We start from the raw sequence: 57,671 nt of genomic DNA on the forward strand, positions 1-57,671 counted from the left end.
AAATCCCCACCAGAATACTGGTAGGGATTATCTTTCATCTGCAGGATCGGTCAAGTGCTCTTAAACGATCGGCATTGTCTTATTAAAGAGGCATTTTTTATGGGCGTCTATTGACTATTACACATAGACGTCTTGTTATTTCGCCCGTTTTAATTCACTATTTGAATTAAAATAGATAAGGGCAATCGTTTATATGAAAAATCTTCCAAGCCTCAAAAACCTTTATTACTTGGTTCATTTACACCAAGAACAGAATTTTAATCGCGCAGCCAAAATGTGTTTTGTCAGTCAATCTACACTATCTAGCGGCATTCAAAATCTTGAAGAGCAACTGGGTTATCAGTTAATTGAACGCGACCATAAATCGTTTATGTTTACCGCCATCGGTGAACAGGTGGTGGAACGTGCTCGAAGTATTTTAACTAATGTTGATGATTTAGTAGAATTGGTTAAAAATCAAGGTGAACCTATGACCGGTGAGGTCCGCTTAGGGTGTATTCCGACTATCGCACCTTTTTTACTCAGTCGAGTGGTCAAGTTATGTCAGCAAGACTACCCTAAACTCAGTTTGTTATTAAAAGAAGACACAACTGAACGCTTATTAGGAGCGTTAGCAAAAGGGGAGTTAGATCTATTGATACTCGCTTTACCTGTCGACACAAGTGGTTTTCACAGCATGAAAGTCGGTATCGATCCATTTAAAATAGTAATGCATAAAGAGGTATCGCAACAATTTTTGCAACCGATTGATTATCAAAAAATGCCCGATGAAAGTATTTTTTTACTGCAAGCAGAACATTGTATTACCGGACACGCGATAACGGCTTGTCAGCTTGGTAATAGCGCTAAAATCAATCCATTTACTGCCACGAGTTTGCACACTTTAGTGCAGATGGTAAACAGCAAACTGGGGACCACTTTTTTACCGCAAATGGCAATTGATACCGGGATTTTAACCGACACAGATCTTGTCGCAATGGATCCACCGGGTGAGGCACCCTATCGTGAGATTGGATTGGTTTGGCGACAAACGACTAGCCGGATTTCAACGTTTAGAACCTTAGGCCTAGCGATACAGCAAAAACTGCTCGCACAATCATTACCGAACAAACATTAACTAGGGTTGAGACATGGGATAAGTCGATAACAAAAGGTTTATTTACAGTCTCAATATCACACTGGTCAGTTGTTTTACTAACAAGGCGCACCCAGGGGTTAAAAGCCCCATCAACGGATATCTTTTACCCATAAGTCTATGCACAGAGCAGGGCTAAGAGCATTTGATAACCGTTTATTATGCCAAGTTGAGGTTAATTAACCTCAACGCGAGGGGATAGGTGGTGAATGTTATCGACATCAGCACAGTGGCAAGTCTTGTTTAGCAAACTTTCATTGTCTGCAAACAAGGTGCATTAACAAGCGTCTGTCGGTATAAGTGATTGCAGTAACCTAAACTCTCTTCACGCAACCTTGGGCCGTTTGATAACTGTTTATTATGCCGAGTTGAGGTTAATTAACCTCTATGTAAGGTGATAGGTGGGAAAATGTTAGCAACATCAGCACAGTGGTAGGTCTTGTTTAGCAAACTGTCATTGTCTGCAAACAAGGTGCATTAACAAGCGTCTGTCGGTTATAAGTGATGGCGGTAACGTAACCCTATTTACACAAGCTTAGGCCGTTTGATAACCGTTCAATGTCGCGAGTTGAGATTAACTCACCTTAACGAGGGGGATTGGACTGTATCGGGGCAACACCATAGACTTGAGTAGGAAGTTGCTTACCTTTAAGTATTATTGGGCCTAAGTCAGTGAGCTTATATTTGCTGTTTTGTTGCTCAAGCCGATGCACCACATCTCCTGATAACAACATCCTTTGACCTAATGGATTACATTGATCTTGTAGCCGCGCCAAGGTATTAAGGACATCACTAAAAAAGCTAATTTCTTGTTTATGTACGCCAACCACCGCGGCTACCACTTGACCACAATGTGCAGCAGATTTGAATTTAGGCACAAACCCATATTGCTGTTCAAAATACTGTCTTTGCCACTGTAACTGCTGACAAAACTCAAAATAGATATTCATGCACCTATCTTGTTTAATGCCTTGTTCTAACGGCCAGTGAATTAATACGGCATCGCCCATATAGCGGTAAATTTCAGCTTCATTATCTGTCACCGTGTCCGCGAGCAAACTGAAGCTATCTTGAATTAAACGACTAAAACGATAATCACCTAAGGTCTCTGCGTGGGCCGTGGATGACACCATATCAATAAATAAGAACAATTGTTGCTCGTAACGTGGTTTGTGGTATTTACCCAAGCCAATATTAAGTAATACTTTGGGGCCAACCAAGAGTGACATTTGTTCAATAAAAGCTAATCCGACCCGCACCACGACAAGATACACCACTAACGCCTGAAACGATGGGCTGTAAATAATGTGGACGGTGATCATTTGCCGTAACGTTAACATGTGGTTTTCAATCGCCCACATATTTAAAAACTGAGTGACATAGGCCAATGTGGTCGCGCCGAGTAGTAAAAATAACCCTTTAAACACGACGGAGAACAGATAAGGTAGGCGGCTGATGGCGCTAAAGTCTGCAATTAAATTCGACATCCAATGCAAACTGCCAAATATAAACCCCATAAATATTGCTAGTGTGGCTAAATCAGCGTTACCAATAGCCCATTCGGGCAACTGCGATGACTGTGAGTAGCGAAAAAAAACGAAAGAAGCCATTGCTACACACCAGGCAAAAATAGCGAACAATAATTTTTGAGTTTGACGGCGTGCTTTCACGGAGTATGTGGTTGCCTAAATGACCTAGTATATAAGGGTGGTAGTCTATAGAAGTTTTACTTACATGTGATAGTTTATTTGTGATTTAGATCAATAGAAGTGAAAAAATAAGTGCTCTAACGCAATCTTTTTCCAATATTGCTAACAATACCAAGGATTGTTATCGCAACAGATTATGAAAATGCATTGGTTAAAATCTGTTGAGTAAAATCAATTTTGAGATAAAACCCTCGGGGGTTTGATAATTGAATACTGCCGTCTTCGGCGATGCTTTCGGTGAGTATTTGACTATTAGCTGCTTTTGGACGTAATTGAAGTACTTCACCCTGACGCGCGGTAATTTTATCAACCTGACCTAGCGCAATGAGCTCCATTATCTCTTCCCAATCTTGTTGTAATTGTTTGGCTTGTTTAGTGTTGGGTTGCCACAGTATGGGGGTACCTATACGACGATCTCCCACCGGAATGCTTCGCTCCCCTTCAACCGGTATCCATAAAACCCGCTGCAGTTTATGATAAACCACACTGTTTTCCCAGGTCATACCCTGAATGTTTGTCAGTGGTGCGACTGTGACATAAGTGGTTTCAAGTGGTTTGCCTTTATGACCGATAGGGATCGTTTTGAGTTCAACCCCTAAATGGAGAAAGTCTTGCTCAGGTTTTGATCCCGCGAGCGCCCCTAATTCAGATTCAATAAGTTGGCCCACCCAACCTTTATCTCGGCGTAAATCCACCGGCACCAATATACGATTATCGGCTGCGATGTCAGCTAAACGAATACCTGCCATGTTGTGCGCTCTTTCCATTAATTCGCTAAGATTTAAGGGCGATGATTTAGCCATGAATGAGTCTTTGCCTCTGGGTAAATGGATTAGTCGACAATCAAAATCAACAGGTTATGCTATCAAGTAATATTCATCGATACCAAGTTTAGTTAATGTATAAAAAGGTCATAAATTTATACAAGGTTATTAATTTATAATAAGTTTAGTGAATTATCCACGAGCAGGTTATAAAGTAAACTATTATTGGTCACTTCAAACAGCTTGATTGAATTTAGTTCCAAGTTACTGTTTAATATTATATTTTTAATGTGTCGTTGTTTTTTTAATATACTTGTCCCGAGTTACACTCATTTTCCCCCTGTATTTCACACATACTTATCCACAGATTTAATGGATAACTGTCATAAAATGTGTCTTTAACTGATTAAAAACACCAAGTCAACGCAATAAAATGGCTTTTTAAGGGGTTTAATTTAAAATAAGCCTTGTTATTTGTGTATAACTTAAGTTGCTAAATGAGTGATTACCTATCTTAATTAGGCTTGTATGTTTTTTGTACGATAGTGGCGATCGGATATTTTGATAGTTTGTAAATATTTATAAATCATTGTTAATATAGTTTTATTTATAGTTATGTGCTGTTTTTCTTAAAAAAATCTCAATGGTTTTTTACCCTGTTATCAAGCCTCACTAAAGTTTCGAACAGAGATATCCACAGATTTTGTGGATAATCCACAGAGTGGCTTTAATCAATTGTTGATAATTCTGACTTATTAACATTGTTATTCAATTATCCACAGTAAATAGAGGTTTGCCGATAGGCATGCTTTGTGAAACAATCAGACGATATAAAAATTGCTATTTTCGGAGTCCATGTGATTGATAGCGACGGCTTTCGCGCAAATGTGGGCATCATTATCTGTAATAAATTTGGACAAGTTATGTGGGCCAGACGTTTTGGTCAGCATTCATGGCAGTTTCCACAAGGTGGGTTAGATGATGGCGAGTCACCAGAAGAAGCCATGTATCGAGAGCTTTACGAAGAAGTGGGACTCAGACCTGAACATGTTCAAATTCTAATGTCCACTCGTTCTTGGTTACGATATCGTTTACCTAAGCGTTTGGTTCGCCAAGAAAGCAAACCTGTTTGCATTGGCCAAAAACAGAAATGGTTTTTACTACAATTGAAAGGTCACGATAATACCATTAACTTGAATTCTTCTGGTCATCCTGAGTTTGATGATTGGCGTTGGGTCAGTTATTGGTATCCTGTTCGTCAGGTAGTGTCTTTTAAACGCGACGTATATAGAAAAGTAATGAAAGAGTTCGCATCGACGACATTAGCGCTACAAACGCGCGAGTTTAGTAAAAAACGAAGCAAACAACGGAGTTAACTGATTTCAAAGAGGATTGGAACAGTGTTAAATATGCTCAGGGATATCACTCAAGCTGTTGCCAGAGCAAGCAGCCTTGAAAGTGCATTAAATATATTAGTGTCACAAACTCGATTAGCAATGGAGACCCATTGCTGTTCTATTTATATCCTTGAAAAACAAAATCTTGTCTTATCGGCCACTGAAGGGTTACAACAATCTGCTGTGGGCAGAGTCAGCATGCCAATATCAGAAGGCTTAGTCGGCTTAGTTGCAGAACGTGAAGAAGCTATCAATCTCGCTGATGCACGTATTCATCCTCGTTTTAAATTATTTCCCGAAGCAGCAGAAGAAGAATATCGCGCATTTTTGGCTGTGCCGATTATTTTTCAAAAACAGCTTGTCGGCGTTATTGTCGTACAGCAACCTGAAGCCCGTCAGTTCAGTGAAAGCGAAGAAGCATTTTTAATGACCTTAGCCGCTCAACTCGCAGTGATTGTGCGCAGTTTGAAGCACAAAGCGTCAAATACCAGTGTACAACAACAAGTTGTTTTCAGTGGTATTAATGCATCTAGTGGTATTGCGATTGCTCATGGCCTGGTATTAGGTGGTGTTATTTCATTGGAACAAGCCGAGGTGGCTTGTGCCAATATTGATGTTGAGATTCAGCGCTTAAAGTCGGCTATGCAGCGTTGTAAAGACATCCTGTCGTCAATTTCGCAACGATTCGAACAAGAAAAATCGGCTGATGTTGCGTCTATTTTTACCGCATTTCAGTTACTGTTGGATGATTCTAGCCTTGGTGGCGAATATGCCCGTGAAGTCGCTTTAGGTTGGCAGGCTGAGTCTGCAGTAAGCCGGGTTTCATTACGCTATATCCAACAGTTTCTAGAGATGGAAGATCCTTATCTAAAAGAACGCGCAAGCGATATTCGCGAACTTGGGCAAAAGCTACTACGACAGCTTATAGAGCCAGGCAGGTTAGTATTAGAGCCTGAAAAACCGGTAATTTTAGTCGCCAAAGAGGTGGATGCCACTTTACTGGCTGAGTTTCCTCGTCAAAAGCTGGCGGGTATTGTTACTGAGCGTGGTGGCGTTAATGCCCATGCGGCCATTTTAGCGCGTGCGCTGGGTGTACCAGCCATTGTTGGTGTTGATGATGTTTTATCAGTAGATATTGATCAAAAGCTATTAGTTCTGAATGCCAATCGTGGTCAGTTATTGGTGTCGCCATCGCCTGCAGTGATTGAAGAGTACCAACTACTGATCGATGCAGATGTCGAAAAGCAAAAACAATTTTCTGCGGAGTTGAGTCTACCTTCTGTAACCACAGATGGTGAGCGGATACATTTATATCTCAATGCTGGACTATTGAGTGGTATTGATTCTGAAATCGCTGAATGTGCTGATGGTATTGGGCTGTATCGAACCGAAATCCCCTTTATGTTGCATCAACGCTTTCCAAGCGAAAGAGAGCAAATCAATGTATATCGTCAAGTATTAAGTGCAGCAGGTGATAGACCTGTTGTGATGCGTACTTTGGATGTAGGCGGCGATAAACCGTTGCCGTATTTTCCGATTAAAGAAGACAATCCGTTTTTAGGTTGGCGTGGTATTCGTTTATCTCTTGATCATCCTGAGTTATTTTTAGTGCAATTGCGTGCGATGTTGCAAGCCGCTGGCAATGGCAATCAATTGAAAATATTACTGCCAATGGTCAGTAATCTCGATGAAATAGATCAAACATTAAGTTATTTAGAGCAAGCGTTTACTGAACTAAACCAAGAATTAAATACCCGTTTGGTTAGGCCTCAAGTCGGCGTTATGCTTGAAGTACCCGCATTATTGTATCAGTTGCAAGATGTGGCGAAGCGGGTCGACTTCGTATCGGTTGGCAGTAACGATTTAACCCAATATTTACTGGCCGTCGATCGTAATAATCCTAGTGTGAGTTCACTATTTGATAGCTATCATCCTGGTATTCTTCGAGCCCTTAAACGAGCCGTCGATGAGTGTAAACAGTATGACTTGGATGTGAGTGTTTGTGGCGAACTTGCTGGTGAGCCTTATGGTGCATTACTTTTGGTGGCAATGGGTTATAACAAACTCAGTATGAACCAGGGCAGCTTAGCCAGAATAAATTTTTTACTTAGACGAGTATCAAAACAAGAATTAACTGAGTTGTTGGAGTCTATTTTACAACAGTCAACGGGTAACCAGGTTCGAGGGTTATTAGCACATTTCTTGCGAAAACATGATTTATCAGATTTAGTTAACATAGATTAGTCATACGATTGGAGCGGGTTGGGAAATGCTTAGATGATCTTTCGTATGGTTGATAATATAGTCAAACGTCATTTTTAAGGATGTCATCGTGGATAGTTTGCTGCAGGTATTTTTAATTTGCCTTGTTTTAGGTTCCGTAGTGGGTTTTTTAGCTGGGTTGTTAGGTATTGGTGGCGGGTTAATTATTGTGCCTGCACTCTTGTACATTTTGCCCTCAGTCGGGATCGATTCGACACAAATCACTCATGTTGCTATCGCTACATCACTGGCATCAATTATTTTAACCTCAATGTCTTCAGCTGCTGCGCATCACAAACGCGGTAATATACCTTGGGAATTGTTTAAGCCTATTTTCCCTGGCATTGTTATTGGATCGTTAGCATCGGCATTTGTTTCTGAACAAATTGCATCGGATGATTTACAACAGACTTTCGCTATTTTTGTCGTGTTAATGGCAGCACAAATGGCGTTTCCGTTTAAAGTCAAAACAGGTGGCAGTCTGCCTAGTTTTGCCGTGTTATTAACCATCTCAACGGCGATCGCGTTAATTGCTGGCTTAATGGGCATTGGTGGTGGGGTATTACTGGTGCCATTCTTGAGCTATTGCGGTTTACAAATGCGCCAAGCTGTGGGGTTTTCATCGGCTACCGGAATGCTTATCGCGGTATCCGGTACCATTGGCTATATCATTGCGGGCTTTGATGTCCCCAATTTACCTGAGGGTTCGGTAGGGTTTATTTATCTACCGGCATTAATCGGGATTATTATTAGCTCAATGCTGTGTGCGCCTATGGGCGTAAAAGCGGCAAGCACTTGGCCAACACCAGTATTGAAAAAGATCTTTGCTGGTTTGTTAGTCGTAGTGGGATTGAAACTGTTATTGAGTTAACCTCAGTCAGGTTATAGACACGCCTTTGTTCAAGTATTTGAGCAAAGGCGTTTTTTTATTAATTAATAACGCCGTTATTACACCGCGAAAGGATACTTAATGGCGTCGTGATGCTCGTAACCTTCAACGCTAAAATCAGCTAAGGTCACCCAGGTTTCAATGTCTTTTAGGGTTTTAATCTTTGGATTAATTATCAACTTAGGAGAGGCAAAGGGCTCACGTTTAAGCTGAATATCCCGCATTGAGACAAGTTGATCTTCGTAAATATGAGCGTTAACAATTTTATGGTATGCCTTACCGGGCTTATGACCCGTTATTTGGGCCATTAAAGCCAACAATACATAGACTTGTACCATGTTGAAATTCAATCCTAGCGGGACATCACAGCTTCTCTGGGTACTATTGAGATACAGGGTATCACCGAGTAATGAAAAGTGATGCTCGTACATGCATGGACGCAAGCAACCTAGGTCAAATGCGCCTGGGTGAAAGAAGGTTAAAATCTCAGCGCGATTGTCTATGCCATTAGTTAAATCATCGACGATTTGTTGCAGTAAATCGACGTGGCCACCATCATGTTTTGGAAATGCACGTCCTAAAGCGCCATAAATGAGCCCCATATCGTCGGGCCCTTTGCGGTTTGGGTTATCTAGCCAAGCTTGGTTTAGATTGGCATTGGCATCCCATGTTTTAGTGCCTAATGCTCTAAAATCGGCAGCATTTTGATAACCGCGTAAATAACCAAGGACCTCTGCGATGGCCGATTTCCAGAAGCTTTTACGTGTGGTGACTAACGGAAATTGATTGTTTGCAACATCATAAACGAGATCTGCATTTATCACGGTTAAGCATTTTTTGTTAGTGCGAGCATTATTGACCCATTCGCCTTCATCGACAATACGCTGGCACAGATCTAGATATTGTTTCATGTATTTAAATCCTTTTCTCTTTTCGAGATTATACCCAAATGATGGTTAATTAACACGACCTAATCTGTAGATAACGCGTTAATCAGAATTAAGCATCACCATGTCAGCATTACTTACAATAAGACGGGAAACCGTCTTATTGCAGCTTGTTACCTCGGTAATTCCGAGGTAACATCAAGAAAGAATCGATTATTATTGTTTGAGTTTTCTCTATAGACTGAGCGATTGTTTTTTAGGAGTGTTATATGGAACGTACAATTAAAAACTTCTTAAGCCAAGAGTCTGCTGGTGGCATTTTATTAATGATCGCAGTGGCATTGGCGATGATTTTCGCCAATTCACCTTTAGCTGACGTATATCAAGGTTTCTTAGGCACAGAAGTACAGCTTCGAGTAGGTGATCTTGACATCGATAAGCCACTTTTACTGTGGATTAACGATGGCTTGATGGCATTATTCTTTTTATTAATCGGCTTAGAAGTGAAGCGCGAACTACTTGAAGGGGCGTTGTCGAGTGTGGCAAAGGCATCCTTACCCGGCATTGCTGCTATCGGTGGCATGGTATTTCCGGCATTATTTTACTTGGCATTTAACTACTCTAACCCCGATACTCAGATCGGATGGGCTATTCCTGCTGCCACAGATATCGCCTTTGCTCTAGGTATTATGGCATTACTTGGCAGCCGAGTTCCGGTGGCGTTAAAAGTGTTTTTGTTGGCGCTGGCAATTATTGATGATCTCGGGGTGATTGTGATTATTGCGCTGTTTTACAGTACTGATTTATCCATGCTAAGTTTGATTATTGCCGCGGTGTCGATTGTGCTTATGATCGCACTGAACAGAAAAGGGGTCAGTTCGATCCTGCCTTACGGTTTACTTGGTTTTATTTTATGGGTTGCGGTATTGAAATCTGGAGTACATGCGACATTGGCCGGCGTAATTATTGCGTTTTGTATTCCACTTCGTGCTAAAGATGGTTCATCTCCTTCTGAGTCGCTAGAGCATAGCTTACACCCATGGAGCACCTTTATGATCCTGCCTGTGTTTGCTTTTGCTAATGCTGGTTTGTCATTAACGAATATGTCATTGAGTTCATTTGCGGAACCTATTACGCTAGGGATCATCATTGGTCTGTTGTTAGGTAAGCCTGCTGGGGTGCTTTTATTTAGTTATTTAGCGGTAAAACTGAAACTCGCTGAGTTACCTCCGGGAATTGGCTGGAGACACATTACGCCTGTTGCCGTTATGTGTGGGATCGGATTTACCATGTCGGTGTTTATTGCTTCCTTAGCATTTGAACATTCACCTGCTGCATTTGGTGACTATGCAAGGTTAGGGATTTTAACTGGGTCATTATTTGCGGCGGTGATTGGTTATTTTTGGTTGGCTAAGGTACTGCCTAAAAAGGAGAGTTATCATGAAAAAAGTGACTGTAATATCGGGTCTGTTTGTGACCATGATGTCGATGCCAACATTGGCTGATTCATTTAACGTGTGTCAGCAATCACCAGAATCATTAACCTGTCAAAGTTATCTTGAAGGTGTGGTTGATGGGGCATTAATGTATCGCAATGATGCGACCGCAAATCGAATTGATCCCAATGATTATGCCTCCAGAGCATTAAAGTTTCGGGCAGGGAAACGTTATCAAAAAGCGTATTTAAATTATTGTTCCAGCCATGTTCCGGTGAAGTCAGAAATCGTTTCGGCATTAGCGGAACAAGTCTCACTGAACAATGTTACTAACAGTGACGAACTGGAGTCAGTGATTAACAGCTTATTAGATTGTCGCCCTAGCCAACAGTAAGGTTTATGTATTGAACAATACGCCGCATAGACACTGCGTATTGTTCAATATTATTTTTAATCAATCATATTTGGTTGTAGTGATTTTGTTAGGTTATTTATTACTATGCAGCATTTAAATTATAACCATTTATATTATTTTTGGATGGTGCAAAAGAAAGGCTCTGTGACTAAAGCCGCTGAAGTATTATGCCTTGCTCCTCAGACGATTACGGGTCAGATACGCTCATTGGAACAAAGATTGAAAGGGGCGGTTTTTAAACGTGTAGGACGTAACTTGGAGGCCACTGAACTGGGCGAGTTAGTCTTTCGTTATGCCGATAAGATGTTTAGCCTTAGCTATGAAATGCTCGATATCCTTAATTATCAAAAAGATAATTCATTGTTGTTCGAGGTAGGGATTGCTGATGCATTGTCTAAGGCCTTAGTGAGTCGAGTGTTGTTAACCGTTATTCCTAACGATGGTTCGGTAAATTTAGCGTGTTATGAATCAACTCACGATAGCCTTATTGAGCGTTTACGTGAGCATAAACTGGATATGATTTTATCGGATTGTGCTGGCGCTTCATTGAAGTTTCCTGAGATTTTGTCGAAAAAACTAGGTGAGTGCGGTGTGAGCTTCTTCTCTGCTGAACCTATCTCATTACCGTTTCCTGATTGTCTTGAACAGCGAAAATTACTGATCCCGGGTAAACGAACGTCATTGGGACAACAATTACATGGTTGGTTCGCCGAAAAAAATCTTAATGTGAGTATTTTAGGCGAGTTTGACGATGCAGAAATGATGAAAGCTTTCGGTTATTTTAATCGAGGTATTTTTGTTGCGCCGTCTATTTATCGTCATGATATACTGTCACAAGGTATGGTATTACTTGGTGAAACAACCGATATAAAAGAAGAATACCATGTGATGTTCGCCGAGCGAATGATCCAACATCCGGCGGTAAAGTCATTGCTGGCAACGGATTTTAGTGATCTATTTGCTGGACGAGATCAGTCCATAAAAGATTTAGGCAACCGTATAACTAGCTTGTGATATTGACATCAGGAGATTTGTGTTGGAATTAATGAATATAGCGCGTGTACGCTGGGCATGTCGTCGCGGAATGTTAGAATTAGATGTGTTGCTTCAACCTTTTATTGAAGCCCAATATGAAGCAATGACAGACGAAAATAAAAATACTTTTATTCGTTTATTAGAATGTGAAGATCCTGAATTATTTGCTTGGTTTATGGGGCATGAACAATGCCAAGATCCACTGCTAGCTGATATGATAGTCAAAGTCCGTGGAAGAGCAGCACCTTAACCCGCCGATTGACTCCTTGCTCAACACGAGCACTCAAATGCAACAATTTGCGTTGAGTGCTTCGTTTTTACAGCGTGGGGCGTTAATCGTCTCATTAGCGGTTGTGTTAAGCAGTTTTTTAGCTTGGCCCAGTTATCCCTCCCTGATATACCAAATTATCCAAACGTTACTTTTTATTGCCACAATACTGATTTTCATTTTCGAATGGCGCAGAGTGTCTCGCTGGCGTTGCTTGTTGTCTCTGGGCAACAAACAGGCTGGCACCTTATTATATGGTGTTGAGGGTCAATCGGATAACGTCAAGCTTTGTAAAAAACCGTTTATTAGCCCATTACTGTGCATCATTTTTTTGCAGTACACTAAAACCGAAGAGCGTCGGCTATTGCTGGTGTGGAGTGATATGGTAGACGACACAGCATATCGTACTCTGTGTCGCCTGTTATTGAGCCAATAATTGAGCCATTCAGACTGGTTTAATCTTGATAGTGTTTAACGGCTTGGCTGCAATATTGTCGGTTTAGGATTATCGATTTGATCAGGATAATCTGCGTTATAATGTAGGCCTCGACTTTCTTTTCGCTCCATTGCACATCGAATAATCAACTCCGCGACTTGGACTAAATTACGCAGTTCTAATAGATTATTGCTGACTCGGAAGTTTGAATAATATTCTTCAATTTCTTGCTGAAGCATCAAACATCTTCTTAGTGCCCGCTCTAAACGTTTGTCTGTGCGCACTATGCCAACGTAATCCCACATAAAGAGCCGCAGCTCGTGCCAGTTATGGGCAATAACCACTTCTTCATCAGAGTTAGTCACCTGACTTTCATCCCACATCGGTATTGGACTAGGCATAGGAATCTTATGTAACAGACCTTCGATATCTTGTGATGCTGCACGGGCAAAGACTAAACACTCCAGTAATGAATTACTCGCCAGTCTATTGGCACCATGTAAGCCGGTGTAAGCCACCTCACCAATGGCATATAAGCCATTAATATCAGTTTGACCATGAAGATCCGTCATTACGCCGCCGCAGGTATAGTGTGCCGCTGGCACGGCAGGAATAGGATCTTTGGTAATATCGATTCCGAATGTTAGACAACGCTGATGGATGGTCGGGAAGTGCTTAATGATAAAGTCCGCCGGTTTGTGGCTTATGTCTAAATAGACACAGTCAGATCCTAAGCGTTTCATTTCATAATCAATGGCGCGGGCGACAATATCGCGAGGGGCGAGTTCACCTCGTTCGTCAAAGTCAGGCATAAAACGACTGCCATCAGGGCGACGTAAATACGCACCTTCACCGCGTAACGCTTCTGATAATAGGAAGTTTCGGGCGTTGGGGTGAAATAAACATGTCGGATGGAATTGATTAAATTCCATATTGGCGATGCGGCAACCCGCACGCCAGGCCATCGCAATACCATCACCGCTGGCAATATCGGGGTTAGAGGTGTATTGGTACACTTTTGAGCTGCCGCCAGTTGCTAACGCAACAAATTTTGCTCTGATGGTTTCAACATGTTCTTCATCACGATTCCATACATAAGCACCAAGCACCCTGTTACCTGGGCGAGCCAATTTGCGCGTGGTAATTAAGTCAATCGCATTGTAACGTTCTAGTACTTGTATGTTTGGGTGATCGATAGCTTGTTGTTGTAATGTAATTTGCACCGCTTTACCGGTGGCATCAGCAGCATGTAAAATGCGCCGGTGGCTATGTCCACCTTCACGGGTCAAGTGATAATGGGCTGTGCTATCGTCACCGGTAACGGTTTCTTCTTTATCAAATGCGACACCACAATTAATTAACCATTCCATTGCACTTTTTGCGTTTTCTGCGGTGTATGTCACTACAGATTTGTCGCATAATCCAGCTCCAGCGATTAAGGTGTCGTTTACATGTGATTCAATTGTGTCATCTTCATCAAAAACAGATGCAATTCCACCTTGGGCGTACAAGGTTGACCCTTCTGATAGTGGGCCTTTAGAAAGAAGAATTACTTTTGATTTTTCAGCAAGATGTAGTGCTAAAGTTAGTCCTGCAGCGCCGCTGCCGATGACCAAAATGTCAGATTGGTGTTCAACTGCTTGTTTCATCAGGTATCATGATATGGTTTAGTGGTTTGATCATAGTAAAACAAATTTCTTTAGCAGGGTACTTTTACAGCGTATTTTATTTGATTTTGCTTATATATTTTATTTATAAGTAAAATAAATTAACTTTTTTTAATTCAATATCGAACTTTCTTCATATCAGTAGGTCTATTTATATGAACAGGATTCGAGCGACTGAGTAATCAGTGTGACAGATTTAGGAGTAGTCAGCTCGGATGAGTGGACAATATAGTGATCAACAATTAGTTGAGCGAGTGCAGCAAGGCGATAAAAACGCATTTAACCTGCTAGTGCTGAAGTACCAAAATAAAGTGATGAGTTTAATTTCCAGATATGTGCGCAATCAAGCGGATGTTGCGGATGTGACACAAGAAGCCTTTATTAAAGCCTATAGAGCGTTAGCCAATTTTCGGGGTGAAAGTGCATTTTATACTTGGTTGTATCGCATTGCGGTAAACACTGCAAAAAACCATCTTACGTCGCAAGGGCGCAGAGCACCTGCAAACGATGTCGATATAGAAGATGCAGAATATTATGAAGGCAGTGATGCGTTAAAAGAGTTTGCATCACCAGAGCGATTACTAATGAAAGATCAAATGAGTAAAGTGATCTTTGATACGCTCGATACTCTGCCTGAAGAGTTAAAAATGGCCATATCGCTCAGAGAGCTAGAGGGAATGAGTTATGAAGATATTGCCAATATAATGGATTGTCCCGTCGGTACGGTAAGATCTCGAATCTTTCGTGCTCGAGAAGCAATCGACAAACAGCTCCAGCCTTTGCTGGAAAAGTAATAGCCTTAATCTTAGATAGGTGAATAATGCTTAAATCAAGTCAAGAGTGGGTATCTGCATCAGTTGATGGCGAAGTTGATGATAAAACATTGGCACAACTTTCTGCTGACGTTGATTCACATGATGAATGGCAACGCTATCACATGATAGGCGATGCAATGCGCGGTGAGACACCGGCAACCATTGACTTAGACCTTTTTGCTAGCATCGCAGCAGCAATTGAGCTTGAGCCAACAATTATAGCGCCTCAAGCCAAGCAGAGTGAATTAGCCGAGCAAGCTGGAACACAACAGCGAGCTGCATCGGGTTCAAACGTGGTACCATTTTTCAAACAGTTTGGCCAATATGCTATTGCTGCAACGGTTGCCATGGTTGCCATTGTTGGAGTACAAAACTATGATCAAAGTAATGATCCAGAGTCACCATTGCCAGTATTAATGACACGTCCTTTAGTGGGTAGTGTGTCTCCGGTAAGTTATCAAACTGGTGCAGTGAAAAATCAACAAAATTATTCTGATCAACAAGTGATAGAACAGCGTCGCCGTATTAACTCTTATATTCAAGATCACATGCTGCAACAACGTTTAAACCCAGGTGTTGCTGTTGATGATAATCGCGTGCAAGATGCTGCGGTAAATCCATAATCCATCGGCAGAAACCTTGTCTTACCATTTTAGGAGTTAGCTTGCGCCTTATCCTGCTAGCACTGTTAGTGTTAACCTTTCCAACACACGCTGAAGATGATTTATCTGCTAAAGCTTGGCTTAATAATATGAGCCAAGCAATGCGCGTTAAGCAATTTAAAACCTCTATTATTCAGCTACAAGCCGATCATATTCGTCCGCTTGTTTACATTCATGGCATTGTCGATAATAAAGAAATCGCATTACTTGAATACCTAAATGGCCCGCCTAAAAGTGCTGTTAGAGTGGGTAATACGGTTACGTTTATAGAACATGACCAATCGGCTTACAGCGTTCAAGCCCCTCGTATTCAGGGGATTTGGCCTGCTGCTTTAGCGGGAGACTTACACCAGCTCGAAAAAGGCTACCAATTTGTAAAAGGTGGCCGCGGACGTATTGCTGGACGCCCTGGGCAAATGATCCGTTTATTGGCTAATGATGATAATCGTTATGACGCTCAAGTGTGGATCGATATGGACACTTATCTGCCATTACGTTTTGATACCCTTAATAAAGACAAACAATTACTTGAACAAACCATGGTCATTGAGCTGATTGAATTAGCCGAGCCTGCGAAAATTTTAATTGAAGCCGCAAAGCAAGAGTGGCCAGCAGTAATGAACCAAGCGGAACGCACTGATGGCAAAAACTGGCAATTTACTTGGTTACCAGAAGGATTTGATGTCGTTGTTCGCGATCATCATCGGTTGATTGGTAGTCACGAGCCCGTTGAGTATGTTGCCTTAACAGACGGATTGGCTAATATTTCTGTTTATGTTGCGCGAGCGGGAGACAATCCAATGCCGAATGAATTACTTATTCGTAATGGGTTATCTATGGTCGTTGTTAAAGTCGGTACGCTTGAGGTGGTTGCTATTGGTAAAGTGCCTTCAGAGACCTTAGACAAAATTGCCAATAGTTTAGTGTTGAAATAAACCTTAGCTTATTGATTTGTAAGCCGTGACATGATGCTATTGTGTTGCGGCTTACGTGTTTTTATGATGAGCCATGAGCGATATAGCTTAGGCATAAACTGACTTAGCCAATGATGGTCATTGTGCTAAAATACCAACATATTTATTGGTCGAGTGTGTTAAATGAATAAGCATATATCTGAGTCATCTACTTCTGCAATGATGGAAGAAATTGCCCGCGTGGTTGATTATCAACAAGGCTGGGTCACCGTTGAAGTAGAATTAAAAAGTGCTTGTAATCATTGTGCCAGCAGTGAAAATTGCGGTACTTCAACCATCGCCAAGGCCTTTTCGGTTCATACTCAGCGTTTTTCATTACCCAGTGAGAAACCTTGCCGTAGCGGTGATTTGCTTAAAATTGGCTTGCCTGAAAGTGTGATCATCAAGGCGGCTGCATTAGTCTATTTGTTGCCATTATTAGGCATGTTTCTATCGGCCATTATTGGGCATATGCTGGCCGCGGGTTTAGGGCTAAGTACCAATGGTTTTGCAATGGCTTTTGGGGCTTCAGGGGCGTTGGTAGCATGGTTTGTCGGCAAACACTTTGCTACCCAACTTGAAGCACTCGCTACGCCTGTGATCATCACCTATTTAGGCCAAGAAGTAGGGATTATTAGCGCGACTCGTTAGTCATGGTTCATTAGTGATTGTTCATCAGATATTACGACGATATATTTTCGGTGCAGTTTGAATGATCATTAACGATAGGCATACTGCTCAATCGCACTAGCATTCTGCTCAATCGAACTAAGAGTATGCTGATCTAGCCATTAATCCCATCAAGAGATGCTTAAAAACTGCTTTTTATGACCAATAAATATACCCAAACAGATACTATTAATTAATCTGATTGGTATTACCCCCCTAATCAGGTACACTTTGTCACCTTAATTTTCATCATTTTAGTAGTAGTCATTGCAGCATAATGAAACACATTAGAAACTTCTCGATTATTGCCCATATCGACCATGGTAAATCAACTTTATCCGATCGCCTTATTCAGGTATGTGGCGGCTTAACTGACCGTGAAATGGCTGCACAGGTTTTAGATTCAATGGATCTAGAACGTGAGCGTGGCATTACGATTAAAGCCCAAAGTGTCACCCTAGATTACCATGCAAAAGATGGTAAAACTTATCTACTTAACTTCATTGATACACCTGGCCACGTAGACTTTTCTTATGAAGTTTCACGCTCTCTGGCTGCTTGTGAAGGTGCATTGTTAGTAGTTGATGCTGGTCAAGGCGTAGAAGCTCAGACATTAGCAAACTGCTATACCGCACTAGAGATGAATTTGGACGTTGTTCCAGTATTAAACAAAATTGACTTACCTCAGGCTGAACCTGACCGTGTCGCCGCTGAAATTGAAGATATTGTTGGTATTGCAGCCATCGATGCAGTGCGTTGCTCGGCAAAGACAGGGGTGGGTGTTGATTTAGTATTAGAAGAAATTATTGCCAAAATTCCACCTCCAGAGGGTGATGAGACTGCACCATTACAAGCGCTGATTGTCGACTCATGGTTTGATGCATATCAGGGTGTCGTGTCTTTAGTCCGTATTAAGAATGGCGTACTTAAGAAAGGTGACAAATTCAAAGTGATGTCCACAGGACAAAACTATAACGCCGATCGCATCGGGATTTTTACACCAAAAGAAAAAGACAAAACAGAGCTTCGTGCCGGTGAAGTGGGTTATGTGATTTCTGGTATTAAAGAAATTCATGGTGCGCCAGTGGGCGATACCTTGACCCATGCAAAAAATGGTGCAGATAAACCTTTACCTGGGTTTAAGCGCGTTAAGCCGCAGGTTTATGCCGGTGTATTCCCAATCTCTACCGATGAATATGAGAGCTTCCGCGATGCGTTGAATAAATTAAGTTTAAATGACGCATCACTGTTTTTTGAACCTGAAACATCCTCCGCGTTAGGTTTTGGTTTCCGTATCGGTTTCCTTGGTCTACTCCACATGGAGATTGTGCAGGAGCGCTTAGAGCGCGAATACGATCTCGATTTGATCACCACAGCTCCCACCGTAGTTTACGAAGTTATTATGAACAGTGGTGAAACTGTTTATGTTGATAATCCATCGGATTTACCTGCGCTGAACAACATCGAAGAAATTCGTGAACCGATTGTTGAAGCCAATATATTAGTGCCAAAAGAGTACTTAGGTAACGTGATTACCTTGTGTATTGAAAAGCGTGGTTCACAAACTAATATGGTATATCACGGTAATCAAGTGGCGGTTACTTATCACTTACCGATGGCTGAAGTGGTCATGGATTTCTTTGACCGTCTTAAGTCAACGAGTCGTGGTTATGCATCATTAGAGTATAACTTTATTCACTTTGAACCTGCGGACATGGTGCGATTAGATATTTTAATCAACAGCGATCGTGTTGATGCGTTAGCGATGATTATTCACCGCAGTAATATTCGTCATCGTGGTTTAGCTTTGGTTGATAAGATGAAAGAGCTGATCCCTCGACAAATGTTTGATATTGCGATTCAGGCTGCTGTTGGCAGTCAGATTATCGCTCGTTCAAGCATTAAAGCATTGCGTAAAGACGTTACCGCTAAGTGTTATGGCGGCGACGTATCGCGCAAGAAAAAACTGCTTAACAAGCAGAAAGAAGGTAAAAAGCGCATGAAGCAAGTCGGTAACGTTGAGGTGCCACAAGAGGCATTTTTAGCAGTTCTGAAGCTAAATAATTAATAATAATTAATTAAGTTAATGTGCAGAATAACGCCGCGTATTGCGGCGTTATCGTTATTTTCACGATATATTATGTAACACTCAACTGGGTGAATGTTTATACGTTTATCACCATACTTGATTGAGTTATTCTAAGCCTTGGCTCAAGCCATATGGATCCAACACACCCAGCAGGAGATAAATTAGTAATGGCAGCCTATTTTTCGCTTATTTTAGTGCTCGTAACCTTAGTCAGCGGTCTTATTTGGTTAATTGATGTGGTTTTTTTCGCGCCTAAACGCCGTGAAAATTTATTAGTTGCACATGCCAATTCGACGGAGTTGAGTGCCGATGCCATCGATAAAATCATTCGTGAACCTGTGCTAGTTGAAACTGCGCATTCTATTTTTCCGGTGATCGCGTTTGTGATGATTTTACGGTCATTTATTTATGAGCCATTTCAAATCCCATCGGGTTCTATGATGCCAACATTGTTGGTGGGGGATTTTATTCTGGTAGAGAAGTTTAGTTATGGGTTACGCGATCCAGTATGGCGCAGTAAACTCGTTGAAATTGGTGAGCCAGAACGCGGCGATGTTTTTGTCTTTAAATACCCAGAAAACCCAAAAATTGACTATATAAAGCGTGTAGTCGGATTGCCGGGTGACAAAATTATTTACCGTAATAAACAGTTAATGATCCAAGGTCCGTGTGACACAGGCATCGATTGCCCAGCACCAAGAGTCATTGCTCATACTGAAATTAATCGGGGTGAGTTTAGCCAGGATAATGTGCCGCTTATTCGGTTAAGTGAGCAATTAGGCGACGTTAAGCATGATATTTTGATGAACCCGTCACGTCCTGATTTTAGACAACACTTTTATCCTCAAGCTGGCCTTCCTGTGGGTGAGTTTTTGGTGCCTAAAGGCATGTATTTTGCGATGGGTGATAATCGCGATAACAGTACCGATAGTCGTTTTTGGGGCTTTGTACCGGAAGAAAATCTTGTCGGAAAAGCTGTCGCCATTTGGATTAGTTTTGAATTTGATAGTAAGCCGAGTGATTGGTTACCGACGTGGGTACCGACCGGCGTGCGTTTTGATAGAGTAGGTGGAATACATTGATGGAACCCATTAAAAATTTGCCGCGTTTGTGCCGTACTTTAGGTTATGAATTTAGTAATATTGAATTACTTATCCAAGCACTAACACATCGTAGCGCAGCAAATAAACATAATGAGCGTTTAGAGTTTTTAGGCGATTCGATTTTGTCGATAGCCATTTCAGATGCCTTGTATCATCAGTTTCCAAAGGCGACTGAAGGTGATTTAAGCCGCATGCGCGCCACCTTGGTTAAAGGTGACACGCTGACATTAATTGCCATAGAATTCAAACTGGGTGATTATTTGTATTTAGGCCCAGGTGAGCTCAAAAGTGGTGGCTTTAGACGCGAATCTATTTTAGCTGATGCAGTAGAAGCCATTATTGGTGCGGTCTACCTCGATGCTGATATTGAAGTTTGCCGTAAGCTATTACTATCATGGTATAAAGAGCGTTTAGCTGAGATAAAACCGGGTATTAATCAAAAAGATCCGAAGACAATTTTGCAAGAACACCTACAAGGTTTTAAAAAGCCATTACCTGATTACCAAGTTGTAGCGGTAGACGGTGAAGCTCATGACCAAACCTTTACGGTAGAATGTCGAATTAGTGAATTAGATAAAGTTGTCACTGGTGTGGCAAGTTCAAGAAGAAAAGCTGAGCAGCTTGCTGCAGCTCAGGTATTGGAGCTACTGAATAAATGATCAAGAAAACAGACTTGCCAGCAGGTGATAGCCAAGAACCTAGCTTAGATGAACTGCTGGCAAGGATGAACCAAGCAGCACCAATCGCCACGGCGAAATACGATGTGACCTATTGTGGCATGGTAGCCATTGTCGGTCGTCCTAATGTGGGAAAATCGACTCTTTTAAACAAGTTACTTGGCCAAAAAGTCAGTATCACGTCGAAAAAACCCCAAACGACTCGTCATCGTATTATGGGCATTCATACTAATGGCCCAAGTCAAATTGTATTTATTGATACCCCAGGCCTGCACATTGAAGAAAAACGCGCGATTAACCGCTTAATGAATCGTGCTGCTGCCAGTTCATTAGCCGATGTTGCTATGGTTATTTTTGTTGTGGATGGCATGACGTGGACTGCCGATGATGAGATGGTGTTACAAAAAATCCAACATCGTAATGATGATCGTAAAATCATCTTAGCCATTAATAAAGTTGATAATATTAAAGATAAAGAATCATTATTCCCTTATTTAACTGAATTGGCTAAAAAGTTTGATTTTGATGAGATTTTGCCAATATCAGCCACCAAAGGCACCAACGTGCAGCGCATTTTAGATATGGCACGAGAATCATTACCTGCAGCGCCATTTTACTTCCCTGAAGATTATGTGACTGATCGCTCGCAACGATTTATGGCATCAGAAATTGTCCGTGAAAAACTGATGCGTTTTCTAGGCGACGAACTGCCATATGATGCGACAGTAGAAATTGAACAGTTTAAAATGATGGAAAATGGTGTTTACCAAATCAACGCGTTGATTTTAGTTGAACGTGAAGGCCAAAAACGTATGGTCATTGGTAATAAAGGTGAGCGAATTCGGACTATTGCCACTCAAGCCCGACTCGACATGGAAAAATTATTTGATAATAAAGTGTTTCTTGAGGTATGGGTGAAAGTGAAATCTGGCTGGGCTGATGACGAACGCGCATTGAGAAGTCTAGGTTATGGCGAAGACTAAATCGTCTTTAGTATTTTTGATTATTTGCTTTTAGGCATGGCCACCATGAAACGTGGCTATGTGCTTCATCATCGTCAATTTCGAGAATCGAGCGTGATTGTTAATTTGCTGGTCGAGGGCGTTGGACGTGTCGATGCCATCACTCGAGTCGGTTCAGGTAAACGGTCGATTAAAAGTATTTTACAACCTTTTCAACCGCTAATAATCCAATTTAGTGCTCAATCGGAAGCCAGAAACCTAGGTTTAAAAACCATTACCCAAATTGAATCAGCAGCACCAGCTATACCTTTAAGTGGTAATAGTCTGTATTCTGGTTTTTATCTAAACGAGTTATTGGTTCGTCTATTATCGGTGGAACACCAAGCTGAAGGGTTATTTTTAGACTATCACCGTGCGTTACTGGCGTTAGCCAAACAGTTTTGCTCAAGTCACCTGCGTTATTTTGAAATGGCACTGTTATTAGAGCTAGGTGCATTGCCATCTCTTGCCCATGACACTCAAGGTGACTCATTAGATTGCCGTTGTCACTATCGGTTTATTGCACAAAGTGGTTTTATCCCTGTGGTAACAACCCAAGCGTCATCTTTTTCTCATGGCAAAGGCTGTTTATCTGGCTCAATGTTGCTAGCATTGGCATCGCAAGATTTACAACCTGAACAGTTTAATCAAGCCAAAGGGTTAATGCGGTATTTACTGACGCCATTGCTGGGTAATAAGCCACTATTAAGTAGGCAATTGTTCGCTAAGAAAGCCGATTAGTATAGAGAATTTCGTAAACTGAATACGCAAACCGAGCACGATCTCATTCGTGTCTAAACCTTGGTGAGCATATGTCGTTATTGTGTTATTTATTACCTTAAGGAGCTCGATGTGAGCGGAATACTGTTAGGCATTAACATCGATCATATCGCGACACTGCGTCAGGCTCGCGGTACTCACTACCCCGATCCGGTGCACGCCGCGGCAGTGGCAGAGCATGCTGGTGCAGATGGCATTACTATACATCTACGTGAGGACCGACGTCATATTCAAGATCGTGATGTGTATTTGTTAGCAAAAACATTGAAAACGCGAATGAACTTTGAGTTTGCTGTCACGGAAGAAATGATCGCCATTGCCTGTGATATAAAACCTGCTTACGCTTGTTTAGTGCCAGAGAAGCGTGCAGAGCTGACGACTGAAGGTGGTCTTGATGTTGCTGGTCAGTTAGAGAAGGTTAGTTTAGCCGTCATCCGTTTAGCCGCAGCAGGCATTAAAGTGTCATTGTTTATCGATGCTGATAAAAGCCAGATTGATGCCGCCGTTGCTTCTGGTGCACCCTATATCGAAATTCATACGGGTTGTTATGCAGATGCCAAAACCGATGCACAACAGGCTGTTGAATTAGCTCGTATCATCGAAATGGCAAAGTATGCCCATAGCCAAGGATTGGTCGTCAATGCCGGTCATGGTTTGCATTACCATAATGTTAAAGCGATTGCGGCAATACCAGAGCTTTATGAGCTTAATATTGGTCATGCTGTCATAGCAAGGGCGGCAATTGATGGCTTAGACACTGCCGTTAGAGACATGAAAGCATTGATGCAAGCTGGGCGTAGAGGCGAGTAATGGCCATTGTGGGAATTGGGACTGATATTGTTGAGATAGAGCGCATTCGCGAGCAACAAACTCGCTTGGGTGACAAACTGGCCAAAAGGGTGTTAACGCAAGCTGAGTTAGCTGTGTATTGCGCTTCTACATTACCGGAGCGTTACCTTGCTAAGCGTTTTGCTGCTAAAGAAGCTGCTGCCAAAGCCTTAGGTACTGGGATTGGACGTGGCGTATCATTCCAGCATATTCACACCAGCAATGATGAATATGGTGCACCTTTGGTGACCTTCACTGAGGGGGCTGCCAAAAGGTTAGCTTTGTTAGGTGGTGTAAAAGGTCACTTGTCTATTGCTGATGAAAAACATTATGCCATCGCAACCGTCATTTTAGAGTCAGCTGATTAGCGCCATCGGCTGACTAACTATCGTTAACAATGAACCGCCTAGAAATTAACCATTCCCATAGCTGCCATCCGCAGTAATCTTAGTCAATCTTCAGCCCTAAATCTTCAGTGTTAAATCTTCAGTCTCAAATCTTCAGGGATAAATCTAAGCCTGCATCAAGGTTAAGCGACAAATGTTTTATGATGTTATTTACTCAGTAAATAAGCTAAATTAACATTAGTATCGAATAGGGACATTTATATGAGCTTGGATATTCGTGATAATCATAAAGATATGGAGCAATGATGAAATCGGCAGTAGAACAACTTTCAACTTATAAAAGTGTGCACTTAAACCCACAAAATATAAAGACGCATTTTGTTGGTGTGCCGATGATTGTTTGGTCGGCATTTCTAATGCTGGGGACACTTCGCTTTGCATGGCAAGATTATCAAGTCAGTCTAGCGATGATATTAGCTGTGGTGGTGTTGTGCTACTACATGGCGCTTCACATGCGCTTAGCACTTGGTCTAGTCTTGTTTATTTTGCCGGTGTTATATACCACCGAGCAGGTTGTTCATACTTCACACCCATTTATGATTGCCATGGGTATTTTTGTGATCGGTTGGATTATTCAGTTCATTGGCCATAAGTTTGAAAAAGCTAAGCCTGCTTTTATGGATGATCTCAATCAACTACTGATAGGACCATTTTTCTTGATGGCAGAATTGTATTTTATGCTAGGTTTGGAAAAAGAGTTAGCCGCCGAAATAACCCCAATAGCACATGAAAAACGCCGTGCGTTGGAGGCTAAACGTCATCCTTAGCGATGAGGCATTAACCGCAATAAAAAAGGCGCATGCTGCGCCTTTTTTATAAGTGATAACCTATTCGTTATCATCAATGAGCTGTAAATTACTCGGTAACACTCTGACTGTTTTAATCATATTATCCGCAACATCGATGACATCTATTTGATAATCAACTATGCGTAAACTAGTATTTGCTACTGGGATCTCTTCGAGGAATTCAATAATCAGACCGTTTAAGGTTTTGGGACCATCAATCGGCAAGTTCCATTTCATTTCTTTATTAAGATCACGAATGTTAATCGTGGCATCAATGATGAAACTACCATCTTGCTGGATATTAATGTCTTCACTGGCAGTGCTAAGCATCGAGGTTGTAAAGTCACCGACAATCTCTTCCAGAATATCTTCCAAGGTTACTAAACCCTGAATATCACCGTATTCATCGACAACAAGCCCAATGCGTTCTTTATTTTGTTGGAAATTAGTCAATTGTACGTTTAGTGGTGTGCCTTCAGGAATAAAGTACAATTCTTTGACCGCACGTAATAATGATGACTTGCTGAATTGTTCTTTTGATTGCAAGCGCAATGCATCACGTAAATGAATAAATCCTACAGCATCATCAATATTGTCTCGATACACCAGTACTCTGGTGTGCGGACTTTGCACCACTTGCTTATTAATCAACTTAAAATCGTCATTGACGTTAATGGCATAAATATCTGAGCGTGAAATCATAATGTCTTCGACAGTGACTTTTTCTAAATCTAAAATCGACAGTAACATTTCTTGGTGACGCTGTGGGATGAGCGCGCCGGCCTCATGCACAACGGTGCGCAGTTCTTCTTGGCTTAATGCATCATTTGTTTTGACGGTTTTTATACCCATCAAACGTAAAAATATCGTAGTAATTAGGTTGATTGCCTTCACTAATGGTGACAGCAAGATTAATAACCAACCTAATAGAATGCTCGAGGGGAATGCAATACGTTCAGGGTGCAAAGCGGCAAATGTTTTTGGTGTCACTTCAGCAAACACCAGTATCACAAGGGTCAATACACCGGTTGCAATCGCAACGCCCATATCGCCAAATAAACGCATTCCAATAATCGTTGCTATTGCCGATGCCAGAATATTAACCAGGTTATTACCGATGAGAATGAGCCCGATGAGTCGGTCAGGGCGATCAAGCATTTTTAACGCACGAATCGCGCCTTTGTGTCCATTAGCCGCAAGGTGTCGTAAGCGGTAACGGTTGAGGCTCATCATTGCAGTTTCCGAGCCGGAAAAGTATGCAGACATTACGATTAAAACCAAAAGGAATATAAGGAGTGCGCTGGTAGATATAGCGTCCAAAAAAGGGGCCCCATGAAGTGGTGTGAAATTGACCAACAGGCCGAATTGTCATTAATTTAACGGCCATTATTTATTATTGGCCGTTAGTGTCAAGTTATCTTGTTAATCTATCAATACAATAGAATAAGTTAATGAACTTATAAACGGTTAAAATTAGTTTAATATCAACTCTTTAACAATTCTCGCACCAAAATAAGCCAGTGAAAGTAAGCTAGCGCCAGAGAGACTGTATATCACTGCGGTACGGATTCTACAGCCAACAGTATATTGTTGCCACAACATAATCGCGTAAACGATCCAAGCGATCATGGATAATATGGCCTTATGCCCTTTACCGTCGCCAAACATATCGTCTAAAAATATAAACCCAGTCACGAGTGACAAGCTCAATAAAATAAATCCAATAATGATGAGATGGTAAAGCTGTTTTTCTACCGTCATTAATGGCGGCATTGCAGGGCTCATCATCATCTGCTTTTTCTTAAGTTTATTTTGGATTAACCACAGTTGAATGGCGTACATTGCCGCTATCATCAAAGCACTGTAAGCCATGAGTGATAAAATAATATGAGCCAGAATTTCAGGGTGCAAATCAAAATGAATAATATATTGCGGTGGTAGTAACCATAAAAGCGCTACCGATAAAATTGAGCAGGCGTAAACAACGGGTACAACAATGATGACTTTAAGTTTCGGCATCGTAATGGTAAACGTTAATGCAATAATCCAGTTAACCAATGAAATCACATTGGTTAAACTAAAATTTTGTCCATCGACGGTAAAAATTGCATTTGAAAGTGCAAAACCATGCATGATAACGGCAATACCAGAAGCCACCATGACAGCTTTACGATTCGGCCCTTTTACGTGAAAAAGTCGGCTCGTCACTAAAACTAACGCTAAGCAGTAAAAAAGCATAGCTGCCGCTGAAAAAATAACCATTTAGAATCAACCTATCATAGTAGTTAATGCTGAAAAACTGCGCCCTGATGGTTGAACAATACTACCAAAGCATCACATTTTCATTATTTGTATTAGATTAACATGATCATGGCCTAATATGGCAGTGACCTAAGACGCAAAATTTAACAGTTTCCTGCCTTTAGGGGCAATTAATTTACGTAAAGTTGATTAGTGTTTAAGTTCTTCGTGTTGCAAGTATCGTAATTTAGAGTGGCTTGGGTATAATGGGCTCAATTATTGATATGCTTAAAGAGCCGCCAATGTTTGAAAATTTATCTGACAGACTGTCAAGCACACTAAAAAACATTAGTGGCCGTGGTCGCTTAACAGAAGACAACATTAAAGAAACCCTGCGTGAAGTGCGTATGGCGCTACTTGAGGCGGATGTCGCTTTGCCTGTTGTTAGGGATTTTGTTAACAGCGTAAAAGAACGCGCTGTAGGACAAGAGGTGTCAAAAAGCTTAAGCCCAGGGCAAGCTTTTATAAAAATTGTTCAAAACGAACTTGAAAAAGCCATGGGTGAGTCGAATGAAGCCCTCGACTTAGCGGCAATACCACCGGCTGTGATCATGATGGCGGGTCTTCAAGGCGCGGGTAAAACAACGTCGGTTGCCAAATTAGGTAAGTTTTTACGCACACGTCATAAGAAATCTGTACTTGTGGTGAGTGCTGACGTTTATCGTCCAGCGGCGATTAAACAGCTTGAAACATTAGCCGCAGAGGTTGAAGTTGAGTTCTTTCCGTCTGATGTTAGCCAAAAACCCGTTGATATTGCTAAAGCAGCAATAAGCTATGCAAAATTAAAATTCATTGATGTGGTGATTGTCGATACAGCGGGTCGTCTGCATGTTGATGAAGCCATGATGGATGAGATCAAACAGCTGCATGCCACTGTCAATCCTGTTGAGACGTTATTCGTAGTTGATGCGATGACGGGGCAAGACGCGGCTAATACGGCTAAAGTATTCAATGAAACGTTGCCTTTAACGGGTGTCATCTTGACCAAAGTTGATGGCGACGCTCGTGGTGGTGCTGCATTATCTATTCGCAGTATCACGGGTAAGCCGATTAAATTTCTAGGTGTCGGTGAAAAAACCGATGAATTAGAACCTTTCCATCCTGACCGAATTGCTTCACGCATTTTAGGTATGGGTGATGTACTGTCTTTAATTGAAGAAGTTGAACGTGGCGTCGATAAAGACAAAGCGATGAAATTGGCTTCAAAAGTGAAATCAGGTGGCAGTTTCGACTTAGAAGATTTTCGTGAGCAATTACAGCAAATGAAAAACATGGGCGGAATGATGAACATGATTGAGAAGCTTCCTGGTGTGGGGCAATTACCACCAGAGGCATTGGCTCAAGTTCAAGACGGTAAGATGACTGGACAAATGGAAGCCATCATTAATTCGATGACATTTAAAGAACGTAAAAATCCAGATTTGATTAAAGGATCTCGTAAACGTAGAATCGCCTTAGGTTCTGGGACTCAAATTCAAGATGTAAACCGCTTGTTGAAGCAATTTACCCAAATGCAGAAAATGATGAAAAAAATGTCTGCAAAAGGTGGAATGAAGAAGATGATGCGCGGAATGAGCGGAATGTTACCTCCAGGAATGAAGTTACCTGGTCGATAATATCAGCATCTTTCAAGTACAAAATTAGTTAATCTTAAATTCAATCAGTAGGTTAGGTTATGCTGTTGACTTTATTGCAACAAAACTGGTGAGTTAAAAAACATCAGATTTGGTTGCATTAGTTCAAAAGTCAGGTAAAATCTTCCCGCTTTCTTTCTGGAACTCTTCGCGAACACGGAGTTCCAGTTTTTATTTTTGCTTCTAGCAAATCATTAGAGGAATAAAACGCATGGTCACCATTCGTTTGGCTCGTGGCGGCGCAAAAAAGCGTCCATTTTATAATATCGTTGTTGCTGATAGCCGCAATGCTCGTGACGGTCGTTTCATCGAACGTGTAGGTTTCTTCAATCCATTGGCTCGTGGCCAAGAAGAAACGTTACGTTTAGATCTTGATCGTGTTGAGCACTGGGTTGCTACTGGCGCTGCAACATCTGAGCGTGTTGCAAAACTGATTAAAGACGCGCGTAAAGCTACTGCTTAATCGCGTATAAGGTATAGATAGATGAGTAGTAACCAAGAACTCGTTGTACTGGGTAAATTAGGCTCCAGTCATGGTATTAAAGGTTGGCTAAAAATCACTTCCTATACCGATTCTGTTGAAGGTATTTTCGATTATTCGCCTTGGCTAATAAAAGAACAAGGCGTTTGGCGTGAAGTTAAGGTCGCTCAGTGGCGTTTTCAAGGTAAAGCTGTTGTGGCTGAACTTGAAGGTGTCGCTACCAGAGAAGATGCGCAAATGCTCACGAATTGTGAAATTGCGATCAACCCTGAGCAAATGAAAGAACTCGATGATAGTGAATTCTATCATCGTGATCTTATTGGCTGCGAAGTGACCAATATAAACGGCTATAACATGGGTATTGTTGAGCAGATCGTGGAAACAGGATCAAACGACGTATTACTGGTTAAAGCTAATGCCAAAGATGCCTTCGGCAAAGCGGAACGTATGATCCCCTTTGTCCCTGAGCAGTTCATCAAACAGGTGGATCTGCAAGGGAAACAGATTTTAGTGGATTGGGATCCTGACTTCTAAGTCGAGGTACAACATATGTGGTTAGGGGTAATCACCCTGTTTCCAGAGATGTTTCGTGCTGTTACAGACTTTGGGGTCACGGGTCGAGCCGTGAAAAACGGCCTGCTTGAGTTGCAAACGTGGAATCCTCGAGATTTCACCCATGATAGACATAATACTGTGGATGACCGACCTTATGGTGGTGGACCTGGTATGTTGATGATGGTGCAGCCCTTGCGTGATGCTATCCATGCAGCTAAAGCAGCTGCAGGTGATAGGGCAAAAGTGATTTATCTGTCTCCTCAGGGACGCAAGCTGGATCAACAAGGCGTCACTGAGTTAGCTAAATCAGAACGTTTGATTTTAGTGTGTGGTCGATACGAAGGTGTTGATGAGCGCATTATTCAAACAGAAGTAGATGAAGAATGGTCAATCGGTGATTACGTACTTTCGGGTGGTGAATTACCGGCAATGACGTTAATCGATTCAGTGGCTCGTTTAGTACCCGGTGTACTAGGTAAGCAAGCGTCAGCAGAGCAAGATTCTTTCTCTGATGGTTTACTGGATTGCCCTCATTATACTCGCCCTGAACTATTGGATGGTCTTGACGTACCTGCAGTGCTATTAAGCGGTGACCACGAAAAAATTAGACTTTGGCGTCTACAACAAAGTATCGGAAGAACTTTTTTGAGGCGACCAGAATTATTTGAAAATCTAGCTCTGACTGACGAACAAACGACTTTATTAGCGCAGTTCGTGAATGAAACGGACAAGTCCGCATAGTCAATGCTCAGTTAATACTAGGATGGAGTAATTATGAACAACATCATTAAAATGCTCAACGATGAGCAAATGAAAACAGATGTACCTGAATTTGGTGCTGGTGATACAGTAGTGGTTCAAGTACGTGTAAGCGAAGGTGAGAAAGATCGTCTTCAAGCTTTTGAAGGTGTGGTAATCGCTAAGCGTAACCGTGGTTTGCATTCTGCATTCACAGTACGTAAAACCTCTAATGGCACAGGTGTTGAGCGTGCTTTCCAGACGCACAGCCCATTAATTGCTAGCATCGAAGTTAAGCGTCGCGGACGTGTACGTCGTGCGAAACTGTACTATTTACGTGAGCGTTCAGGTAAGTCTGCACGTATCCGTGAAAAATTGGCAACTAAAAAATAGTTACCGATACAGAATAAAGATGCAGTGTTCGCACAACAACCCGCCGAAAGGCGGGTTTTTGTTTGTGGCGCTTTTAAAAATGTAAAATCGAGAAAGCGAAAAAAGCGCCAGGAGCGGAAAATAAACTAGGCTACAGCTTAGTGCTTAAATAATTTGATTAATATATCAGTGATTAAGTGATTATTTACGCTTTGGCTAAATAAGCCTTGATCTCATTCATTGCTACAGGCATAGTTGCATCTAAGGTGTAATGGTGTAGCGTTACAAAGGTACGATTTGAACGATCCAATACCTAAAAAATAAATCTATTAGTGACCTTTGGTCAGTCGTCAAAAGAGAGTGATAAGTATGCAACAAGATACCATTAATAATGTGCACATTAGTTCAGAGCAAGTGCTAGTGACTCCTGCAGAGTTAAAGCAAGAACTTCCATTATCAACTCATGCTTATCAATATATTCTTAACGCGCGTAAGCAAGTGTCGGATATTGTTCACAAACGTGATAATCGTGTGCTTGTGGTGACAGGCCCTTGTTCTATTCACGATATTGCAGCGGCAAAAGAGTATGCATTAAAACTTAAAAAGTTACATGATGAACTCAGCGATGACTTTTACATCTTAATGCGAGTGTATTTTGAGAAACCGCGCACAACCGTTGGTTGGAAAGGGTTAATCAATGATCCTGATATGGATGAGTCATTCGATGTGGAAAAAGGACTCAGAATGGCCCGTGAGCTTATGATTTGGCTTGCAGAATTAGAGTTACCTATTGCGACCGAAGCACTTGATCCCATCAGTCCACAGTATTTATCTGAGTTGATTACGTGGTCTGCGATTGGCGCCAGAACCACAGAATCGCAAACTCACCGTGAAATGGCTTCAGGTCTGTCTATGCCTGTTGGTTTTAAAAATGGTACCGATGGTAAGTTAGAAGTGGCGATAAATGCACTTAAATCAGCCGCCAGTAGCCATCGCTTTATGGGGATTAATCAAGACGGTCAAGTTGCGTTACTGCAAACCGCCGGTAATCCTGACGGTCACATTATTTTACGTGGTGGCTTAACCCCTAATTATGATGCTGACAGTGTTGCTGTGAGCGAAGCTCAAATTCATAAAGCTAATCTCAGTGCGCGTTTAGTTGTTGATTGTAGCCATGGCAATTCATCAAAAGATCATCAACGTCAAAAAAACGTTTGTGAAGATGTATTTAACCAAATTGAAGCAGGTAATAAATCGATTATCGGTGTTATGCTGGAAAGTAACCTAAATGCTGGTAATCAAAGTGCAGACAAACCCCTTGCTGAACTTAAGTATGGTGTTTCTGTGACTGACGCATGCATTGACTGGGAAACTACTGAAATCATTTTAAAACAAGGCGCTAGCCAGTTGTCTGCAGTATTACCAACGCGTTTTGAGACGCTGCAGGTTGTCAACGGTTAATGGATAAACACATGAACGAAAAAACCACAGCAGGCTTAGAACATCTTCGTGATTTAATTGATGGCGTTGATCAACAATTACTGCATTTATTACGTAAACGCCTCGATTTAGTGGCACAGGTTGGTGCGGTAAAGCACTCGGCAGGTGTGCCCATCTATGCGCCACAGCGCGAAGCATCGATGTTAGCGAAACGTCGAGATGAAGCGCAAAGCATGAATATCTCGCCTCAATTAATCGAAGATATACTGCGTCGACTTATGCGTGAATCTTACCTAAATGAGAAAGATGTGGGGTTTAAGCAGATTAAGCAAGATCTTGGCCATGTAGTGGTGGTGGGTGGGCAGGGCAAACTTGGGCAGTTATTCAGCCAAATGTTAGTTCTCTCCGGTTATGAAGTGAAATGTATTGATAAAAATGATTGGCAAGATTCCGCCGCTATTTTTGATGGTGCTGGACTGGTCATTGTTACCGTACCTATTAATGTGACCTGCGAGGTGATCCGCGACAAGTTAACCCAATTGCCTGAAAATTGTATTCTGGCTGATCTCACTTCTATTAAAGAAGCCCCTTTAGCGGCAATGTTAGCCGCCCATAGCGGCCCTGTAGTGGGTTTGCATCCTATGTTTGGCCCCGATGTTGGTAGTCTGGCCAAACAGGTGGTGGTAGTGTGCCATGGCCGTCATCAAGATGCATATCAATGGTTGCTACAACAGATTGAGATTTGGGGTGCCCGTATTGTCGAAGCTGAAGCTGAACGTCATGATAAAGCCATGCAACTTGTGCAAGCTATGCGTCACTTTTCAACATTTGTATATGGCGTAAACCTGTGTAAAGAAGAAGCTGATATTGATAATTTATTACAGTTTAGCTCCCCTATTTATCGTTTAGAGTTAGCCATGGTTGGGCGTTTATTTGCTCAAGATCCCGAGCTTTATGCCGATATTATTTTTGCGCAACCTGGTAGCCAACACGCGATAAGTGATTATCTCGACAATTATCGTGATGCATTAATTATGTTACAAACTGGTAATAGGCAAGCCTTTGTGGAGCAATTCCAACGTGTCGCTGCATGGTTTGGTGATTTTGCGCCGCAGTTCCAACATGAAAGTCGCACCATGTTGCAATCGGTTAATGATATGAAAAGTAGTTAACCTCTGCTCGGGTTATAAACGCTTATCAAACAGCATTTTGCTCCGCTATTAACGCGTTAATGTGTCTTGTTAGTAGAACAAATAGCATGTTTGATATTGCCGACTTTAAAGAGACTCATTTTTATTAATTTAACCCATCTTTTATCCTAAATTGAGGTAAGTTAGGCTTAAATGAAGTATTATTAATGGGTGTAAATATTGCGAAATAATGACACAAAGCTTATGTTTAGCTACACGATAGCGTGAATAACGTCGTGTTAGATAGGTAATCTTAGTTACCTTTGGAGGATACCCCATGTCGATGATGCCATCGAATATGCTACCTATTCAACAGGTTGAAGATAATTCCTTAGGGCATTGTCTTTATGGTTTAATGAGTGCTTTTCCATTATTTTTTGTACCCGTATTATTGAGTCTTTGGCTTAATTTGATCCAGAAAAACGTTAATCCAGATTCCGTGCTGGGCAGCCATCTGCGTTGGCAACGCATGAGTATTATTGGTTTATGCCCATTTTTTATTGCGGGTTATTGGATCAGTCCATTATGGCTGAGTTTACCCATGTATATACTGGGTGTTAGCTGGTTTAGTTATCGTATTTTTAAAGGCTGGATTAGCCTTAATGATGGTATTGCTGTTTAAGCAAAGATGATGTGGACAAAAAATGCCGAGATAATATCTCGGCATTTTATTTTGTTGATTTAACCTCAACTTAGGGTAAGAGATGGGCTAAAGCGATAAAAAGGGTTTATTCAAGTTGGCAATATCAAATTTGTCCGTTGTTTTGATCGGCGCTTATTATCCCGAACTGAGGTTGATTTAATCTGTCTGGTATAAGTCATGGATCAGATCAGCATGGGACAATTGGTCTTGATGCAAAATGATAATGCCATCGCCTTTTAGCTGCTTAACGGCAATGGCATGAGTACTGATCAGTGCAGGGTTACTGCTAAAACTAGTATTAACGATAACAGGTAAATGACTGCGAGATTTCACTTCAACCAGTCCAGCTAAATCGAGGCTTAACTGCTCAGGGTGAGTGAAACTACGTACGCCTGACTCACACAAGCCTAGTTGTTGATTACCGTGGCTAAGGACAGTGTCAGCTGCTTGTAACCAATCATTGACACTCGCCATGGTGTTTCGTTCTAATATTACCGGTAAATTGACTGAACCTATTAAGGTTAGCATGTCTGGGTTATACATTTGTTTACCGCTTAAGATCAGCATGTCTGCTAATTGACTCGCAATAATAAATTCTTGTTCTTGATCTATCTGCATTATGCACAATAGACCAGCTTGCTTAATGACCTTTGCATGTTGTTTTAACTGTGGTTCATTGAGTTGTTGTTTCAAATCATTTAATACAATGGCTTGAAAACCTGATTCCTTGATGTTCTTAGCTTGGGTTGCCAGCTCGGTATTATCAATCGGTAAGTTGATTTGGTGCAATGCGCTAAATTGTCCAGCACCTATTTGTAAATGTTGGCAGAACAACTGAGTATCTTGTGATTTATAGTCGCGTGAATGTTTTGCTTGGCTGCTTGGCAAAGGTTTGAGCGGCTCTTGTTTTGAACTACCAGGTTCAATCAACAACTGAGCTTGCGATAATTGTGTCGGCTTAACGGTTTCACATGGATAGCAGCCTAATACTTTGATAAAACGGGTAAGGCGTTCTAGCTCTTTAATCGCTTGTTGTACCTCAGTAGTGGCTAAATTGCCATCGATATCGAGGTAAAACATTTCTTCCCATGGCGTACCAGGGATCGGGCGAGATTCTAATTTACTCATATTTAAATTATGTGCTTTCAGTACCAGTAACGCTTCCACTAGTGCTCCAGGTTTTTGTCCTGTCGCCATAATCAAGGTCGTTTTTGCCGGTAGCTGAGAGGGAACCGCTGAGGCTTTTCTGGCGACGACGATAAAACGACTTTGGTTAATTTTTTGGTTTGCCAAACCTTGTTCAATTGCAATCAGCTGGTATAAGGCTCCGCCTTCAGCACTGCCTATGGCCGCCACAGTATTGCTGTCCGCCTCGATAACTTTAGTCATGGCTTCAGCACTACTAGAACAATATTCGAGTTTAATATGGGGATGCTGGCTTAAGTAACGACTGCATTGGCTGATCGGCTGCGGATGAGCGTAAATAGTCTTGATATCAGTTAGTTTGCTGTCTGGCTTAGTGAGCAAGCAATGACTCACTTCTATTGTGGTTTCGCCCACAATCGATAGCGTTGTATGTTGCAGTACGTCATACACTTCATTGATAGATCCTGAAGAGGTATTTTCGATCGGCAAAAAACCATAATCGGCATGACCAGATTCGACGGCATTAACAATGTCATCAAAACTTTGGCAACCAAAATCAAGCATTTCTACTTGGCGGCGAGAGCAGTAACGGCTGGCCGCTAAGAAAGAATAAGACCCTCGCGCACCTAAGTAAGCAACGGTATATTGCTGCTTTTGAGTGTCAGGATTTGCTCTGCCGTGAAGATAAGTTTGTTGAAATAAAACTGAGTCTTCAATAATGCTTTGATAAAGGGAGATGACAAAGTGAGCATCGAGACCTTGTTCACGTCCTTGTTGCACTAGTCGCTCAAGCAGTTCTTTTTCTCGTTGCGTGTCTCGTATCGGTCTAACATCAATTTCTTTACTGCGTGCAACATTTAAGCTCAATTGGCGGCGTTTAGATAACAGCTCTAACAGCGCTTTATCAAGAACAGTGATCTGTTCGCGAGTTTGACTTAACTCTGGTGGTTTTTGCATATTGACCTCAATGTAACGCTACAAACTGACATATTGGAAGATACGGCAGTGTTAATAAGACAAAAAAGCCTCCCAGTTGGGAGGCTTTAGAATTTTCATTTTCGTTTTTACACAGAAAATCCGCCTCCGAAGGTGGGCTGAATAAAAAAGAAAATAAAAAGACTGAGTATTTGTTTGTTCATGGATTAAAAATAAAGCTCCGACAGACGACTGTCAATGTAAATTTATTCATCAAGGTATTAAGTATCTGATTATAGACAAAAGAAAGCGCACCCGAAGGTGCGCTGGTGAAAGATAAATAATATCAAGCGGCGTTTTCCTCCTTATAGACATACTCAAATTCGCTTTCTGTGTCATTTGGTAATGATACATTACGTTGAGCCTGGGGTTTATGGGTCAGGCGATTTAGCTGTTTTTCCAGCTTTTGTCCCATTGCAGTAATCGCTGCGTATAGGTTTTCTCTTTTTGCCTGGGCGAATAACTCTCCACTAGGTAATCCAACTGATGCCTCTATTTTAAACAACTGCTTTTCTTGGGTGATAATAACGTGCGGGTTAATTAAATGAATATCATGTCGACTTAATTTTTCTAATCGTCCTTCGATACGTTCGCGGATAAGGGCAGTGACTTCAAGTTGTTTGCTAGTGATTTTCAGCATATTTCGAACCTTCTTGTTGTTTGCTTAACTCCAGATTACCAAGATTAACCATGTGAATTGTGATCTATGTCACACTTTTGCCGACTGTAACGTTCGAGTGATGCATATTTGATCGCTTAGACATTTTGGACAAAAAAGACCTAAAATATGCTTGTAATGCTGTGTATATAGGCTCATATTTGAATGGATAAGTTAACACTTAATTAGTCTTCAAAGTCATTGTTACTATTTTGGTAACGACAGTACAAGGGTTAAGTCTGGCCTATTGCTGTTCACAACTGCACTAGATACACATTCTAAGTGGTATTTTTCCGCCATGACAAAAAGGTCTCTGAATTTTTTTTCATTCCTCTTTTCACTGTGTTCTTTCTCGGTAACCCCCCCTATATTTGTCCAGTCGTTAGTCAGATAAAGAAACAAAATCATCATTATGTCTATTAGTTTGTAAACTACTTGCTTTGTTTATTACTGATGAGTTTATAATTTGCCAGCAAAACAATAGTATTAAGCAGGTTATTAGTGAGTATAGAACAACAAAAAATAAAGGTATGGGATTTTCCTACACGCTTTTTTCATTGGGCAATGGTACTTTTACTCGGTGGCTTATGGTGGACAGCTGACGTGGGTGAGATGCAATGGCATCAAGTATTGGCTTATGTATTAATGGGCTTAATCGGATTTAGATTGATTTGGGGACTTGTTGGGAGTGAAACTTCTCAATTTAGACATTTTGTTGTCTTGCCTAAGCAAGTTATCAGCTACGTAAAAGCTCAACCAAAACCTTCGACACTGGGCCATAATCCATTAGGTGGTTATATGGTGGTCGTGTTGCTAAGCATTCTTGTGCTGCAATTAACCACAGGGCTATTTGCCACCGATGAAATCTTTACCGAAGGTCCATTGATGTATCTTGTGTCGTCTGATATTGCAGGGTGGTTAACATGGCTACATAAAACCAATTTTAATCTTATTCTAGCTTTGGCTGCGCTGCATATCATTGCCGTGATAGTGCATGTTTTTAAGGGCGACAATATACTTAAAGCCATGTTCAGTGGTTATAAACAAATCAACAAGCAGGTAACGTCACCAACATTACGCTCACCTTGGATGGCATTAGTGATTGTATTCGTTATCTTTGCATGTATTTGGTGGCTATTACTCGAACCTGTGGTCAGTTACTTATAAGTTCAGCTTTATTACCAGCCAATAAAACGCCCATATACATGGGCGTTAATCATTTTACTATTGAACTGAGTTGCGGTTACTCAAGCTAAACTTACCAATCAAATGAGTGACAGGCTAACTTAGCGCCTTGTCACGTTAGTCTTTTTTGTAGACATCGTGACACCCTTTACAGCTTTTGCCTGTGTTAGTAAACGCTTGTTTAATGTTGTTTTCATCAGTTGTTTTAGCTGCAACGGCTAAAGCCGCGGCATTATCTTGAAATGCTGTCATTTTGCTATCAAAATCGGCCTTATCTTGCCAAATTTTTGCTAGCGCTTCAGTATCGCCTTTATCAGAACCGGCAATAAAACCTTCATGAGGTATTTTAGACAGTGCTGCAACATTATCAGCACGAGCACTAAATACAGCTGCATCAAAAGGCTTTTTACCTTTTAGCATCGCACCCATATCACCAAAGTTATAAGCAATTAAGCCAAAAGCCGCTTGGCGATATTCAATGGCATCTGCAGTTTCTTCGAAATTGTTGGCAAACACTGCGGGGATCATCATTGCGGTTACTGCAACGGTTAGTAATATTTTTTTCATCGTTATCCTTCACTTTTTTGTGGATGGTACCGGTTCCATTAGCACTAAATACCCACTTAGTTATGCTAAATCTTATGCAACTGTGCTAATACTAAATGTTAGCTAAATTTTTAACACTAAGTTATGAGGGTATTTATCCTATTCTACACAATTTTATTATCACTTTGTGATATGTTTTATCAACAGCTTACAACAGCTCTATTCATTTTTTATGACACGTTGATCGGGAGTAGTTTTGCACATCGGCGTTATTCCTTGGTACAATTGTAATGTCTGGGCATTACTAAAAAGAGAAAAATAATGCGTGCCAATTGGAATTTAGTGGTAGAAAAAATATTAACCCATGCAAACGAAGATGATTTGTCTGTGTTGTTTCATTTATTATTAACTGAAGAAGAGCGGAGTGCGGTGTCTGGGCGTTTGCAGGTGTTTCAAACGTTATTAGCAGGGGAGTTGAGCCAGAGACAAATTGCTGCAGATCATCAAGTGAGTATTGCAACGATTACACGGTGTTCAAATTATTTAAAAAATATGCCGACAAATCAAAAAAACTTAGTCAAAAAATTGATTCTGGATTAGCTAAGATGCAAAGTCATAATCCTACCGCAATACCTTGCTAGTGACGATAATGCTAGAGCATCTTTAAGGTCCAGCTCAATAAACATGGTTAATACTGTAGTGTTTAAAAAAATGGGCTACGGCTCAACAAGAGATATGCATACCCCTTTGAGCCTATCGTATGCTGCGAACTACCAATCCAACACCAATCGACTTTAGTTACCCATAGTTGAGCTTAAGTCGCGAGTGATTAATTTATCAGGTGCTAATACCTTTGTTTTACCAAGCGACGCTATTTTCAAAGCGTCATCACAGTAACCGGTTATTGGCTAATGCCTCGCGGTAATCGGTGATGACGATAACTTAAACGACTTAAGAATAGGTATCCGCCATAGGTGGTTAAACACAAGGCAAAAAGTGTGCTGGAATTTTTTGGGTAGAAATTATAAAGACTCGCGGCTATCAATACATAAATAAATGGCAGTAATCCATAGAGTGTTTCAGGCATAAATCCTGATTTTCGCTTACGTTTAGGATCCGTGCGGCGATTTTTTGATCGTAAAGTATAGATATACGCGCCATATAAGTACACCACCACAGAAGCGATCAGTACATAATTGGGCTCAAGCAGGAAAATACTTACGCAGCCTATAATCATGTAAGTGAAAGGCAGCGATTCGTATAGCGGTTTAATTAACATAAGCACTCCGTCGCTATGTATTAATTCTTATATAGAGGTCAATTAATAAGGATTATGCTGCCTCTGTTGTCCCTAACGGCAGCATAATAAATCTTACTAGTTGATATGATTTATGCTCAGACTATAACCTAAACAAAAAGGCACTGCCTAGTAACTAGGCAGTGCCTTACAACGTTTCAATCTTTCTACTGACAAATAGACATTAAATATGGGACGTACAACTTGGTTGTCTATTTATCCGACGATGAGTTAACTACAGCCACAGCCGCCATTGCCATCACAGCCAGGTTTTTCTTCACCGCATGATTCATGGGCATCATCGTGTCCATGGCTACCACATCCGCCTTCAGCATGGATATGTCCATGAGATAGCTCATCTGCAGTGGCTTCTCTTACAGCGAGAACTTCAACACTAAAGTTAAGTGATTGGCCCGCTAGAGGGTGATTACCATCAACAACAATGACATCGTCTTTTACTTCAGTCACTTGAACCGGGCGTTGACCCATTTCAGTTTCAGCGATAAAACGCATACCTGGAACGATATCTTCGACATCACCAAATGCACTGACAGGAACTTCTTGCTTTAAGCTAGGATGATATTCGCCATAAGCTTGTTCCGCAGGGATCTTCGCCTCAATGCTTTCACCAGCAGTTTTACCTTCTAAAACTGATTCAAGTCCAGGAATTAAATTTTCAGTTCCATGTAAGTAAACCATTGGCTCACTTTCAAATGAACTTTCAACTAATAAACCTTGCTCATCAGATAAACGGTAATGAATAGTGACCGCCGCATGTTTTGTAATTTTCATATCGCCTCCAATTGTAATGTGATCATGATAGCGTATTTTGCTATCAGGCTGCGATGGATAACATCAGTTTTTGCTTATTGAATCACAGCTTTTTTTATTTTGTATTGTGCTGCATGTTTTATGGTACTGATGTTGAAATTAACTCATCTTAATTGTGGTACAAGTTGATAAGACTTTTAAATCATCTTGGTAACACATTTATCGGCAATACTTTAACGGTTACATATTATTCAATCCTTTGTATTTATTGTACTTTATTGATTTTAGCGCCTTTATCGACGTTGACTTTAACGTTAGTTGTTGATAGAGGTAATGGTTATTGATACTCAATTCTCATTTTAAATCTGTTGAATATTCAAAAATCAACTCAAGTTCTAAAATAACTGGTAAATAAAGCGTAAGGAGGGGTTGACAACCTTAGGTAAAAAAAGCAATTCTGTTAGCTGAAGTGGATCAGCTATTTAATCGGATTAAATAATATCGGCCGTTAACATTTAATAAAACAAAGAGAATCATCAAATGTTTACCCTCATGCTTGTTGTAATTACTACCATTACAACCACCACTATTACCATAGTGGGGGCGGGCTGATTTCACCCTAAAAGATTTGCATAACAAGCCCGCTTCTCATCACCTGAAGCGGGCTTTTTTGTTTTTAATTATAGTCATTTGATTTTAATTTAATGTTGTCACTAGTATGAGTGACAAGGAGAGCGACATGAAAGTAATGAAATTTGGTGGGACATCGCTGGCGAATTGGCCTCGCTTTTTGATGGCGGCAGACATTATTGCTGACACGGCTTCGACAGAATCAGTTGCTACGGTACTTTCAGCTCCGGCCACAGTGACTAATGCACTTTTAGAAATGGTCGATATAGCGGTTAAACAACAAGACTATCAACCCGTGTTAGACCATATTGATACTGTGTATAGCGAACTCTTTTCTGACGCAGCAGTATCACTTATAACGGCTCATCAGCATGGCTTACTGGTTGAAAAATTAGCTGCGCAGATGCAAGTTTGGAAAGACAAACTTTACGGCATTAAATTATTGGGCGAATGCCCTGATAGTGTTCGCGCAGAAATAGTGGTCACAGGTGAACGTTTATCTGCTGCATTGATGGAACAAGTTATGCTGGCAAAAGACATCACTTCAGCACAATTAGATCCAGTTGCGTTATTTTTAGCGCATGGACAGCCATTGGAATCGGTCGTCGATATTGCCGTGAGCAAACCTCGTTTTTCTGTTCTGCCTTTAGATCAGTATCGCGTGTGGGTTATGCCAGGTTTCACCGCTGCCGATGTTCATGGCAAAGTGGTGACATTAGGGCGTAATGGTTCTGATTATTCAGCTGCAGTGCTAGCCGCTTGTTTAGATGCCTCTAGTTGTGAAATTTGGACTGACGTTGATGGGGTTTACAATACTGACCCTCGTGTGGTCGCAGATGCTAAATTATTGTCACAATTAAGCTATCAAGAAGCCATGGAGTTATCTTATTTTGGTGCGAAAGTATTACACCCCAAAACCATTGGACCGATTGCTCAATATCATATTCCTTGTTATATCAAAAACAGTTTCAATCCATCGGCTCCCGGCACGCTAGTGTCTAATGACGATGATAAAACCGGTTTGCAAGTAAAGGCTATTTCAAATCTCGATAACCAAACCATGTTTAATGTCTCTGGTCCAGGTATGAAAGGCATGGTTGGCATGGCAAGTCGTACTTTAGCGGCCATATCTCGGAGTGGTATCTCGGTATCTCTTATCACTCAAAGTTCATCGGAATACAGTATCAGTTTTTGTGTGGCTACCCTCGATGCTAGCAAAGCTAAATGGGCTTTAGAGCAAGAGTTTGAACTTGAAATTAAAAGTGAATTACTTGAACCAATTGAGTTACGTGAAGGCTTGTCGATTGTGTCATTGATTGGTGATGGCATGAAAACCCACAAAGGCGTAGCGGCTAAGTTTTTTACTGCGTTAGCTAAAGCCAGTGTCAATATTGTTGCTATTGCGCAAGGATCATCAGAGCGCTCAATTTCAACGGTAATCCAGCAGAAAAAAACCAAACATGCTATTGGGGCATGTCATCAAGCCTTTTTTGATGTACAACAGTATCTTGATGTCTTTTTAGTGGGCAGTGGTAATGTTGGCGCGGGTTTATTAGAGCAAATTAAGCAGCAAAGCGCGATGTTAAAAGAGCAGCACATTAGTATTCGTGTTTGTTGTATCGCCAATTCACGTCAAATGCTGTTAAACAGTGACGGTCTTGAGCTTAGTGAGTGGCAATTATTATTGACCGAAAAAGGCCAACCGTATGATTTACCTAAGCTACTTGAGTGGGGGCAAGAGCAACAATTGCTTAATCCTGTATTGGTTGATTGTACTTCAAGCGAGCTAATCTCAGACCGTTATCTCGATGTAATGAATGCCGGTTTCCATGTCGTTACGCCAAACAAAAAGTCGAACACTCGTGATTATGCTTACTATCAAGCATTGCGTAAAACGGCATTAACTCAACGTCGTCAATTTTTGTATGAAACGACGGTAGGTGCAGGTTTACCCGTTATCGATAACCTTAAAAAACTGATGTATGCGGGTGATAAGCTACATAAGTTTAATGGTATTTTATCTGGGTCGTTATCGTATATTTTTGGTATGTTAGACGAAGGCATGAGCCTATCTCAAGCGACCGCGATTGCCCGCGATAAGTGTTTTACTGAGCCCGACCCCCGAGATGACCTCAGTGGTATGGATGTGGCGCGTAAGGTGTTAATTTTAGCCAGAGAAGTGGGTTTACCTTTAGAACTCGATGATATTAATGTTGAGTCTGTATTACCGGCTCATTTTGATGACTCAGGCGATGTAAACCAGTTTATGGCTAACCTTCCTTCATTGGATGCTGACATCTCTGCCCGAGTTGCGGCGGCAAAAGCCGAGGGAAGAGTACTGCGTTATGTAGGCCAAATCGAAGCGGGCTTATGTTATGTCCGAATTGTTGAGGTTGATGCAACCGACCCGCTATACAGCGTAAAAGGTGGCGAGAATGCGCTGGCGTTTTATAGCCGCTATTATCAGCCCATTCCTTTTGTGCTAAGGGGCTACGGTGCAGGCATCGACGTCACGGCAGCTGGCGCCTTCGCTGACGTATTAAGAACCCTAAATTGGACCCGTGAGGTGGGTCTATGAGTCAGGTGTTAAATATTAGTCAGAAAATGCTAACTGTTTATGCTCCTGCATCAATGGGTAATGTTGGCGTTGGCTTTGATTTGCTGGGTGCTGCATTAGCGCCAGTCGATGGGTCATTGTTGGGTGATAGGGTGATGATTAGCGGCGCTGAAGAAGGTGTTCATTTTAGCCAAGTCGGTCCGTGGGCACATAAGTTACCGGCAGATGGCAAGGACAATATCGTCTATCAATGTGCTGAGTTTTTCTTAGATAAACTTCAAAGACAAGATGGGGTAACCGTTTGTCTGGAAAAAAACCTTCCTGTAGGCAGTGGCTTAGGCTCAAGTGCTAGTTCAGTTGTTGCTGGACTATATGCGTTAAATGAATATTTTGGACTACCGTTTGACCAGCAAGCCTTATTAGGATTGATGGGTGAGTTTGAAGGTAAAATATCCGGTAGCGTACATTATGACAATGTGGCGCCTTGCTACTTAGGTGGCATGCAATTAATGCTTAATTCTCGTGACAAAGCCTGTGCCGTTATTCCTAGCTTTGATAATTGGTATTGGGTGGTCGCTTATCCTGGTATTTCATTATCTACTGCCAAAATGCGGGCATTATTACCTGAACAATATGATAAATCTGTTGCGATTGATTTCGGTCGTCACTTAAGTGCATTTGTTCACGCAAGTTATCAGCAAGATGCTGCACTGGCGATTGAAATGCTAAAAGATGTCCTGGCTGAACCTTATCGAGCGGCGTCGATCCCTGGCTATACCGATGCTCGAGCAGCGTTAACTGAATTAGGCATGCTGACGACAGGGATTTCTGGCAGTGGCCCAACACTGTTTAGTGTGACTGACGATTTAGCCACAGCAGAAAAAGCCAAAGATTGGTTAATGGAACATTATATTTCTGAGTCAGGTGGCTTTACTCATGTTTGTAAATTAGATCAGCTTGGCACGCGCTGCGTGTAACTCACACTCTTTGGTATTATGCATATTGAAATTTAAAAGGTAGTCGCAATGGAATTATATAATTTAAAGCACCCATCGCAGGTAGTTAACTTCAGTCAGGCTGTTCAGCTTGGTTTAGGCCAAGATCGCGGGCTATTTTTCCCGACATCAATCCCTGTATTGGCTGATATCGATGCATTATTGGCACTACCCTTTGCTGAGCGTAGCAAAAAAGTGTTGGGCGCTTGGTTAGCCGATGAGCTAGGGCAGGAAAGTGTTGATAAGCTAGTGGATAAGGCCTTTACCTTTGATGTGCCGCTAAGCAAGGTTGATGAGAAACGTGCCTGTTTAGAGCTTTTCCATGGGCCAACATTGGCCTTTAAAGATTTTGGCGCGCGGTTTATGGCCCAATGCATTGATTTACTTGCTGGAAATAAAAAACTGACTATTTTAACGGCGACATCTGGTGATACTGGTGCCGCAGTAGCAGATGCCTTCTATGGCCTAGATAACGTCAATGTGATGGTGCTATACCCAAAAGGTAAAATCAGCGAGCTGCAAGAAAAGATGTTTACCACCTTAGGCAAAAATATTCATACTGTGGCGGTAACAGCTGACTTTGATGCCTGTCAGGATTTAGTCAAACAAGCTTTTGATGATAGTGATGTTCGTGATGATTTAGCGTTAAACTCTGCTAATTCAATTAATATCAGCCGATTACTGGCGCAAATTTGTTACTACTTTGAAGCTGTCGCGCAAGCCAAACAAGCTGGCTATGATGAGATTGTCATGGCAGTACCCAGTGGTAACTTTGGTAACTTAACCGCGGGTTTATTTGCTAAAGCCATGGGCTTACCGATTAAACGCTTTATTGCTGCCACCAACAGTAATGACACTGTACCGCGTTACCTTGTGGAGGGAAAATGGCAACCGCATAAAACAGTGGCAACCATGTCAAATGCGATGGATGTGTCTGAGCCAAGTAATTGGCCTCGTGTTGAAGCTATCTGCGGGCAAATGGGCTGGCCATTGTCTTTGGTATCGGGTTTAGCGTTGTCGGAGGACGATACCTCGGCGGCGTTAGCAGAACTGTATCGTTTAGGTTATCAATCTGAACCTCATGCGGCCATCGCAGCCCATGCATTAACACTCGGTCTTGATGGCAACGAAAAAGGTATCTTTCTTGGTACCGCCCATCCTGCCAAGTTTAAGGATGTGGTTGACCGTGAGTTATCAATTAATTTGCCCTTGCCTCCTGAGTTGGCTGCGGTTGTAGAAAAAGATATTTTGTCAGCACAGTTACCCGCAGACTTTGAGCAACTCAAAGCACATATGTTTGCTGTATTGAAATAGTCTACTTTTTCAAATGTCTACCACTTTATATCAATTTAATCGATATAAGGTGGTAGATATATTTCAATATTATGATCTTGGTCATACCTCAAAAGGTTTATACCAGTGTAGATTAGTAAATAGTGCGTTATTGGCTATTATTTATAGATTGGCGTTTGTAAAAGAGATTACGGGAGAAGACTATGTTGCAACGTTTAATGCAAGATCATAAGCATATTGCCATTTTGTTGAATATTCTTTCCAATAAATTGACTCGATTGGCCGATGGTCAAGGCGTAAATTTTAATCTGGTTAGAGATATTGTTGAGTACATGCAGGGTTATGCTGAACACAGTCATCATCCATTAGAAGATATCATTTTTGATTATTACAGTAATAAAACTGGCCAAGCAAATTGTGGTCAGTTGTATAATGAACATCATCGTTTAGCTGAAACATCAGGCGCTTTAGTGTATAGCTTGAATATGATTTTATCTGATGTGGTGATTTCACGTGAAAAGCTGATTAACGATCTGCAAGAGTATATTGAGCTACAACAACGACATATGCAGTATGAAGAGCGAGAAGTGTTTCCCAATTTTATTAAGACGTTGGACGATAGTGATTGGCAAAAAATCACCGTCTTATGCCAGAAACGGTTAATTGAAGATCCATTATTTAATGACAATGATAAAACGATTTTTGAAGATTTACGTGACTATATTGAACATGCGGATAATAAATGATGCACTTATTCTTGTACTAGAGGGCTTTGATGTCCATTAATGGTCAAGCTGAATAAATCTTGTCAACAAAAAGAGCGCATTAAGCGCTCTTTTTGTTGATTTTATCGTTAAGCTTTCATTGTGATTGGACCCAATTAAAGCACTAATGTGTTGACATCAAAATCGAATGAATCGTCAATATCTTGCAATTCCTTGAGTAAACGCTGTTTATCCTTAATGGCTTCAATTTCACGCCATTTTCGTTTTTTTGACGAGCTTTTTGAACGGCTTGGTCTTTCAACAACTTCGTCTAGCGCACCACCATAGTCTAATCTATCCATGGTAACCTCCCTTGTTATTATGATGTCTCTGTAAATAGATATCATATTTCAACCATAGGGTGCAACATTTACGTTTCATTTGCGTTTCATTTGCATTACTAAATAGTTAAAGTTTAATGCGTTATATCGATGTTTTAGTTAGCCTTTAACGATATTTTTCAATATATATCCTGACAATAAAAAAACACCCCCAACAGTGTTAAAGGTGTTTTTGATAAATAAGTTTCCTATCGAGTGTGTTAAGTCTTAAAGCTGTCCCTGACGATACAGGTTGATTAACGCATTACTTGATGAGTCTAACTGTGTCGCTCCTTCTTTAGCGCCAATACGGTCTAATACGTCATTGCCTAGCTGTTTACCTAATTCAACTCCCCACTGATCAAATGAATTGATTTGCCATATAGCGCCTTGAACAAACGTTTTGTGCTCGTACAGCGCAATTAACGCTCCTAATGTCGTTGGCGTTAGTTTGTTCATCAGTAGAGTATTGCTCGGTTTGTTACCTGACATTACTTTATGCTTGGCAATAAGCGCTATTTGAGCATCGTCCAACGGACTATTACTGAGTTCAGCAAGAGCTTCATCATAAGTTCGGCCTTGCATTAACGCTTGGGTTTGGCCAAAGCAATTTGATGCAAGTTGGTCATGATGTTTACCGAGCGGATTATGGCTTTGCAACGGCATGATAAAGTCTGCAGGAATAAGAGCGGTACCTTGATGCAACAACTGATGATATGCATGTTGACCATTAGTGCCTTCACCGCCCCAAATGACCGGGCCAGTGCTGTAATCAACATCTGTACCGTCCAGAGTCACTGATTTACCATTACTCTCCATGTCTAACTGCTGGAAATATGCAGGTAGTCCGCGCAGATTATGATCATAGGTCAAAATGACATGTGCTTGAGCACCATGGAAGTTGCCATATAATACCGACAACATCGCCATTATCACTGGCATGTTTTGCTCAATAGGCGTATTAACAAAATGCTCATCCATTTGATGAGCACCCTCTAACAAGGCTATAAAGTTATCCATGCCGATAAGCAGAGCAATAGGTAAACCAATGGCTGACCATAATGAGTAACGTCCGCCAACCCAATCCCACATTGGGAATATGTTGTTAGCGTCCATCCCAAACTCTGTTGCTTTAGCCACATTGGATGTCACAGCCACAAAGTGTTTGGCGACATCTTGTTGGCTTGCCCCTTGGGCTAAAAACCAATCTTTAGCGCTAAGGGTATTGGTTAGTGTCTCTTGGGTATCGAATGATTTTGACGACATCACAAACAATGTGGTTTCAGCATTGAGGTGGATTAATTTTTCACAAATAGAGCTCGCATCAACGTTAGCGACAAAATGACAGTTAAGCCCATCTCGCCAATAGGGTCTTAACGCTTGAGAAACAATTTTAGGTCCAAGAAATGAGCCTCCAATACCGATACTAACGATATCTGTAATCGCTTTACCGGTATAACCTTTCCAATCACCAGACTGAACCGAGCCAACAAATTTAGCCATTTTGGCTAATGTTTGCTGCACTTCAGGAACGATATTCGCGCCTTCAGCAATAATTGTTTGAGTGGCTTTACTGCGCAATGCTGTGTGTAAAACTGAGCGTTGTTCAGTATTGTTAATCACATCGCCATTGAACATTGCAGTAATCTTTTCACTCAGTTTTGCTTCTTTAGCGAGAGAGAATAGCAGCTTAAGTGTTTCATCGTTCACACGGTTTTTAGAGTAATCTAAAAACAGACCACAAGCCGCAACGCTCATTTGCTCAAAACGTTGTGGGTTTTGAGCAAACAATTCGCGCATGTGAGGAAGTTGACTTGTATGGTTTTTTAGCGCTTTCCAAGTCGTGCTTTGAGTCAGTGTCGTCACGAGTAAAGCCTCCAACTAGCTTAATTTTATTTTTAGCATAACTTCAAGTTTACTTTGGTCGATAGCAAAGTTACGAATACCTTCAGCTAATTTATCAACTGCCATTGGCTCTTCATTAAACGCCCAACGGAATTGTGCTTCAGTTAATGCTGTCGGAGCCGCATGTGTTGATGACGTCGCCACTAATTTTCGGCTAATTTCCACATCAGTATTGGCTAACTCTTCTAATAATGCAGGGCCAATCGTTAGACGGTCACAACCTGCTAATTCGATAATCTCACCGATGTTTCTAAAACTGGCACCCATCACAACCGTGCTATAACCATGCTGCTTGTAGTAGTTGTAAATTTCAGTTACAGAGACCACACCAGGATCCGTTTCAGCGGTGTAATCTTGGCCGGTGTCTTTTTTATACCAATCTAAAATGCGGCCAACAAAAGGCGAAATGAGGTAAGCACCAGCTTCTGCACACGCTCTTGCTTGAGCAAAGCTAAACAGTAATGTTAGGTTGCAGTTGATGCCTTCTTGTTCAAGTACTTTGGCAGCGCAAATTCCTTCCCAAGTGGAGGCTAGTTTAATGAGAATACGTGATTTATCAATTCCGGCTTCTTGGTATAATTTGATTAGCTTGTGCGCTTTGTCAATTGAGCGTTGTTTGTCAAAAGATAACCGGGCATCTACTTCTGTTGAAATACGGCCTGGGACTATTTTTAAAATTTCTACACCGATATTCACGGCTAGTTTATCACCAGCATCTTCAATTTGTTGTTCAATACTGTGGCTTTGCGTTTTGGCCCATTCAATTGCATTCTCAATCAGAAAAGCGTATTGCGGGATCTGAGAGGCTTTTAAAATAAGTGATGGGTTGGTTGTTGCGTCTTGAGGCTGGTACCGCTTAATCGCCTCTATGTCGCCGGTATCTGCAACGATGGTAGTGAATGACTTGAGTTGCGCGAGTGTACTGGTCATGTAAATTTCCTCTCGATAAGCAATGAATATAGATCAATGCCTTTATTAGAAGCGATTTTAGTGATTATTCCAACTTTATTTGTAAAAAAATTACCAAATATTGCGTTATTTTTGCTTAATTAACGTCGGTATTGTTGCTAAACAGACAAAATAGGCCTTTGAATATGATTAATACTTCCAGTTCTAGTATTGCAACGCCAGAGTTAGCCTTAGCTGCACTGTTTTTTACGTTGTTCTTAAAATAAAAAAGTCGCTGCGAGCAGCGACTGTAAAGTATAGCGTATCAATATTACAATTAACGTAATACTACGCGCTTTTCGGTACCCGTCACGATAGCTTCGATACGACGGTTTACACGGTTAGCTTCAGCTGAACTACCTTGAATAACAGGTTTAGTCACACCATAGCCAATTGAATTAATACGGCTAGTGCTGATCCCGTATTTTTGGTTTAGCGCTTTAGCAACTGAATCGGCACGACGCTCAGAAAGCTTCATGTTATATGCTGCTTTACCTACGTTAGACGCATGGCCTTCAACAGATACCGTGTGTTGTGGATTCTTGTTTAAGAAATTGGCTAATTTATTTAAATCGTCCAATGAACCCTTACGGATAACCGCTGAATCGTTAGCAAACAAAATGCCGCCTAAGTCATGCTTAGTGGTGATGTATTCATAAACACTACAACCTGTCGCATCAACTTTGTGGGTTAAAGGGGTATTTGGACATTTGTCCATGTTGTCTGTTACGCCATCTTTGTCAGCATCACCAGGTGCTGCGACAACCATCGGTGCTGCCACTGGAGCGGCTGCAGGAGCGCTAGTACCAAAACGGTAACTTAGTTCAAGACCCCAGTAGTTGCTTTCCATTGACAGTGTATTCCACTTTTCTTCGTCAAGGTTTTCATAACGACGGTACTTAGCTTGTAACTTTAGATTGTCAGTCACGTTATAACCAATACCAGCACCTAAGTAGGGTGCAATACCGCTATCACTGTAGTATTCAGTGTTGTATTCTTTTTTGTTAGAGATTAAATAGTTAAGTGCACCTGCTTCAGCAGATAAACTCCACTTGTCTGCCAGTGGGTAAAAACCAACAAAACCTAATGACATACCACGAGCACCAACATCATTACGCTTGTTTGAATAATCAGTCCATTCAGCACGGCCAAGGTCACGATAACCCAGTTCGATACCAACATAGTCGTTAAATAAATATCCACCAAATACATCCCATGCATATGGGTCATCTTCACCACACACTTTCATGGTTTTTTGATCGCAATTTGGTTCATAGTTGTTGACGCCTAAACCCCCACCAACGTACCAAGGTGTTAGTTGTTCTGCCGCAGATGCAGCAAAAGGTAATAGAGAGGTAAGTAATACTACTTTTAATGTGTTCTTCATCATATATACGTCCATTGTTATTTTACTCCAAAAATGCATGTAACGGAGTTGTTACTGTTATGCATTACTGACGCTTAATGTGGGGTTTCTTTGTATTTTTAGTCAGCGTCGCAATTATGGGTGGTAATGAGAGGTTTATCTATAGTAAGAAAGATTAATTTTTGGTCATAATTAATTTAATGGCGCTGTTGATAAATAGATGTTTCATTGAAAAAATTGCTAAAAAAGAAACTAAGTATGATTGAGTTTATATTTATAAAATATTGAATAATAATTGTTAAAATTATCTATGTTTTTTACGTTAGTTTCATACGGTCAAAATAATTAGTTTTATACGGTCAACATAATTATTTTTTTGAATGGTAAAAGCAAAAATACGCCCTGAAGGCGTATTTTTGTTGTCTAAAGTGACTTCGTTTTAACGAGTCCACACCCAGTTTTCGATCTCTTCTGGGTCAACACCGTTTGCTTTGATATAGTTTTTGTGATCTACCAAGCGTTGTAACATGTCGGTAGTGATGGTCACATGTTGTGTTTCATCAATCACGCCTTGCTGGAACAACTTGTAAGCCATATCGATAACTAAGTGGTAGCGAGAGGTACCGTTACGTACGCCCATATCAAATGGAGTAGTCGTTGAACCTTCTTCTTCATAACCCTTAATACGGAAACGACGGTTACCTTTATAATCGAATACCAGTTTCTTGATGGTATTTGGGTAACCATGGTAGTTAAATACCACGCCTTTGTCTTGGGTGAACACTTCGTCCATCATCCAAGGCTTGCTTTGGAACTTAAGATTACCTAAACCGCTGCTGTGAAGTTCTGACACACTCACAAAACGGATACGCACTCTTGGTAGGATCTCACGGATGAGTACTAGTGAGGCCATACATTCTTGAGTTGCATAGTCGCCACAACCCGCTAATACCACATCTGGATTTTCATCAGAGGCAAAGTCCCACACCATAACGCCGTCTTTAGCTTGCTTACGGGCTTCATCCAGTGATAACCACTGTGGTAGTGACTTTTTACCGGCAACAATAATATTCAATTTGTCTCTGTCAGCATAAGCTTTTTCGGTATAGACCAAGGTGCTGTTAGCATCTGATGGCAAATAAGCAGAGATAATGTTTGGGTGCTTCTCTAACATAGCGCCTAGGAAAGACGGGTTCTGATGAGAATAACCGTTGTGATCTTGACGCTCTAGTAGCGATGATAATACGACGTTACATGCTGGAATTGGCTTACGGAAATGGATCCCTTGGCTTGCATGGACATATTTACAGTATTGGTCAGCCATTGATGACACTACCTGAGAGAAAGACTCGTAGGTAGGGAACATGCCATGGCGGCCCGTTACTGTGTAACCATGTAACATACCAAACAATAAGTTTTCAGATAATAATTCAATAACACGGCCGTCGCGAGACATATCTTGGTCCCAACTTTCTATCGGCCACTGCCATGAACGGTCGGTTTCTTCAAACACAGCTTGTAGTTGATTAGAATAAGTTTCATCAGGACTGAAGATACGTAGGTTACGTTGATCACGGTTTAGCTTGAACGCATCACGCATCCACTCACCCATTTTCAACATTGAGAAACCACGTTGACCACGAGGCGTTTCTGAACCATAACCTAGTTTACTTAAGTCTGGATTAGCTAAAGCACGAACCACTTCACCGCCGTAGCTTAGACGTTGACGACCACAGCATAAATCTTTTGGTGGCATTAATGATAAAATGTCTTTATCAAATACTAATTCACCGCTTTCAGTAGTTTGTACTAGTTCGTCGAACTTATAGCTCGCTAACCACTTATCAAGAGCTTCAAGGTGCCCTTTATCTTTAGCACAATTGCTCACAATAACTTGGTGAGATTCGCAGTTACCTTCTAGTTTTTTACCCTCATATTCAGCGGTACCCGTCCAACCTTTTGCGGTTCTCATTAAAATAACCGGCCAGCGTGGTTTGACAACATCTTCGCCAGAACGGGCACGGCGTTGAATGTCATTGATCATGTCATAAGACAAGTCCATTGCCGCAGTCATTTGTTCAAAGATATCGGTTTCCATTTCATCATCAACGATGATTGGGTGATAACCAAGACCACGGAATTCTAAATCGAGTTCTTCATGGCTCATACGTCCCATACGGGTAGGGCCAGATATTTTGTAACCGTTAATATGCACGATTGGCAGTACAGCACCGTTGTGCTCTGGTGACACTAAACGGTTAGCATACCAAGACGCAGCTAATGGACCTGTTTCTGCTTCACCGTCACCGATTAAACAGGCGGCAATAAGATTTGGGTTATCTAATACAGAGCCCCAAGCAACTGAAAGTGAATAGCCAAGCTCACCACCTTCTAATATTTGACCTGGCGCTTCTGGGTTTGCATGTGATGGATAACCGTAAGCGGCGGAGAATTTTTTACAGATATCTTCGATACCTGTTTCTGTAAATGGAATGGTCTCTGGATAGAAATGACTTAATGAGCCTTCCATAAATAAGTTAGCTTGCACCGCTGGGAAACCATGGCCCGGGCCTACAAGATAAAGAAACTCACGCTTATGCTTAACGATTAGACGGTTTACGTTAGCATAAACAAAGTTGATCCCCGGGCATGTGCCCCAATGGCCTAAAAGGCGTGGTTTAATGTCTGTGTGCTCTAAATGGCGTTTATAAAGCACGTTTTGCTTTAGGTAAATTTGTGACGTCGCAAGGAAGTTCGTTGCTCTAACGTATTTCTTCAGCGCGATTATTTCATGTGAGTCTGTCATAGTTGCCTCGTTCAAAGGGAAAAGCATTAATAATCTATCTTAAGAATACTGTATTTGTAATTTAGTTACAATAACGTGGCCTTTATCTAACTTTTGAATAATGAATTTCGCTTTAGAGCGCATTTTGAGAGGTTTGTGGTTAATTAGTTGAAATTTAACTACACTTTTACGAAATTTTAAACATAGAGCATTTAGATGAGAAATGATAAAGTGTGATGGAACTCACTTGTTGCATTTCAATTAAGGTTTTCTGCAGCGCAGAAAAATACATCTAGTCGTATATCGCTTACAAACAAGTGGCCTTAGTATTCTCAGTCCTTGATAATCAATACCTATTTATACGCCATAGGTTGGTTTTTTATGGCAAGTTAGCCAAGGTATTTGAGTTTATTTTTATCGTTCGACACATAACAGTATAGATTCTGTTTTATTATGTGGCTTATATTCAGTGCAATAGCCTGGACTAAAATAATAATATTATTCACGGGGAAGATTAGACAATCATGGCAATGTTAGAAACGATTATTAATTTTATGAATAGCTTGCTTTGGGGCAAGTTATTGGTTTATGGGCTGGTGGGCGCTGGATTGTTTTTTACCATTCGTCTCGGTTTTATTCAAGTAACGCATTTTGTTCATGGCATTAAAGTATTGACGATTAGCCGTCGTCCAGGCAAGCATGGCTTATCATCATTTCAAGTTTTTTGTACCAGTATGGCGGCGCGCGTGGGGGCGGGCAATATGGCCGGTGTGGCCGTTGCAATTGGTACTGCAGGCCCTGGTGCGGTGTTTTGGATGTGGGCTATTGCGGTACTGGGTATGGCAACAGCAATGATTGAGTCGACACTTGCCCAAGTCTATAAAGTGACCGATAGTGATGGCCAGTACCGCGGTGGACCTGCATATTATATGGAGAAAGGTCTTGGCCAACGCTGGATGGGCGTGGTTTTCTCTTTATTGTTAATTGTAGCTTTTGGGTTAGTCTTTAATGCCGTTCAAGCCAACACCATTACTGGCGCGATGACTCAGGTTTTTGGTTTTGAGCCATTCGATGTCGGAATTGTTATTGTGCTCTGCAGTGCTTTTGTCATTGTTGGTGGCCTTAAGAAAGTAGCTAAAGTCTCTGAATTAATTGTGCCTGTTATGGCGATTGCTTACATCGCGATCGCATTGGTTGTAGTGGCAATGAATATTGAAAAGTTACCCGATATATTTATGCTGGTAATTAACAGTGCATTTGGCTGGCAAGAAGCCGCTGCTGGTGGTGTTGCCTATAGTGTTGCTCAAGCAATGCAAGCGGGTATTGCCCGAGGATTGTTTTCAAATGAGGCCGGAATGGGCAGTGCGGCAAACGTTGCGGCTAGTGCATCGCCAAACCCTAATCATCCAGCGTCACAAGGTTTTGTGCAAATGATGGGGGTTTTTGTCGATACTATTGTTATTTGTACTGCAACAGCCGCGATTATTTTATTGTCAGGAGATGCTGCAGCGAGTTCTGATGGTATAGCCAAAACCATTAGTGCCTTGACGAGTCATGTTGGCGAGTGGGGTGGTGCATTTATTGCTTTTGCCATTTTACTGTTCTGCTTTACTTCTATTATTGCTAACTATTCTTATGCAGAAACCAATGTGATGTTTTTGTTTGGCAATAGTAAAAAGGCCTTACCGTTATTTCGTGTCGTGGTGTTAGGCATGGTGATGTTTGGCTCGCTAGCCAAAATTAGCTTGGTGTGGGATTTAGCCGATGTCTCAATGGGATTAATGGCCATTGTTAACATTGTTGCACTGGTGTTGTTATCTGGTCTCGCGATCCGAGTCATTAATGATTATCGTGAGCAGATTGATGCCGGTATAGATCCTATTTTTGATACCAGTAAGTTTCCGGAGTTAGCCGATCAACTAGAAGAAAATATTTGGCCTAATTCGAGTGAACCCGTTAATAAATAAGTTTTGTCTATTAACCTAATCGAAAAAACCATGCGAGTACGGCATGGTTTTTTTACATCAATTTAGTATGATAACAATATGATTTTATCTGGAGCAGACTTATGTTGGTTTTAGTTTCACCTGCGAAAACATTAGATTTCGAAAACCCACCTATTACCAATACTCATACTCAGCCGAGTTTGCTTAAACAAAGCCAAACATTGATGGATGTATGCCGTGCATTAACACCAATGGATATTGCCAGCCTGATGAAGGTGAGTGATAAAATCGCTGGGCTTAATGCGGCTCGTTTTGCCGAGTGGCAGCCCCCATTTACGCTCGATAATGCCAAACAAGCTATTTTTGCGTTTAGAGGTGATGTATACACGGGGTTTGATGCAGATAATTTATCTGAGTCACAAATGGCTTCTAGTCAACAGCACCTGCGTATTTTATCTGGCTTATATGGTGTGCTTAAACCGTTAGATTTAATTCAACCTTATCGTTTAGAGATGGGAACAAAATTGACTAACGCTAAAGGCAGTAACTTATATGCTTTTTGGGGGGATATTATTACTAGTGAAGTGAATCAGGCGTTAAAAGAGCAGGGTGACGATATCATTGTCAATCTGGCCTCGAATGAGTACTTTAAATCGGTCAAAGTGAACCAGCTTGAAGGGCAGTTAATTACGCCAATGTTTAAAGATTTCAAAAGCGGTCAATTTAAAGTGATTAGTTTTTATGCTAAAAAAGCCCGTGGATTGATGGCTCGTTATATCGTTGATACCAAACCCGCTACTGTTGAGCAATTAACCGAGTTTGATCTTCAAGGTTATTATTACAGCAAAGCACAATCAACGGCGACAGAACCGGTGTTTTTACGAGATGAACAAAAGTAACTCATTTGAAAATAATAATATTAGGACAAAATGAGTACAATAAAAAAGCCCTTAAATGAGGGCTTTTTGAGTTATTAAGATAGGTTCTTTGTAGAGATAAAACGGATTAGTGCTGTTGTTTTTTCTGGGTAACCGGTCTTAAAGTAATTTCTGATTGCGCCATCATATAAGCAAATTGAGCATAAGCCGCCGCACTTTGTGCCAGTTTTTTTGGATCAATTTTATCCAATGTATCATTCGGCGTATGGTGATAATCAAA

Annotated in this window: 54 protein-coding genes and 1 other annotated feature (1 of these 55 running past the window's edge); of the genes, 37 read left to right on the plus strand and 17 right to left on the minus strand. The window is 41.2% G+C overall.

The window, feature by feature from the left end; all coding sequences use genetic code 11:
• Positions 1–193: 193 nt before the first annotated feature.
• Positions 194–1,117, plus strand: coding sequence for a hydrogen peroxide-inducible genes transcriptional activator OxyR (oxyR, locus tag AAEZ02_RS06520; protein ID WP_351122347.1), 924 nt, complete (start codon positions 194–196; stop codon positions 1,115–1,117).
• A gap of 602 nt (positions 1,118–1,719) precedes the next feature.
• Here oxyR and AAEZ02_RS06525 read toward each other — a convergent pair.
• Positions 1,720–2,745, minus strand: a complete 1,026-nt coding sequence (locus tag AAEZ02_RS06525) for an adenylate/guanylate cyclase domain-containing protein (RefSeq protein ID WP_232772184.1) — start codon at positions 2,743–2,745, stop codon at positions 1,720–1,722.
• Positions 2,746–2,978: 233 nt separating this feature from the next.
• Positions 2,979–3,647 carry a DNA mismatch repair endonuclease MutH gene (gene mutH, locus AAEZ02_RS06530; protein ID WP_124012246.1) on the minus strand — a complete coding sequence of 223 codons (669 nt, stop codon included), beginning with the start codon at positions 3,645–3,647 and terminating at the stop codon, positions 2,979–2,981.
• 818 nt (positions 3,648–4,465) lie between these two features.
• On the opposite strand from mutH, the gene rppH reads away from it, so the two are divergent.
• The 3 genes from rppH (at position 4,466) to AAEZ02_RS06545 (ending at position 8,138) form a co-directional block, all read left to right on the plus strand.
• On the plus strand, positions 4,466–4,984 hold the full coding sequence (gene rppH, locus AAEZ02_RS06535; RefSeq protein ID WP_101034833.1) for an RNA pyrophosphohydrolase: 519 nt from the start codon (positions 4,466–4,468) through the stop codon (positions 4,982–4,984).
• A gap of 24 nt (positions 4,985–5,008) precedes the next feature.
• Entirely contained in the window at positions 5,009–7,249 is a 2,241-nt protein-coding gene (gene ptsP, locus AAEZ02_RS06540; protein WP_124012245.1) for a phosphoenolpyruvate--protein phosphotransferase, read from the plus strand.
• A gap of 88 nt (positions 7,250–7,337) precedes the next feature.
• Positions 7,338–8,138, plus strand: coding sequence for a sulfite exporter TauE/SafE family protein (locus AAEZ02_RS06545; RefSeq protein ID WP_124012244.1), 801 nt, complete (start codon positions 7,338–7,340; stop codon positions 8,136–8,138).
• Between the two features lie 77 nt (positions 8,139–8,215).
• On the opposite strand, the gene AAEZ02_RS06550 is transcribed toward AAEZ02_RS06545, so the two are convergent.
• A complete protein-coding gene (locus AAEZ02_RS06550; protein ID WP_101034524.1) occupies positions 8,216–9,067 on the minus strand; it encodes a thymidylate synthase in 852 nt (283 codons plus the stop codon).
• Between the two features lie 245 nt (positions 9,068–9,312).
• On the opposite strand from AAEZ02_RS06550, the gene nhaA reads away from it, so the two are divergent.
• The 5 genes from nhaA to AAEZ02_RS06575 all read left to right on the plus strand — a co-directional run bounded on the left by nhaA (position 9,313) and on the right by AAEZ02_RS06575 (position 12,633).
• A complete protein-coding gene (nhaA, locus tag AAEZ02_RS06555) occupies positions 9,313–10,548 on the plus strand; it encodes a Na+/H+ antiporter NhaA (protein ID WP_124012243.1) in 1,236 nt (411 codons plus the stop codon).
• Positions 10,484–10,873, plus strand: coding sequence for a hypothetical protein (locus tag AAEZ02_RS06560; RefSeq protein WP_124012242.1), 390 nt, complete (start codon positions 10,484–10,486; stop codon positions 10,871–10,873). The genes nhaA and AAEZ02_RS06560 overlap by 65 nt, the downstream gene beginning before the upstream one ends.
• Positions 10,874–10,978: 105 nt before the next feature.
• On the plus strand, positions 10,979–11,908 hold the full coding sequence (gene nhaR, locus AAEZ02_RS06565; protein WP_124012241.1) for a transcriptional activator NhaR: 930 nt from the start codon (positions 10,979–10,981) through the stop codon (positions 11,906–11,908).
• Positions 11,909–11,930: 22 nt separating this feature from the next.
• Positions 11,931–12,179: an FAD assembly factor SdhE gene (locus tag AAEZ02_RS06570; protein ID WP_101034528.1), complete on the plus strand. Its 249-nt coding sequence runs from the start codon at positions 11,931–11,933 to the stop codon at positions 12,177–12,179.
• Positions 12,160–12,633, plus strand: a complete 474-nt coding sequence (locus tag AAEZ02_RS06575) for a protein YgfX (protein WP_351122351.1) — start codon at positions 12,160–12,162, stop codon at positions 12,631–12,633. The genes AAEZ02_RS06570 and AAEZ02_RS06575 overlap by 20 nt, the downstream gene beginning before the upstream one ends.
• A 35-nt stretch (positions 12,634–12,668) precedes the next feature.
• Here AAEZ02_RS06575 and nadB read toward each other — a convergent pair whose 3' ends face one another.
• Positions 12,669–14,282, minus strand: coding sequence for an L-aspartate oxidase (gene nadB, locus AAEZ02_RS06580; RefSeq protein WP_124012239.1), 1,614 nt, complete (start codon positions 14,280–14,282; stop codon positions 12,669–12,671).
• 233 nt (positions 14,283–14,515) lie between these two features.
• On the opposite strand from nadB, the gene rpoE reads away from it, so the two are divergent.
• From rpoE to AAEZ02_RS06640, 12 genes are all read left to right on the plus strand, one after another.
• Complete coding sequence (gene rpoE / locus AAEZ02_RS06585; RefSeq protein ID WP_011638383.1) at positions 14,516–15,094, plus strand: RNA polymerase sigma factor RpoE; 579 nt, start codon at positions 14,516–14,518, stop codon at positions 15,092–15,094.
• A 26-nt stretch (positions 15,095–15,120) separates the two neighbouring features.
• Positions 15,121–15,738, plus strand: a complete 618-nt coding sequence (locus AAEZ02_RS06590; protein WP_124012238.1) for a sigma-E factor negative regulatory protein — start codon at positions 15,121–15,123, stop codon at positions 15,736–15,738.
• Between the two features lie 41 nt (positions 15,739–15,779).
• Positions 15,780–16,712 carry a MucB/RseB C-terminal domain-containing protein gene (locus AAEZ02_RS06595; RefSeq protein ID WP_124012237.1) on the plus strand — a complete coding sequence of 311 codons (933 nt, stop codon included), beginning with the start codon at positions 15,780–15,782 and terminating at the stop codon, positions 16,710–16,712.
• 198 nt (positions 16,713–16,910) lie between these two features.
• Complete coding sequence (locus AAEZ02_RS06600) at positions 16,911–17,381, plus strand: SoxR reducing system RseC family protein (protein WP_351088451.1); 471 nt, start codon at positions 16,911–16,913, stop codon at positions 17,379–17,381.
• Between the two features lie 295 nt (positions 17,382–17,676).
• A complete protein-coding gene (gene lepA, locus AAEZ02_RS06605; RefSeq protein ID WP_101034534.1) occupies positions 17,677–19,467 on the plus strand; it encodes a translation elongation factor 4 in 1,791 nt (596 codons plus the stop codon).
• A 188-nt stretch (positions 19,468–19,655) separates the two neighbouring features.
• Complete coding sequence (lepB, locus tag AAEZ02_RS06610) at positions 19,656–20,570, plus strand: signal peptidase I (RefSeq protein WP_124012664.1); 915 nt, start codon at positions 19,656–19,658, stop codon at positions 20,568–20,570.
• Positions 20,570–21,250 (plus strand): ribonuclease III, encoded by a 681-nt coding sequence (rnc, locus tag AAEZ02_RS06615; protein WP_124012235.1) that lies wholly within the window; start codon positions 20,570–20,572, stop codon positions 21,248–21,250. The genes lepB and rnc overlap by 1 nt, the downstream gene beginning before the upstream one ends.
• Positions 21,247–22,251 carry a GTPase Era gene (era, locus tag AAEZ02_RS06620; RefSeq protein ID WP_351075957.1) on the plus strand — a complete coding sequence of 335 codons (1,005 nt, stop codon included), beginning with the start codon at positions 21,247–21,249 and terminating at the stop codon, positions 22,249–22,251. Before rnc ends, era begins: the two co-directional genes overlap by 4 nt.
• A 45-nt stretch (positions 22,252–22,296) precedes the next feature.
• Positions 22,297–23,010: a DNA repair protein RecO gene (gene recO / locus AAEZ02_RS06625; protein ID WP_164839450.1), complete on the plus strand. Its 714-nt coding sequence runs from the start codon at positions 22,297–22,299 to the stop codon at positions 23,008–23,010.
• Positions 23,011–23,121: 111 nt separating this feature from the next.
• The gene (pdxJ, locus tag AAEZ02_RS06630; protein WP_101034537.1) at positions 23,122–23,859 is read left to right on the plus strand and encodes a pyridoxine 5'-phosphate synthase; all 738 of its coding nucleotides are present in this window, start codon (positions 23,122–23,124) and stop codon (positions 23,857–23,859) included.
• On the plus strand, positions 23,859–24,245 hold the full coding sequence (gene acpS, locus AAEZ02_RS06635; protein ID WP_124012232.1) for a holo-ACP synthase: 387 nt from the start codon (positions 23,859–23,861) through the stop codon (positions 24,243–24,245). The genes pdxJ and acpS overlap by 1 nt, the downstream gene beginning before the upstream one ends.
• 284 nt (positions 24,246–24,529) lie before the next feature.
• Complete coding sequence (locus AAEZ02_RS06640; protein ID WP_351075992.1) at positions 24,530–25,051, plus strand: Mpo1 family 2-hydroxy fatty acid dioxygenase; 522 nt, start codon at positions 24,530–24,532, stop codon at positions 25,049–25,051.
• Between the two features lie 60 nt (positions 25,052–25,111).
• Here AAEZ02_RS06640 and AAEZ02_RS06645 read toward each other — a convergent pair whose 3' ends face one another.
• Together AAEZ02_RS06645 and AAEZ02_RS06650 are read right to left on the minus strand one after the other, a co-directional pair.
• On the minus strand, positions 25,112–26,392 hold the full coding sequence (locus AAEZ02_RS06645) for an HlyC/CorC family transporter (protein WP_101034540.1): 1,281 nt from the start codon (positions 26,390–26,392) through the stop codon (positions 25,112–25,114).
• A gap of 153 nt (positions 26,393–26,545) precedes the next feature.
• Positions 26,546–27,334: a cytochrome C assembly family protein gene (locus AAEZ02_RS06650; RefSeq protein WP_101034541.1), complete on the minus strand. Its 789-nt coding sequence runs from the start codon at positions 27,332–27,334 to the stop codon at positions 26,546–26,548.
• Between the two features lie 281 nt (positions 27,335–27,615).
• Between AAEZ02_RS06650 and ffh the strand changes: the two genes are divergently transcribed.
• From ffh to AAEZ02_RS06690, 8 genes are all read left to right on the plus strand, one after another.
• A complete protein-coding gene (gene ffh / locus AAEZ02_RS06655; protein ID WP_124012231.1) occupies positions 27,616–28,989 on the plus strand; it encodes a signal recognition particle protein in 1,374 nt (457 codons plus the stop codon).
• A gap of 229 nt (positions 28,990–29,218) precedes the next feature.
• Positions 29,219–29,470 (plus strand): 30S ribosomal protein S16, encoded by a 252-nt coding sequence (rpsP, locus tag AAEZ02_RS06660; protein ID WP_101034542.1) that lies wholly within the window; start codon positions 29,219–29,221, stop codon positions 29,468–29,470.
• A 21-nt stretch (positions 29,471–29,491) separates the two neighbouring features.
• Positions 29,492–30,022, plus strand: coding sequence for a ribosome maturation factor RimM (gene rimM / locus AAEZ02_RS06665; RefSeq protein WP_101034543.1), 531 nt, complete (start codon positions 29,492–29,494; stop codon positions 30,020–30,022).
• A 15-nt stretch (positions 30,023–30,037) separates the two neighbouring features.
• Positions 30,038–30,784, plus strand: a complete 747-nt coding sequence (trmD, locus tag AAEZ02_RS06670; protein WP_101034544.1) for a tRNA (guanosine(37)-N1)-methyltransferase TrmD — start codon at positions 30,038–30,040, stop codon at positions 30,782–30,784.
• A gap of 33 nt (positions 30,785–30,817) precedes the next feature.
• Positions 30,818–31,174, plus strand: a complete 357-nt coding sequence (gene rplS / locus AAEZ02_RS06675; RefSeq protein WP_101034545.1) for a 50S ribosomal protein L19 — start codon at positions 30,818–30,820, stop codon at positions 31,172–31,174.
• A 348-nt stretch (positions 31,175–31,522) separates the two neighbouring features.
• Positions 31,523–32,614, plus strand: coding sequence for a 3-deoxy-7-phosphoheptulonate synthase (locus AAEZ02_RS06680; protein WP_101034546.1), 1,092 nt, complete (start codon positions 31,523–31,525; stop codon positions 32,612–32,614).
• A gap of 11 nt (positions 32,615–32,625) precedes the next feature.
• Complete coding sequence (gene tyrA, locus AAEZ02_RS06685; protein WP_124012230.1) at positions 32,626–33,765, plus strand: bifunctional chorismate mutase/prephenate dehydrogenase; 1,140 nt, start codon at positions 32,626–32,628, stop codon at positions 33,763–33,765.
• Between the two features lie 295 nt (positions 33,766–34,060).
• Positions 34,061–34,405: a hypothetical protein gene (locus AAEZ02_RS06690; protein ID WP_101034548.1), complete on the plus strand. Its 345-nt coding sequence runs from the start codon at positions 34,061–34,063 to the stop codon at positions 34,403–34,405.
• 177 nt (positions 34,406–34,582) lie between these two features.
• Here the strand turns inward: AAEZ02_RS06690 and AAEZ02_RS06695 are convergent, their stop codons facing one another.
• Positions 34,583–36,529, minus strand: coding sequence for a chorismate mutase (locus tag AAEZ02_RS06695; protein WP_124012229.1), 1,947 nt, complete (start codon positions 36,527–36,529; stop codon positions 34,583–34,585).
• Positions 36,530–36,587: 58 nt separating this feature from the next.
• Positions 36,588–36,709: a sequence feature (Phe leader region), on the minus strand.
• A 124-nt stretch (positions 36,710–36,833) separates the two neighbouring features.
• Positions 36,834–37,187, minus strand: a complete 354-nt coding sequence (gene hpf / locus AAEZ02_RS06700) for a ribosome hibernation-promoting factor, HPF/YfiA family (RefSeq protein ID WP_101034550.1) — start codon at positions 37,185–37,187, stop codon at positions 36,834–36,836.
• A 519-nt stretch (positions 37,188–37,706) separates the two neighbouring features.
• On the opposite strand from hpf, the gene AAEZ02_RS06705 reads away from it, so the two are divergent.
• Complete coding sequence (locus AAEZ02_RS06705) at positions 37,707–38,372, plus strand: cytochrome b/b6 domain-containing protein (protein WP_124012228.1); 666 nt, start codon at positions 37,707–37,709, stop codon at positions 38,370–38,372.
• Between the two features lie 135 nt (positions 38,373–38,507).
• On the opposite strand, the gene AAEZ02_RS06710 is transcribed toward AAEZ02_RS06705, so the two are convergent.
• Positions 38,508–38,957, minus strand: a complete 450-nt coding sequence (locus AAEZ02_RS06710) for a c-type cytochrome (protein ID WP_124012227.1) — start codon at positions 38,955–38,957, stop codon at positions 38,508–38,510.
• Positions 38,958–39,257: 300 nt separating this feature from the next.
• Between AAEZ02_RS06710 and trpR the strand changes: the two genes are divergently transcribed.
• Positions 39,258–39,536, plus strand: a complete 279-nt coding sequence (gene trpR, locus AAEZ02_RS06715) for a trp operon repressor (protein ID WP_101034553.1) — start codon at positions 39,258–39,260, stop codon at positions 39,534–39,536.
• A gap of 301 nt (positions 39,537–39,837) precedes the next feature.
• Here trpR and AAEZ02_RS06720 read toward each other — a convergent pair whose 3' ends face one another.
• The gene (locus AAEZ02_RS06720; RefSeq protein ID WP_101034554.1) at positions 39,838–40,215 is read right to left on the minus strand and encodes a hypothetical protein; all 378 of its coding nucleotides are present in this window, start codon (positions 40,213–40,215) and stop codon (positions 39,838–39,840) included.
• Between the two features lie 249 nt (positions 40,216–40,464).
• Positions 40,465–41,025: a peptidylprolyl isomerase gene (gene slyD / locus AAEZ02_RS06725; RefSeq protein WP_124012226.1), complete on the minus strand. Its 561-nt coding sequence runs from the start codon at positions 41,023–41,025 to the stop codon at positions 40,465–40,467.
• Between the two features lie 718 nt (positions 41,026–41,743).
• Here slyD and thrA point away from each other — a divergent pair.
• From thrA to AAEZ02_RS06745, 4 genes are all read left to right on the plus strand, one after another.
• Positions 41,744–44,212, plus strand: coding sequence for a bifunctional aspartate kinase/homoserine dehydrogenase I (gene thrA, locus AAEZ02_RS06730; RefSeq protein ID WP_124012225.1), 2,469 nt, complete (start codon positions 41,744–41,746; stop codon positions 44,210–44,212).
• Positions 44,209–45,168 carry a homoserine kinase gene (gene thrB / locus AAEZ02_RS06735; protein ID WP_206191822.1) on the plus strand — a complete coding sequence of 320 codons (960 nt, stop codon included), beginning with the start codon at positions 44,209–44,211 and terminating at the stop codon, positions 45,166–45,168. The genes thrA and thrB overlap by 4 nt, the downstream gene beginning before the upstream one ends.
• Before the next feature lie 48 nt (positions 45,169–45,216).
• A complete protein-coding gene (thrC, locus tag AAEZ02_RS06740) occupies positions 45,217–46,500 on the plus strand; it encodes a threonine synthase (protein WP_124012224.1) in 1,284 nt (427 codons plus the stop codon).
• Between the two features lie 182 nt (positions 46,501–46,682).
• Positions 46,683–47,225, plus strand: coding sequence for a hemerythrin domain-containing protein (locus AAEZ02_RS06745; protein ID WP_124012223.1), 543 nt, complete (start codon positions 46,683–46,685; stop codon positions 47,223–47,225).
• Positions 47,226–47,359: 134 nt separating this feature from the next.
• On the opposite strand, the gene AAEZ02_RS06750 is transcribed toward AAEZ02_RS06745, so the two are convergent.
• The 5 genes from AAEZ02_RS06750 to AAEZ02_RS06770 all read right to left on the minus strand — a co-directional run bounded on the left by AAEZ02_RS06750 (position 47,360) and on the right by AAEZ02_RS06770 (position 54,588).
• On the minus strand, positions 47,360–47,545 hold the full coding sequence (locus tag AAEZ02_RS06750) for a DUF3545 family protein (RefSeq protein WP_101034559.1): 186 nt from the start codon (positions 47,543–47,545) through the stop codon (positions 47,360–47,362).
• Between the two features lie 246 nt (positions 47,546–47,791).
• Positions 47,792–49,429 carry a glucose-6-phosphate isomerase gene (gene pgi, locus AAEZ02_RS06755; RefSeq protein ID WP_124012222.1) on the minus strand — a complete coding sequence of 546 codons (1,638 nt, stop codon included), beginning with the start codon at positions 49,427–49,429 and terminating at the stop codon, positions 47,792–47,794.
• 15 nt (positions 49,430–49,444) lie between these two features.
• On the minus strand, positions 49,445–50,398 hold the full coding sequence (tal, locus tag AAEZ02_RS06760) for a transaldolase (RefSeq protein ID WP_101034561.1): 954 nt from the start codon (positions 50,396–50,398) through the stop codon (positions 49,445–49,447).
• 295 nt (positions 50,399–50,693) lie between these two features.
• Entirely contained in the window at positions 50,694–51,806 is a 1,113-nt protein-coding gene (locus AAEZ02_RS06765) for an OmpA family protein (RefSeq protein WP_351122358.1), read from the minus strand.
• Between the two features lie 415 nt (positions 51,807–52,221).
• Positions 52,222–54,588 carry a phosphoketolase family protein gene (locus tag AAEZ02_RS06770; protein ID WP_351122361.1) on the minus strand — a complete coding sequence of 789 codons (2,367 nt, stop codon included), beginning with the start codon at positions 54,586–54,588 and terminating at the stop codon, positions 52,222–52,224.
• A 509-nt stretch (positions 54,589–55,097) separates the two neighbouring features.
• Between AAEZ02_RS06770 and AAEZ02_RS06775 the strand changes: the two genes are divergently transcribed.
• Complete coding sequence (locus AAEZ02_RS06775; protein WP_101034838.1) at positions 55,098–56,534, plus strand: alanine/glycine:cation symporter family protein; 1,437 nt, start codon at positions 55,098–55,100, stop codon at positions 56,532–56,534.
• A gap of 101 nt (positions 56,535–56,635) precedes the next feature.
• On the plus strand, positions 56,636–57,412 hold the full coding sequence (gene yaaA / locus AAEZ02_RS06780) for a peroxide stress protein YaaA (RefSeq protein ID WP_101034564.1): 777 nt from the start codon (positions 56,636–56,638) through the stop codon (positions 57,410–57,412).
• A 106-nt stretch (positions 57,413–57,518) separates the two neighbouring features.
• On the opposite strand, the gene AAEZ02_RS06785 is transcribed toward yaaA, so the two are convergent.
• A protein-coding gene (locus AAEZ02_RS06785; protein WP_101034565.1) for a M20/M25/M40 family metallo-hydrolase crosses the window boundary here: on the minus strand, positions 57,519–57,671 show its 3' end. The gene runs 1,293 nt beyond the window's last position; 153 of the gene's 1,446 nt are visible here — the last part of the coding sequence; the start codon falls outside the window, past its right edge; its stop codon occupies positions 57,519–57,521.

Source organism: Shewanella sp. T24-MNA-CIBAN-0130, assembly GCF_040310185.1.
In the GTDB taxonomy this organism is placed as follows: domain Bacteria; phylum Pseudomonadota; class Gammaproteobacteria; order Enterobacterales; family Shewanellaceae; genus Shewanella; species Shewanella psychromarinicola.

Coding starts and splice junctions, on each gene's coding strand:
- nhaR (WP_124012241.1), top strand. CDS start 10,979: ATGCAGCATTTAAATTATAACCATTTATATTATTTTTGGATGGTGCAA.
- AAEZ02_RS06690 (WP_101034548.1), top strand. CDS start 34,061: ATGTCGATGATGCCATCGAATATGCTACCTATTCAACAGGTTGAAGAT.
- mutH (WP_124012246.1), bottom strand. CDS start 3,647: ATGGCTAAATCATCGCCCTTAAATCTTAGCGAATTAATGGAAAGAGCG.
- AAEZ02_RS06710 (WP_124012227.1), bottom strand. CDS start 38,957: ATGAAAAAAATATTACTAACCGTTGCAGTAACCGCAATGATGATCCCC.
- recO (WP_164839450.1), top strand. CDS start 22,297: ATGAAACGTGGCTATGTGCTTCATCATCGTCAATTTCGAGAATCGAGC.
- lepB (WP_124012664.1), top strand. CDS start 19,656: ATGGCAGCCTATTTTTCGCTTATTTTAGTGCTCGTAACCTTAGTCAGC.
- AAEZ02_RS06650 (WP_101034541.1), bottom strand. CDS start 27,334: ATGGTTATTTTTTCAGCGGCAGCTATGCTTTTTTACTGCTTAGCGTTA.
- trpR (WP_101034553.1), top strand. CDS start 39,258: ATGCGTGCCAATTGGAATTTAGTGGTAGAAAAAATATTAACCCATGCA.
- AAEZ02_RS06525 (WP_232772184.1), bottom strand. CDS start 2,745: ATGGCTTCTTTCGTTTTTTTTCGCTACTCACAGTCATCGCAGTTGCCC.
- AAEZ02_RS06590 (WP_124012238.1), top strand. CDS start 15,121: ATGCTTAAATCAAGTCAAGAGTGGGTATCTGCATCAGTTGATGGCGAA.
- rimM (WP_101034543.1), top strand. CDS start 29,492: ATGAGTAGTAACCAAGAACTCGTTGTACTGGGTAAATTAGGCTCCAGT.
- rplS (WP_101034545.1), top strand. CDS start 30,818: ATGAACAACATCATTAAAATGCTCAACGATGAGCAAATGAAAACAGAT.
- thrC (WP_124012224.1), top strand. CDS start 45,217: ATGGAATTATATAATTTAAAGCACCCATCGCAGGTAGTTAACTTCAGT.
- tyrA (WP_124012230.1), top strand. CDS start 32,626: ATGAACGAAAAAACCACAGCAGGCTTAGAACATCTTCGTGATTTAATT.
- trmD (WP_101034544.1), top strand. CDS start 30,038: ATGTGGTTAGGGGTAATCACCCTGTTTCCAGAGATGTTTCGTGCTGTT.
- AAEZ02_RS06720 (WP_101034554.1), bottom strand. CDS start 40,215: ATGTTAATTAAACCGCTATACGAATCGCTGCCTTTCACTTACATGATT.
- AAEZ02_RS06680 (WP_101034546.1), top strand. CDS start 31,523: ATGCAACAAGATACCATTAATAATGTGCACATTAGTTCAGAGCAAGTG.
- AAEZ02_RS06550 (WP_101034524.1), bottom strand. CDS start 9,067: ATGAAACAATATCTAGATCTGTGCCAGCGTATTGTCGATGAAGGCGAA.
- thrB (WP_206191822.1), top strand. CDS start 44,209: ATGAGTCAGGTGTTAAATATTAGTCAGAAAATGCTAACTGTTTATGCT.
- AAEZ02_RS06765 (WP_351122358.1), bottom strand. CDS start 51,806: ATGATGAAGAACACATTAAAAGTAGTATTACTTACCTCTCTATTACCT.
- acpS (WP_124012232.1), top strand. CDS start 23,859: ATGGCCATTGTGGGAATTGGGACTGATATTGTTGAGATAGAGCGCATT.
- nadB (WP_124012239.1), bottom strand. CDS start 14,282: ATGAAACAAGCAGTTGAACACCAATCTGACATTTTGGTCATCGGCAGC.
- AAEZ02_RS06600 (WP_351088451.1), top strand. CDS start 16,911: ATGATGGAAGAAATTGCCCGCGTGGTTGATTATCAACAAGGCTGGGTC.
- AAEZ02_RS06750 (WP_101034559.1), bottom strand. CDS start 47,545: ATGGATAGATTAGACTATGGTGGTGCGCTAGACGAAGTTGTTGAAAGA.
- ffh (WP_124012231.1), top strand. CDS start 27,616: ATGTTTGAAAATTTATCTGACAGACTGTCAAGCACACTAAAAAACATT.
- AAEZ02_RS06695 (WP_124012229.1), bottom strand. CDS start 36,529: ATGCAAAAACCACCAGAGTTAAGTCAAACTCGCGAACAGATCACTGTT.
- AAEZ02_RS06770 (WP_351122361.1), bottom strand. CDS start 54,588: ATGACAGACTCACATGAAATAATCGCGCTGAAGAAATACGTTAGAGCA.
- tal (WP_101034561.1), bottom strand. CDS start 50,398: ATGACCAGTACACTCGCGCAACTCAAGTCATTCACTACCATCGTTGCA.
- rpoE (WP_011638383.1), top strand. CDS start 14,516: ATGAGTGGACAATATAGTGATCAACAATTAGTTGAGCGAGTGCAGCAA.
- lepA (WP_101034534.1), top strand. CDS start 17,677: ATGAAACACATTAGAAACTTCTCGATTATTGCCCATATCGACCATGGT.
- era (WP_351075957.1), top strand. CDS start 21,247: ATGATCAAGAAAACAGACTTGCCAGCAGGTGATAGCCAAGAACCTAGC.
- AAEZ02_RS06745 (WP_124012223.1), top strand. CDS start 46,683: ATGTTGCAACGTTTAATGCAAGATCATAAGCATATTGCCATTTTGTTG.
- thrA (WP_124012225.1), top strand. CDS start 41,744: ATGAAAGTAATGAAATTTGGTGGGACATCGCTGGCGAATTGGCCTCGC.
- slyD (WP_124012226.1), bottom strand. CDS start 41,025: ATGAAAATTACAAAACATGCGGCGGTCACTATTCATTACCGTTTATCT.
- AAEZ02_RS06560 (WP_124012242.1), top strand. CDS start 10,484: ATGAAAAAAGTGACTGTAATATCGGGTCTGTTTGTGACCATGATGTCG.
- nhaA (WP_124012243.1), top strand. CDS start 9,313: ATGGAACGTACAATTAAAAACTTCTTAAGCCAAGAGTCTGCTGGTGGC.
- AAEZ02_RS06640 (WP_351075992.1), top strand. CDS start 24,530: ATGAAATCGGCAGTAGAACAACTTTCAACTTATAAAAGTGTGCACTTA.
- rpsP (WP_101034542.1), top strand. CDS start 29,219: ATGGTCACCATTCGTTTGGCTCGTGGCGGCGCAAAAAAGCGTCCATTT.
- oxyR (WP_351122347.1), top strand. CDS start 194: ATGAAAAATCTTCCAAGCCTCAAAAACCTTTATTACTTGGTTCATTTA.
- yaaA (WP_101034564.1), top strand. CDS start 56,636: ATGTTGGTTTTAGTTTCACCTGCGAAAACATTAGATTTCGAAAACCCA.
- rnc (WP_124012235.1), top strand. CDS start 20,570: ATGGAACCCATTAAAAATTTGCCGCGTTTGTGCCGTACTTTAGGTTAT.
- hpf (WP_101034550.1), bottom strand. CDS start 37,187: ATGCTGAAAATCACTAGCAAACAACTTGAAGTCACTGCCCTTATCCGC.
- AAEZ02_RS06775 (WP_101034838.1), top strand. CDS start 55,098: ATGTTAGAAACGATTATTAATTTTATGAATAGCTTGCTTTGGGGCAAG.